This is a genomic window from Kitasatospora sp. NPDC098652, assembly GCF_044760155.1.
Classification (GTDB): domain Bacteria; phylum Actinomycetota; class Actinomycetes; order Streptomycetales; family Streptomycetaceae; genus Kitasatospora.
This window is the reverse complement of record NZ_JBIWAQ010000011.1, coordinates 109,212-166,283: the sequence shown is the minus strand read 5'-3', so window position 1 is coordinate 166,283 and position 57,072 is coordinate 109,212. Positions and strand designations below refer to the sequence as shown.

50 protein-coding genes, 1 tRNA gene and 1 pseudogene (1 of these 52 cut by a window edge) are annotated in these 57,072 nt (G+C 73.5%); 37 read left to right on the top strand and 15 right to left on the bottom strand.

Annotated elements, in window-relative coordinates:
* The 4 genes from ACIQWA_RS23985 to ACIQWA_RS23970 form a co-directional block, all read right to left on the bottom strand.
* Window positions 1-111, bottom strand: partial view of an HAD family hydrolase gene (locus ACIQWA_RS23985; RefSeq protein ID WP_402485521.1) — the beginning only. 546 nt of this gene lie to the left of the window's left edge; the window shows 111 of its 657 coding nt (coding positions 1-111); it begins with the start codon at window positions 109-111; its stop codon lies off the left edge, out of view.
* A 133-nt stretch (window positions 112-244) separates the two neighbouring features.
* Window positions 245-1,147 carry a 5'-3' exonuclease H3TH domain-containing protein gene (locus ACIQWA_RS23980; protein WP_402485701.1) on the bottom strand — a complete coding sequence of 301 codons (903 nt, stop codon included), beginning with the start codon at window positions 1,145-1,147 and terminating at the stop codon, window positions 245-247.
* A 57-nt stretch (window positions 1,148-1,204) separates the two neighbouring features.
* Window positions 1,205-2,299, bottom strand: a complete 1,095-nt coding sequence (locus tag ACIQWA_RS23975) for a cation diffusion facilitator family transporter (RefSeq protein WP_402485518.1) — start codon at window positions 2,297-2,299, stop codon at window positions 1,205-1,207.
* A 257-nt stretch (window positions 2,300-2,556) separates the two neighbouring features.
* Window positions 2,557-3,285, bottom strand: a complete 729-nt coding sequence (locus ACIQWA_RS23970; RefSeq protein ID WP_402485515.1) for a gamma-glutamyl-gamma-aminobutyrate hydrolase family protein — start codon at window positions 3,283-3,285, stop codon at window positions 2,557-2,559.
* 158 nt (window positions 3,286-3,443) lie between these two features.
* Here ACIQWA_RS23970 and ACIQWA_RS23965 point away from each other — a divergent pair, with 158 nt between their 5' ends.
* The 3 genes from ACIQWA_RS23965 (at window position 3,444) to ACIQWA_RS23955 (ending at window position 7,118) form a co-directional block, all read left to right on the top strand.
* A complete protein-coding gene (locus tag ACIQWA_RS23965) occupies window positions 3,444-4,844 on the top strand; it encodes a glutamine synthetase family protein (protein WP_402485513.1) in 1,401 nt (466 codons plus the stop codon).
* A gap of 182 nt (window positions 4,845-5,026) precedes the next feature.
* Entirely contained in the window at window positions 5,027-5,815 is a 789-nt protein-coding gene (locus tag ACIQWA_RS23960; protein WP_402485510.1) for a 3-oxoacyl-ACP reductase, read from the top strand.
* A gap of 109 nt (window positions 5,816-5,924) precedes the next feature.
* Window positions 5,925-7,118, top strand: a complete 1,194-nt coding sequence (locus ACIQWA_RS23955; RefSeq protein ID WP_402485507.1) for a DUF2510 domain-containing protein — start codon at window positions 5,925-5,927, stop codon at window positions 7,116-7,118.
* Window positions 7,119-7,266: 148 nt separating this feature from the next.
* On the opposite strand, the gene ACIQWA_RS23950 is transcribed toward ACIQWA_RS23955, so the two are convergent.
* From ACIQWA_RS23950 to ACIQWA_RS23940, 3 genes are all read right to left on the bottom strand, one after another.
* The gene (locus tag ACIQWA_RS23950) at window positions 7,267-8,190 is read right to left on the bottom strand and encodes a lytic polysaccharide monooxygenase (RefSeq protein ID WP_402485504.1); all 924 of its coding nucleotides are present in this window, start codon (window positions 8,188-8,190) and stop codon (window positions 7,267-7,269) included.
* A 247-nt stretch (window positions 8,191-8,437) separates the two neighbouring features.
* Window positions 8,438-8,872 (bottom strand): hypothetical protein, encoded by a 435-nt coding sequence (locus ACIQWA_RS23945; RefSeq protein WP_402485502.1) that lies wholly within the window; start codon window positions 8,870-8,872, stop codon window positions 8,438-8,440.
* Window positions 8,873-8,930: 58 nt separating this feature from the next.
* Window positions 8,931-10,142 carry an alanine racemase gene (locus ACIQWA_RS23940; protein ID WP_402485499.1) on the bottom strand — a complete coding sequence of 404 codons (1,212 nt, stop codon included), beginning with the start codon at window positions 10,140-10,142 and terminating at the stop codon, window positions 8,931-8,933.
* A 113-nt stretch (window positions 10,143-10,255) separates the two neighbouring features.
* On the opposite strand from ACIQWA_RS23940, the gene ACIQWA_RS23935 reads away from it, so the two are divergent.
* Window positions 10,256-11,029: an SseB family protein gene (locus ACIQWA_RS23935; protein WP_402485497.1), complete on the top strand. Its 774-nt coding sequence runs from the start codon at window positions 10,256-10,258 to the stop codon at window positions 11,027-11,029.
* A gap of 60 nt (window positions 11,030-11,089) precedes the next feature.
* Here ACIQWA_RS23935 and ACIQWA_RS23930 read toward each other — a convergent pair whose 3' ends face one another.
* On the bottom strand, window positions 11,090-11,467 hold the full coding sequence (locus ACIQWA_RS23930; protein WP_360230223.1) for a DUF1844 domain-containing protein: 378 nt from the start codon (window positions 11,465-11,467) through the stop codon (window positions 11,090-11,092).
* Between the two features lie 520 nt (window positions 11,468-11,987).
* Here ACIQWA_RS23930 and infC point away from each other — a divergent pair.
* From infC to ACIQWA_RS23875, 11 genes are all read left to right on the top strand, one after another.
* A complete protein-coding gene (gene infC, locus ACIQWA_RS23925; RefSeq protein WP_360230381.1) occupies window positions 11,988-12,734 on the top strand; it encodes a translation initiation factor IF-3 in 747 nt (248 codons plus the stop codon).
* Between the two features lie 141 nt (window positions 12,735-12,875).
* Window positions 12,876-13,070 carry a 50S ribosomal protein L35 gene (gene rpmI / locus ACIQWA_RS23920; protein WP_030055648.1) on the top strand — a complete coding sequence of 65 codons (195 nt, stop codon included), beginning with the start codon at window positions 12,876-12,878 and terminating at the stop codon, window positions 13,068-13,070.
* Between the two features lie 107 nt (window positions 13,071-13,177).
* Window positions 13,178-13,573: a 50S ribosomal protein L20 gene (gene rplT, locus ACIQWA_RS23915; protein ID WP_030055649.1), complete on the top strand. Its 396-nt coding sequence runs from the start codon at window positions 13,178-13,180 to the stop codon at window positions 13,571-13,573.
* 114 nt (window positions 13,574-13,687) lie between these two features.
* The gene (locus ACIQWA_RS23910; protein ID WP_402485493.1) at window positions 13,688-14,554 is read left to right on the top strand and encodes a TrmH family RNA methyltransferase; all 867 of its coding nucleotides are present in this window, start codon (window positions 13,688-13,690) and stop codon (window positions 14,552-14,554) included.
* A gap of 116 nt (window positions 14,555-14,670) precedes the next feature.
* Window positions 14,671-15,774: an ATP-binding protein gene (locus tag ACIQWA_RS23905; RefSeq protein WP_360230219.1), complete on the top strand. Its 1,104-nt coding sequence runs from the start codon at window positions 14,671-14,673 to the stop codon at window positions 15,772-15,774.
* A gap of 244 nt (window positions 15,775-16,018) precedes the next feature.
* A complete protein-coding gene (gene pheS / locus ACIQWA_RS23900) occupies window positions 16,019-17,140 on the top strand; it encodes a phenylalanine--tRNA ligase subunit alpha (protein ID WP_360230217.1) in 1,122 nt (373 codons plus the stop codon).
* Window positions 17,140-19,641 (top strand): phenylalanine--tRNA ligase subunit beta, encoded by a 2,502-nt coding sequence (pheT, locus tag ACIQWA_RS23895; RefSeq protein WP_402485488.1) that lies wholly within the window; start codon window positions 17,140-17,142, stop codon window positions 19,639-19,641. The genes pheS and pheT overlap by 1 nt, the downstream gene beginning before the upstream one ends.
* Before the next feature lie 110 nt (window positions 19,642-19,751).
* On the top strand, window positions 19,752-20,189 hold the full coding sequence (locus ACIQWA_RS23890; RefSeq protein WP_402485485.1) for a GntR family transcriptional regulator: 438 nt from the start codon (window positions 19,752-19,754) through the stop codon (window positions 20,187-20,189).
* A complete protein-coding gene (locus tag ACIQWA_RS23885) occupies window positions 20,186-21,112 on the top strand; it encodes an ATP-binding cassette domain-containing protein (protein ID WP_402485482.1) in 927 nt (308 codons plus the stop codon). The genes ACIQWA_RS23890 and ACIQWA_RS23885 overlap by 4 nt, the downstream gene beginning before the upstream one ends.
* On the top strand, window positions 21,109-22,074 hold the full coding sequence (locus ACIQWA_RS23880; protein ID WP_402485479.1) for an ABC transporter permease subunit: 966 nt from the start codon (window positions 21,109-21,111) through the stop codon (window positions 22,072-22,074). The genes ACIQWA_RS23885 and ACIQWA_RS23880 overlap by 4 nt, the downstream gene beginning before the upstream one ends.
* Window positions 22,075-22,193: 119 nt before the next feature.
* On the top strand, window positions 22,194-23,036 hold the full coding sequence (locus tag ACIQWA_RS23875) for a chitosanase (RefSeq protein WP_360230207.1): 843 nt from the start codon (window positions 22,194-22,196) through the stop codon (window positions 23,034-23,036).
* 96 nt (window positions 23,037-23,132) lie between these two features.
* Here ACIQWA_RS23875 and ACIQWA_RS23870 read toward each other — a convergent pair whose 3' ends face one another.
* Entirely contained in the window at window positions 23,133-24,002 is an 870-nt protein-coding gene (locus ACIQWA_RS23870; RefSeq protein WP_360230205.1) for a 3-hydroxybutyryl-CoA dehydrogenase, read from the bottom strand.
* 284 nt (window positions 24,003-24,286) lie between these two features.
* Here ACIQWA_RS23870 and ACIQWA_RS23865 point away from each other — a divergent pair, with 284 nt between their 5' ends.
* The gene (locus tag ACIQWA_RS23865) at window positions 24,287-25,105 is read left to right on the top strand and encodes an SDR family NAD(P)-dependent oxidoreductase (RefSeq protein ID WP_402485475.1); all 819 of its coding nucleotides are present in this window, start codon (window positions 24,287-24,289) and stop codon (window positions 25,103-25,105) included.
* A 57-nt stretch (window positions 25,106-25,162) separates the two neighbouring features.
* On the opposite strand, the gene ACIQWA_RS23860 is transcribed toward ACIQWA_RS23865, so the two are convergent.
* A complete protein-coding gene (locus ACIQWA_RS23860) occupies window positions 25,163-26,083 on the bottom strand; it encodes a polysaccharide deacetylase family protein (RefSeq protein WP_402485473.1) in 921 nt (306 codons plus the stop codon).
* A gap of 219 nt (window positions 26,084-26,302) precedes the next feature.
* Between ACIQWA_RS23860 and ACIQWA_RS23855 the strand changes: the two genes are divergently transcribed.
* From ACIQWA_RS23855 to ACIQWA_RS23845, 3 genes are all read left to right on the top strand, one after another.
* Window positions 26,303-27,193, top strand: coding sequence for an SAM-dependent methyltransferase (locus ACIQWA_RS23855; protein ID WP_402485470.1), 891 nt, complete (start codon window positions 26,303-26,305; stop codon window positions 27,191-27,193).
* Between the two features lie 138 nt (window positions 27,194-27,331).
* A complete protein-coding gene (locus ACIQWA_RS23850) occupies window positions 27,332-27,889 on the top strand; it encodes an HD domain-containing protein (RefSeq protein ID WP_402485467.1) in 558 nt (185 codons plus the stop codon).
* A gap of 38 nt (window positions 27,890-27,927) precedes the next feature.
* Window positions 27,928-28,437 carry an FBP domain-containing protein gene (locus ACIQWA_RS23845; RefSeq protein ID WP_360230197.1) on the top strand — a complete coding sequence of 170 codons (510 nt, stop codon included), beginning with the start codon at window positions 27,928-27,930 and terminating at the stop codon, window positions 28,435-28,437.
* Window positions 28,438-28,460: 23 nt separating this feature from the next.
* On the opposite strand, the gene ACIQWA_RS23840 is transcribed toward ACIQWA_RS23845, so the two are convergent.
* Both ACIQWA_RS23840 and ACIQWA_RS23835 read right to left on the bottom strand, forming a co-directional pair.
* Window positions 28,461-28,838 carry an RNA-binding S4 domain-containing protein gene (locus ACIQWA_RS23840; RefSeq protein ID WP_402485464.1) on the bottom strand — a complete coding sequence of 126 codons (378 nt, stop codon included), beginning with the start codon at window positions 28,836-28,838 and terminating at the stop codon, window positions 28,461-28,463.
* A 66-nt stretch (window positions 28,839-28,904) separates the two neighbouring features.
* Window positions 28,905-29,309 (bottom strand): VOC family protein, encoded by a 405-nt coding sequence (locus ACIQWA_RS23835; protein ID WP_402485462.1) that lies wholly within the window; start codon window positions 29,307-29,309, stop codon window positions 28,905-28,907.
* Between the two features lie 83 nt (window positions 29,310-29,392).
* Here ACIQWA_RS23835 and ACIQWA_RS23830 point away from each other — a divergent pair, with 83 nt between their 5' ends.
* The 16 genes from ACIQWA_RS23830 to cobA all read left to right on the top strand — a co-directional run bounded on the left by ACIQWA_RS23830 (window position 29,393) and on the right by cobA (window position 49,804).
* On the top strand, window positions 29,393-30,604 hold the full coding sequence (locus ACIQWA_RS23830; RefSeq protein WP_402485459.1) for a methyltransferase: 1,212 nt from the start codon (window positions 29,393-29,395) through the stop codon (window positions 30,602-30,604).
* 164 nt (window positions 30,605-30,768) lie between these two features.
* Entirely contained in the window at window positions 30,769-31,797 is a 1,029-nt protein-coding gene (gene argC, locus ACIQWA_RS23825; protein ID WP_402485456.1) for an N-acetyl-gamma-glutamyl-phosphate reductase, read from the top strand.
* A 38-nt stretch (window positions 31,798-31,835) separates the two neighbouring features.
* A complete protein-coding gene (gene argJ, locus ACIQWA_RS23820) occupies window positions 31,836-32,984 on the top strand; it encodes a bifunctional glutamate N-acetyltransferase/amino-acid acetyltransferase ArgJ (protein WP_360230379.1) in 1,149 nt (382 codons plus the stop codon).
* Between the two features lie 135 nt (window positions 32,985-33,119).
* On the top strand, window positions 33,120-33,995 hold the full coding sequence (argB, locus tag ACIQWA_RS23815; RefSeq protein ID WP_360230377.1) for an acetylglutamate kinase: 876 nt from the start codon (window positions 33,120-33,122) through the stop codon (window positions 33,993-33,995).
* Entirely contained in the window at window positions 33,992-35,197 is a 1,206-nt protein-coding gene (locus tag ACIQWA_RS23810) for an acetylornithine transaminase (RefSeq protein WP_402485454.1), read from the top strand. Before argB ends, ACIQWA_RS23810 begins: the two co-directional genes overlap by 4 nt.
* 23 nt (window positions 35,198-35,220) lie before the next feature.
* Window positions 35,221-35,769 (top strand): arginine repressor, encoded by a 549-nt coding sequence (locus ACIQWA_RS23805; RefSeq protein ID WP_360230185.1) that lies wholly within the window; start codon window positions 35,221-35,223, stop codon window positions 35,767-35,769.
* 116 nt (window positions 35,770-35,885) lie between these two features.
* Window positions 35,886-37,310 (top strand): argininosuccinate lyase, encoded by a 1,425-nt coding sequence (argH, locus tag ACIQWA_RS23800; protein WP_360230183.1) that lies wholly within the window; start codon window positions 35,886-35,888, stop codon window positions 37,308-37,310.
* 107 nt (window positions 37,311-37,417) lie between these two features.
* Window positions 37,418-37,675, top strand: a complete 258-nt coding sequence (locus ACIQWA_RS23795; protein ID WP_360230181.1) for a hypothetical protein — start codon at window positions 37,418-37,420, stop codon at window positions 37,673-37,675.
* A 249-nt stretch (window positions 37,676-37,924) separates the two neighbouring features.
* Window positions 37,925-38,443 carry a GNAT family N-acetyltransferase gene (locus tag ACIQWA_RS23790; RefSeq protein ID WP_360230179.1) on the top strand — a complete coding sequence of 173 codons (519 nt, stop codon included), beginning with the start codon at window positions 37,925-37,927 and terminating at the stop codon, window positions 38,441-38,443.
* A gap of 565 nt (window positions 38,444-39,008) precedes the next feature.
* Complete coding sequence (locus tag ACIQWA_RS23785) at window positions 39,009-40,049, top strand: ATP-binding cassette domain-containing protein (RefSeq protein ID WP_360230177.1); 1,041 nt, start codon at window positions 39,009-39,011, stop codon at window positions 40,047-40,049.
* Between the two features lie 5 nt (window positions 40,050-40,054).
* The gene (locus ACIQWA_RS23780) at window positions 40,055-40,783 is read left to right on the top strand and encodes a methionine ABC transporter permease (protein ID WP_402485696.1); all 729 of its coding nucleotides are present in this window, start codon (window positions 40,055-40,057) and stop codon (window positions 40,781-40,783) included.
* Window positions 40,784-40,841: 58 nt separating this feature from the next.
* Complete coding sequence (locus ACIQWA_RS23775) at window positions 40,842-41,666, top strand: MetQ/NlpA family ABC transporter substrate-binding protein (RefSeq protein ID WP_402485449.1); 825 nt, start codon at window positions 40,842-40,844, stop codon at window positions 41,664-41,666.
* Window positions 41,667-41,874: 208 nt separating this feature from the next.
* Window positions 41,875-42,510, top strand: a complete 636-nt coding sequence (locus ACIQWA_RS23770; RefSeq protein ID WP_360230173.1) for a GNAT family N-acetyltransferase — start codon at window positions 41,875-41,877, stop codon at window positions 42,508-42,510.
* Between the two features lie 153 nt (window positions 42,511-42,663).
* Window positions 42,664-43,920 (top strand): precorrin-6y C5,15-methyltransferase (decarboxylating) subunit CbiE, encoded by a 1,257-nt coding sequence (gene cbiE / locus ACIQWA_RS23765; protein WP_360230171.1) that lies wholly within the window; start codon window positions 42,664-42,666, stop codon window positions 43,918-43,920.
* A 483-nt stretch (window positions 43,921-44,403) separates the two neighbouring features.
* Window positions 44,404-48,420, top strand: coding sequence for a nicotinate-nucleotide--dimethylbenzimidazole phosphoribosyltransferase (gene cobT, locus ACIQWA_RS23760; RefSeq protein ID WP_402485446.1), 4,017 nt, complete (start codon window positions 44,404-44,406; stop codon window positions 48,418-48,420).
* Between the two features lie 136 nt (window positions 48,421-48,556).
* Window positions 48,557-49,804: a uroporphyrinogen-III C-methyltransferase gene (gene cobA, locus ACIQWA_RS23755; RefSeq protein ID WP_402485444.1), complete on the top strand. Its 1,248-nt coding sequence runs from the start codon at window positions 48,557-48,559 to the stop codon at window positions 49,802-49,804.
* A 54-nt stretch (window positions 49,805-49,858) separates the two neighbouring features.
* On the opposite strand, the gene ACIQWA_RS23750 is transcribed toward cobA, so the two are convergent.
* The gene (locus ACIQWA_RS23750; RefSeq protein ID WP_402485441.1) at window positions 49,859-52,600 is read right to left on the bottom strand and encodes a SpoIIE family protein phosphatase; all 2,742 of its coding nucleotides are present in this window, start codon (window positions 52,598-52,600) and stop codon (window positions 49,859-49,861) included.
* 89 nt (window positions 52,601-52,689) lie between these two features.
* Here ACIQWA_RS23750 and ACIQWA_RS23745 point away from each other — a divergent pair, with 89 nt between their 5' ends.
* A complete protein-coding gene (locus ACIQWA_RS23745) occupies window positions 52,690-53,496 on the top strand; it encodes an RNA methyltransferase (protein WP_360230163.1) in 807 nt (268 codons plus the stop codon).
* Between the two features lie 1,269 nt (window positions 53,497-54,765).
* Here ACIQWA_RS23745 and ACIQWA_RS23740 read toward each other — a convergent pair.
* Window positions 54,766-56,109 (bottom strand): annotated as a pseudogene (locus tag ACIQWA_RS23740) (serine/threonine-protein kinase); the annotation flags it as partial.
* Between the two features lie 406 nt (window positions 56,110-56,515).
* Here ACIQWA_RS23740 and ACIQWA_RS23735 point away from each other — a divergent pair.
* Entirely contained in the window at window positions 56,516-56,716 is a 201-nt protein-coding gene (locus ACIQWA_RS23735; protein WP_360230161.1) for a hypothetical protein, read from the top strand.
* 269 nt (window positions 56,717-56,985) lie between these two features.
* Here ACIQWA_RS23735 and ACIQWA_RS23730 read toward each other — a convergent pair.
* Window positions 56,986-57,057, bottom strand: a tRNA-Val gene (locus ACIQWA_RS23730).
* Between the last annotated feature and the right edge of the window lie 15 nt (window positions 57,058-57,072).

The following is a 57,072-nucleotide window of genomic DNA, read 5'->3' as shown; positions in this document are numbered from 1 at the left end:
GCACCACTCGCGGTGCACAGCAAGCGCATCCGTGGTGAGGACGCCGGCGAAGTCGAGGATCAAGCCTCGGTACCTGGACGGAAGCGTGCCGGGCACAGCCGGTTGCGCCATGATGAGTTCCCCTTCTCGGTGCGTCGCAGTACGGCGAAGGTACTCGCCCATTGAGTCGCCGAACTCGCCGCCGCGTGAGGGCAGATGACCGGGGTCCGCGCGAGAGCGTTCGTGCGGGCCCCTTCCGCGGCGCTCAGCGGGTGGCGAGGGACTCCAGCACGCGGGTGAGGGAGGTGCCGAGGCCCCAGCGGGCGGAGAGGTGTTCCAGGGTCATCGGGTCGGCGGGCTCGCGGGGGAGGGTGGGGTCGAAGTCCGGGAGGGGGGCGTCGGTGGCGACGCGGACGACGGTGGGGGCGACGTCCAGGTAGGCGGCGCCCTCGACGATGTTGCGGCGGCGGGCCGGGGTGAGGCGGGAGCCGACGTCCAGGGCGGCGGCGCGGATCGCGGCCAGGTCGCCGTACTCGTTGATCAGCTGGGCGGCGGTCTTCTCGCCGATGCCCTTGACGCCGGGCAGGCCGTCGGACGGGTCGCCGCGCAGGGCGGCCATGTCGGCGTACCGGTCGCCGCGCACGCCGTACTTCTCCAGCAGCACCGCGTCGTCGGTGACCTGGAGGTTGCCCATGCCCTTGACCGGGTACAGCACGGTGATCTGCCGCTCGTCGTCGACCAGTTGGAACAGGTCGCGGTCGCCGGTGACGATCTGCACCGGGCCCGTGGCGCGGGCGGTGAGGGTGCCGATCACGTCGTCCGCCTCGTAGCCGGGGGAGCCGACCCGGGCGATGCCGAGGGCGTCCAGCACCTGCTCGATCACCGGCACCTGCGGGGCGAGGGTGTCCGGAACCTCCTCCTCGCCGTCCACGGCGGCCTCGGCGACCCGGTGGGTCTTGTACGAGGGGACGAGGTCCACCCGCCACTGGGGGCGCCAGTCGGCGTCCATGCAGGCGACGAGTTCGTCGGGCCGGTGGTCGTGGACCAGCCGGGCGATGAAGTCCAGCAGGCCGCGGACGGCGTTGACCGGTTCCCCCTGCGGCGAGCGCAGGGAGTCCGGTACGCCGTAGTAGGCCCGGAAGTACAGGCTGGCGGAGTCGAGCAGCATCAGTCGCGGTGCGGTCACGAGTCAGATCATGCCGCACCGCGCCGACGGACGGTGGTCTCAGTGCTCGTGCGGGCCGGCGCGGTGCACCGGGCCGTGGGCGTCGGCGCAGTGCTCGGCGGCCGAGTTGCCCGGGCCGGCGATCTGCAGCAGCGCGCCCGCCTCGTCCTCGCCGACGTGGTCGACCTGGAGGGTGCTGTGGGTGATGCCGTACTCCTTCGCCAGCCGGCGCTGCAGTTCGCGCCGGACGGCGTGGCAGTCGCCGCCGGGGGTGACCAGGATGTGCGCCGACAGGGCGGGCTGGTTGGAGGTGATCTCCCAGATGTGCAGGTCGTGGATCTCCTCGACCAGCGGCTCGGTGACCAGCCGGTCGGCCACCGCGTCCGGGTCGATCCCGGCCGGGGCGGCCTCCAGGAAGATCCGGCCGGAGTCCCGGACCAGCCCGATGCCCGCCTTGAGCATCAGCGCCACCACGATCAGCGAGGCGACCGCGTCGGCCCGGGCGAAGCCGGTGGTCAGCACGACCGCACCGGCCACGGCGGTGGCGATGAAGGCGTACAGGTCGGTGAGCACGTGCTGGAAGGCGCCCTCGACGTTCAGCGAACTGCGGTTGGCCTTGGACATGCACCAGGTGGCGGCCAGGTTGACCACGATCCCGATCAGCGCGGTGACCAGCACCAGCGAACCGGTGACCTCGGGCGGGCTGATCAGCCGGGTGATCGCCTCGTAGCCGAGCCAGGCGGAGAGGATCAGCAGGGTGACGCCGTTGGCCTGGGCGGAGAGGATCTCGGCGCGCTTGAGCCCGTACGTGTAGCCGCCGCGGGCCGGGCGGGCGGAGAGCCGCATGGCGACCAGGGCGAGCACGATCGAGGCGGCGTCGGTGAGCATGTGCGCCGCGTCGGAGATCAGGGCCAGGGACTGGGCGGCGAAGCCGACCACGACCTCGCCGGCCATGAAGACGAGGATCAGGGTGAGGGCGCTGACCAGCCAGCGGCGGTCGGCGTCGGCGGCGACGCCGTGCGAGTGGCCCCCGTGGCCGCCGTGACCCCCGTGGCCGTGCGCGTGGCTGCCGTGACCCGTGTTTCCGTTGCCGTGGTCCTGCGGGTTCTGGTGGTCATGTGCATGATCATCGTGGGAATGCTCGTGCCCGGCCATCGAAGTCCTCTCTGGACGCACGGGTGGAGGTGACGGGGCGCGATCGCCCCGCACTCGAAGTGAACCGCAGAATCGACAAAGATCCAAAGGTTGTACTGGTGACCGTTGTCGTTGCCGCTCGGACGGCACCCGATCGCCGCTGCGCCGCCCGCCCCGAGCCCGGGTCGCCGGTGGCACCGGCCCTGGTCGGGGACGCCTACGAGGCGGGGCCGGCCCGCGCCCTACTGCCCCTTGGTGCAAGGGCGTTCATCGCCCTTTCAGGCGAGGGTGATCACGTCCAGCGAGGCGGCCGTGGCGGCGCGGACGAGGGCCTGCATGAGGCGGAGGTCGGTGCCCTGTTCGGGGTGCCACTGGACGCCGACGGTGAAGCCGGGGCCCTCGACGGCCTCCACCGTGCCGTCCGGGGCGAGGGCGCTGACCCGCAGGCCGGTGCCGAGGCGGTCGACGGCCTGGTGGTGGAAGGTGGGCACCTCCAGCTCGGTCTCCGGCAGCAGCCCGCCGACCAGCGTGCCGGGCACCGGCCGTACCAGGTGGGCGCCGTAGCACCCCGGCGTGCCCGCGTGGACGTCCACGTCGAGGACGTCCGGCAGGTGCTGCACCAGCGTCCCGCCGCAGACCACGTTCAGCACCTGCATGCCCCGGCAGATCCCCAGCACCGGCATGCCCGCCGCCAGGGCGCCGCGCAGCAGGGCGACCTCCCAGACGTCGCGTTCCGGCGAGTCGACGTCCGTCAACGGGTGGGCGGGTTCCCCGTAGTACGCCGGGTCGATGTCCGGTCCGCCGGCGATGACGAGGGCGTCGAGCCGGGCCAGCGCCTCGGGGGCGCGCTCGGGGGCGTCGGGCGGGAGCAGCACGGCGATCCCGCCGGAGTCCTGCACATAGGCGGTGTACCGCTCCGGCACCAGGGCGACGCGACGGCCGCGCCAGTCGCTCCAACTCGCGTCCACCAGGTAGGTGCTGACACCGATGAAAGGCCTGCGATCCATGGCGCGCATTCTCCCCCCGTACCGTCCGGTACTTCGTCAATCACGCACGTCGGCGCGCCACACCCGTCCGCCCTCTTCCGCCCCGTGAGCCGCAGGCCGTACGGTTCGCTGTGACCGCTTGATCTCGAAGAGTGATCGTGGAGGAGGAGGGTTTCGGCATGCCCGAGAACGCCATGCCCGAGAACGCCCCCGGGGGTTCGCGGCCCCGGCCGCCACTGACCCTGGACGAGCTGCGCGTCCTGGTGGACGCGGGCGAGGTGCACACCGTCGCGCTCGCCTTCACCGACATGCAGGGCCGACTGCAGGGAAAACGGTTCGCCGCCCGCTTCTTCCTCGACGAGGTCGCCGAGCACGGCGCCGAGGCCTGCGACTACCTGCTCGCCGTGGACGTCGACCTGAACACCGTGGACGGCTACGCCTTCTCCTCCTGGGCCACCGGCTACGGCGACTTCGCGATGCGCCCCGACCTCGGCACCCTGCGGCTGACGCCCTGGCAGCCCGGCACCGCCCAGGTCACCGCCGACCTGGCCCGGCACGGCGGCCACCCGGTGGACGCCGCCCCGCGCCAGCTGCTGCGCCGCCAGCTCGCCCGGCTCGCCGAGTACGGGCTGACCGCCGACATCGGCACCGAGCTGGAGTTCCTGGTCTTCCGCGACACCTACGAGCAGGCCTGGCTGGGCGGGTACCGCGGCCTCACCCCGGCGAACCTCTACAACGTGGACTACTCGATGCTGGGCACCGCCCGGGTCGAGCCGCTGCTCGCCCGGATCCGCAACGAGATGGCGGGCGCCGGGCTGACCGTCGAGTCCGCCAAGGGCGAGTGCAACCTCGGCCAGCACGAGATCGCGTTCCGCTACTCCGACGCCCTCACCACCTGCGACCAGCACAGCGTCTACAAGACCGGCGCCAAGGAGATCGCCGCCCAACAGGGCTGCGCGCTCACCTTCATGGCCAAGTACGACGAGCGCGAGGGCAACAGCTGCCACATCCACCTGTCGCTGCGCGACGCCGTCGGCGCCCCCGCCTTCGCCGACCGGGACGGCCGGATGACCGACACCATGCGGCACTTCCTGGCCGGGCAGCTGGCCGCGCTGCGCGAGTTCAGCCTGCTGTACGCGCCGAACATCAACTCCTACAAGCGCTACCGCCCGGGCTCCTTCGCCCCGACCGCCGTCGCCTGGGGCCGGGACAACCGCACCTGCGCCTACCGGGTGGTCGGCCACGGCCCGGCCCTGCGGATGGAGAACCGGGTGCCCGGCGGCGACGTCAACCCGTACCTCGCGGTGGCCGGGATGATCGCGGCCGGACTGGACGGCCTGCAGCGCAAGCTCGACCTGCCCGCGCCCTGCCTGGGCAACGCCTACGGGGTGGAGGAGTACGCCCGGGTGCCCGGATCGCTGCGCGAGGCCGCCGAGTTGTGGGCGGGCAGCGAACTGGCCCGGACGGCCTTCGGGGGCGACGTGGTCGAGCACTACCTGAACATGGCCCGGGTCGAGCAGGCCGCCTACGACGGGACCGTCACCGACTGGGAGCGCTACCGCTCCTTCGAACGGATGTGAGCCGTGACCGATTCGACGAGCGACGTCCGCAACCCCGCCACCGGCGAGCTGCTCGCCACCGTTGCGGACACCGCCGCCGAGCAGCTGGACGCGGCGGTCCAGCGCGCGGTGAAGGCCCGGACGCGCTGCGCCACTTCAGCGAGACCAAGAACGTCTTCATCCACACCGAGGAGTGACGGTCCATGACCGAGCAGGACGACATCGTCTGCCGCCGCCTGGTCGGCCGCACCGCCGTGGTCACCGGCGCGGGCGGCGGGATCGGCCTGGCCGCGGCCCGCCGGCTCGCCTCGGAGGGCGCCAAGGTGGTCTGCGCGGACCTGGACGAGGAGAGCGGACGGGCCGCCGCCAAGGCGGTCGGCGGGCTGTTCGTGCACACCGACGTCACCGACCCGTACATGGTGGAGGCGCTGTTCGACGAGGCGTACGAGACCTACGGCAGCGTGGACGTCGCGTTCAACAACGCGGGCATCTCCCCGCCGGAGGACGACTCGATCCTGACCACCGGGCTGGACGCCTGGCGCAAGGTCCAGGAGGTCAACCTGACCTCGGTCTACCTGTGCTGCAAGGCCGCGCTGCCGTACATGCGCCGGCACGGGCGCGGCTCGATCATCAACACCGCCAGCTTCGTGGCCCGGATGGGCGCGGCCACCTCGCAGATCTCGTACACCGCCTCCAAGGGCGGGGTGCTGGCGATGTCCCGGGAGCTGGGCGTGCAGTTCGCCCGGGAGGGCATCCGGGTGAACGCGCTGTCGCCCGGGCCGGTGGACACCCCGCTGCTGCGCGAGCTGTTCGCCGCGGACCCGGAGCGGGCGGCCCGCCGACTGGTGCACATCCCGCTCGGCCGGTTCGCCCGGGCCGAGGAGATCGCGGCCGCGGTGGCCTTTCTGGCCAGCGACGACTCCTCCTTCATCACCGCGAGCGAGTTCCTGGTCGACGGCGGCATCTCCGGGGCGTACGTCACCCCGCTGTAGGCCCGCGCCCCCGGCCCGCCGGGCTTCTCACCGTAATCTCATCGAAAACCTCCGGAATTCCCGGTTGCGCTGATTTCGCGTTTATCCGGCTACCTTTAGATTCTTTGCTGTGAGCGAGCAGATTCCCGCCGGGTGGTACCCGGACCCGAAGAACACCGGCGACCCGAGACCGCAGCGCTGGTGGGACGGCAAGGGCTGGACGGCCGACACCCGGCCCGCACCCTCGGACGCCCCCCAGCCGGAGTCCCCGGCCGCGGCGGCCCCGGGGCCGGAGACGGCCGAGCAGCCCAGGGTGCTGGAGGGCGAGGTCCTGGACAGCGGCCCGGCGGTCCGCTACCCGGAGCCGCCGCCCTTCGGTACCGCCTACGGGGTGCCCGGCGAGGTGCCGCGCAAGCCGCGCCGCAAGCCGTCCAAGCTGGTGGTGGCCACCGTCGTGGCCGCCGTGCTCGGCCTGGGCGCCGGCTCGGGGATCACCTACCTGGCGATGGACGGCCACGACAACGGCCGGCCGCAGCGCAGCGCCGCCCGCAACCAGCCGGCCCCGAACGGCGACGGGTCGTTCGGCTTCCCCGGCTTCCCCGGCTTCGGCGGCGGGAGTGGGGGGAGTGGTGGGAGCGGCGGGAGCGGGGGCAACGGCGGGAAGGGCAACCCCGGCGGCGGCAACGGCAGCGGGAAGTCCAAGCCGGGCGCCAACAAGGCGATCGACCTGGTGAACGGACTCACCCTGCCCACCCCCTCCGGCTGGCAGGCGGGCACCACCAACGACGGCTACGCCGCGCTCACCGTCGGCGCCTACACGTGCCCGGACGGCACCGACAACTGCACCCTCGGCGGGGTGAACACCGGCCGGATCAGCGGCGGCGGCACCGACGCCCAGGCGGCGGCGAAGGCCGACATCGACAAGGCCGTCAAGGAGTCCTACGGCGACGTCACCGGCCACCAGGAGCTCAAGTCCGAGGCCGTGAAGGTCAACGGGAAGGACGGCTACCTGGTCCGCTGGAAGGTGGACGCGGCCAAGGGCAACAGCGGCTACGTCCAGACGGTGGTCTTCCCGACCGCGGACGGCAAGGCGCTGGTCTCGGTGCACTTCGGCTTCGACATCGCCGACAAGGCACCGGACGTCGGCGTGATGGACACCATCGTGAAGGGCATCACCGACTTCAAGGGCAAGATCCCGGGTGTCCCCGGTCTGCCCGGCCTGCCTGGCTCCGGTTCCGGCACGGGCGGCGGTTCCGGCAGCAGCTCCGGTTCCGGCAGCAGCCCGGACGGCAGCCCCGACGGCTCCGGTACGGCCACCACCTGAATCCCCCGCTCCTCACACCGCAGCGGCCCGCCCGGGAGGAAGTCCTCCCCGGCGGGCCGTCGCCGTGCACCTCGGGGCGCAGGCCCAGGGGGAGCCACGGAACCGGACCGGACGGGGGTGGGCCGGCCCGGCCCCGCGTCGTCCGGCGTCAGGAGTCGCGTCGAACAGCCTCGACGCGACGGCGCCGGAGCACCATGCCCGCCCAGCCGACCCCGAGCGCGGCGGCACCGGCGAGCAGCAGCGGACCGGTGGCGGAAGTGCCGCCCACGGCCGCCGAGGTGGTCGGGAGGGGCTGGCCGGCCGGGGCGTTCGGGTCCCCGCCGTGCCCGTGGTGGGCGACCGTGGACTTGGGCGCGTCGGCCGCGATCTGGGCGTCGCTGGGCGCGGCCGGGGCGGCGAACGAGGAGACGGCCGGGGCCCCGGCGGCGGTGCCGGACCTGCCGAAGTCGACGTCCGAGCAGCTGTAGAACGCCTCCGGGCTGTCGCTGCGCTGCCAGATCATGTAGAGCAGCTGGCGGCCGGTGCGCTGCGGCAGGGTGCCCGGGTAGGTGTAGTACCCGTTGGTGGCGGTCCGGTCGACCTGCACCTGGGCCACCGGGGTCGGGTCGAGGTCCGACCACTTGAGCGGCTTGGTCGGGTCGTAGCCCGGCTTGGTGATGTAGACGGTCTGGGTGCCGAGGTGCGGCGCGGTGGTGCGGAACTGGAAGGTGAAGCTGCCCGCGCTGACCGGGGTGGCCGGCCAGTCGGTGCGGGGCCAGTCCAGGGCCGCGTACTTGTCGCGGTTGGCCGAGCAGAGCTTGCCGTCCGGGATCAGCGCCTGGTGGTTGCCGTTGGCGTTGGCGATGTTGACCTCGTTCCAGTCGTACAGCGGCTGGGTGCCGCTCGCGGCGACGAGGTCCTTGCAGACCTGGGACACCGGGTGCTCGGGCCCCTCGGCGTAGCAGGCGGCGATCCGGCTGACCGGCCCGGTCATGGTGCCGTGGGCACTGGCGGTGCCGGCGGTGGTCGCGGCCACCGCGAGGACCGCGGCGCCGACCACGCCGACGGACAGGGCACTTCGCTTGATGGACATGGGGTGGGGACTCCTTGGCCGTCGTTCCGGGCGGGTGTGGGGGAGCGGACACGCCTGCCCGTTCGGGGGCCGCCGGCCCGGATCGCGGCCCTCGGCCAGAGCGTAGGATTGGTCTGGACCATAAGGCAATAGCCAGGCGTGATGCGGTTGTTGACGGACCGTAGGCTCCCGGGCAGCGCAAAGGCCCGATGGGACACCGGGGTTAGGTGTTCCATCGGGCCCGCTTAAGGCTGGGGAAAGGTCGGACTCAGAGGTTCAGGTTGCCGTTGATCGTGTCGGCCTGGACCAGCTTGCCGACCTGGCCGGCTTGGATGACGGTGCCGTGGACCGTCATTTCCTTGAGTTCGTTGTTGTACACCGTGGCCGCGGCCGGTGAGCTCGGCGTGAACTCCGCCAGGATCTCCCGGAGTTCCTCCGCCGCCTCCGGGTGCTCGCGGAACAGCCGGCGCAGCCGGGTGCGCAGTACGGCCGTCTGGTCCGCCAGGGCGTCCTCGTCGTCGCCGGCCTCCAGCACCTCGGCCCGGATCACCTCCAGCTCGGTGCCGGCCGCCTCGTCCTCCTCGCCGCGCCCGAACATCCGGGAGACCCGCGAACTGACCTGCTGCCAGGCCGCGGTGGCCATCAGCCCGGCCAGTGAAGAGGCGCCCGACGTCACCATCTGCTGGACGATCTCGGCTTCCATGCTGCTCCCTCGTCGTTCTTCGTGTCGGCACCACGGTAGGGCAGGGCCGGACGAACCGTCAGAGGAACGTCCTCCCCTCGCCCCGGTAGGTGGGGACGGTGCGGACGATCCGGTCCCCCTCGATCAGGTGCAGTTCGGCGAAGCGCTCGCACAGCTCGCCCGCCTTGGCGTGCCGGAACCAGACCCGGTCGCCGATCAGCAGGTCGTCGGCGGCCGGGCCGATCAGCGGGGTCTGCACCTCGCCGGCGCCCTCCATCGGGTCGTACTGCAGGCCCGGCGGCAGGTACGGCACGGGGGCGCGGTCCGGTCCGATCGGGCCGGAGGCCGGGTAGCCGCCGCCGAGTACCGTGACCACCCCGACGCCGGGGCGGCGCACCACGGGCTGGCCGAACAGGGCGGCCGGGCGGCCCCGGAAGGCGCGGTAGTTGTCGAACAGCTGCGGCTGGTAGAGGCCCGAGCCGGCGGCGACCTCGGTGACGGCCCGTTCGGCGGCGGTGGACTCCACGCTGCCGGTGCCGCCGCCGTTGACGAACTCCAGCTCGGTGACCTGCCGCAGCCGGCGCACCACGGCCGCGCGCCGCTCGGCCAGTTCGGTCCGGGCCCGGCCCTGCATCAGCCGGACCACCTGCGAGCGCACCGGCCGGCCGGGCACCCGGTCCCCCACCCCGGCCACGTGCCCCTCGTACGCCATCAGGCCGACCACCCGGAACCCGGGCCGGCGCTGGACGAGTTCGGCGAAGGCGCCGAGCTCCTCCGGGGTGCGCAGCGGTGAGCGCCGGGCACCGACCCGGACCCGGCCGCCGAACAGGTGCAGCGCGGTGTCCAGTTCCAGGCACACCCGGATCTCGGCGTCGCCGGTGCGGGCCTTGTCGACGAGGTCCAGCTGGGCCGGGTCGTCCAGGACGACGGTGACCCGTTCGGCCAGGTCCTGGTCGCCGGTCAGTTCGGCGTAGCCGGCGCGGTCGGTGGAGGGGTAGGCGAGCAGGACGTCGCGCACGCCGGTGCGGGCCAGCCAGAGCGACTCGTCCAGGGTGAAGGTCATCACCCCGGCGAAGCCGTCCACGGCCAAGGCCCGGTCCAGCAGGGCCCGGCAGCGCAGGGACTTGCTGGCGACCCGGATCGGCTTGCCGCCCGCCCGGCGCACCAGGTCGGCGGCGTTGGCGTCGAAGGCGGCGAGGTCCACGACGGCCACCGGCCCGTCCAGATGGGCGGTGGCCCGGTCGTAGCGGTGCCGGTCCGTGACAGGGGTACGCGCAACGAGGATGGGCATGGGCGCAGGGTGCCACAGTGCGCTACCGGTGGGTAGAGGTCGTGTGCGCGGAAATGTAGAGGGCCGCGCACGGAAATGCGGACGGCGGTGCCCGGTGGCATAGGGTCGGCCGGGTGGACCGCAAAGACTTCTCCAACCCGGCGTTCGTCGGCAAGAGCATCCCGAATCCCGGCTTCTCCGACGACGACGGCACGGCGGACGCGACCCTGACCGCGGCCCTGGCCCGCTGGTCGCAGGACCGTACGGCCGAGCCCGAGGTGCTGGCGGCGCTGACCCCGACCCGGCTGATGGTCCCGATCGTGGCCGTCCTGGGCGAGGTCGAGGTGGACGAGCACGGGCACAAGCACGACAAGTCCAGCGACATGGCCGTCCCGGTGCTGGAGGCCCCGGATGGGCGCCGCGCGCTGCCCGCCTTCACCTCGCTGGAGGCGCTCACCCGCTGGCGGGCCGACGCCCGCCCGGCGCCGACCGCGGCCCCGCAGGCGGCGATGGTCGCCTTCTCCGAGCGCGCCGACACCCTGCTGGTCGACCCGGCCGGGCCGGTGCCGTTCCTGCTGTCCGGTGCCCGGCTGCGGGCGCTGGCGGAGAACCGGCCGTACCTGCCGCCGGTCCGGGACCCGGACGTGCGGGAGGCGGTCCGGGCGCTGCTGGCGGCCGAGCCGCAGGTGGTCAGCGGGCTGCTGGCGCCTTCGGAGGACTCGGACGGGGTGCTCGCGGTGGTGTTCGACCCGGCGCTGGACCAGGCGGGGCTGCAGGAGGCCGCGCAGCGGGTCGGCCGGGCGGTGGCCGGGGACCCGGTCCTGCGGGTGCGGCTGGACCGGGGGCTGGACCTCGCGGTGCTGCCGGCGAGTGCCCAGCTGCCGGGGGAGCCGCTGTACCGGCGGTAGACACGACGAAGGGCCGTCACGTACGAAATTTCGTAGGTGACGGCCCCGGCCGGATCCGTCTCAGCTGTAGACCGGCCCGGTGAACTTCTCGCCCGGCCCGGTGCCCGGCGCGTCCGGCACCAGCGAGGCCTCGCGGAAGGCCAGCTGGAGCGAGCGCAGCCCGTCGCGCAGCGGGGCCGCGTGGAAGTTGCTGATCTCCGGGGCGCCGGCGGTGACCAGCCCGGCGAGCGCGGTGATCAGCTTGCGGGCCTCGTCCAGGTCCTTGTCCTTCTCGCCGCCCTCGGCCAGACCGCACTTGACCGCGGCCGCGCTCATCAGGTGCACCGCGACGGTGGTGATCACCTCGACCGCCGGGACCTCGGCGATGTCGCGGGTGAGGTCGTCGAAGCCGATCGCGTCGTCGTCCGTGCCGGGGGTCTGGGTGGGCTCGCTGCTCAAGGGGGGCTCGTTCCGTCGTGCGGTGTGGGTACAGGTGGAGCGTACAAGGGGGGCCGGAACGCGCGGGGAGGGCCCGGGAGGGCCCGGGTGGGCAGTGCGCCGCGCCGGAGTCCGGCGGAACCGGGGCGGAATAGCGTTCGACAGCGCGACGCTGTAAGCTTCGAGACTGACCGGCCGGGATCCCGCATGGGCGCCTGGCCAGCAAGTGGAGGCTCCACTCAGGAGGCCCGAGAGGGCAACCGCGAAAGTCTCCCACCTGGTCGACCTCGCGGTCGACGGGTCCCGGTCCGCGACGGGCGCCGAGGCGCCGAGTCGCCCGCAGCGTCCCTCACCGGACGCCGCCCCCGGTTGTGTGGAGCCCCGCTTGTACCGAGCGGGGCTTTTTTCGTGTCGCGGTGCACGCGGTGCCGAGAGGTATCGGGCAGCGCAGCACGAATGAAGCCCCGCCCAGTGGTCGAGTCCACTACGTGCGACCGCCGTCCGACGGCCGCATCGCAGAAGGTGCAACCGAGGAGGCCCCATCAGCACCGAGCCCCGCATCAACGACCGGATTCGCGTTCCGGAGGTGCGACTCGTCGGTCCCAGCGGCGAGCAGGTCGGCATCGTGCCGCTTGCCAAGGCGCTGGAGCTTGCGCAGGAGTACGACCTCGACCTGGTCGAGGTCGCGGCGACCGCCCGGCCGCCGGTGTGCAAGCTCATGGACTACGGCAAGTTCAAGTACGAGTCGGCCATGAAGGCCCGTGAGGCGCGCAAGAACCAGGCGCACACGGTCATCAAGGAGATGAAGCTCCGGCCGAAGATCGACCCGCACGACTATGACACCAAGAAGGGTCATGTCGTCCGGTTCCTCAAGCAGGGCGACAAGGTCAAGATCACGATCATGTTCCGTGGTCGTGAGCAGTCCCGCCCCGAGCTGGGCTTCCGTCTGCTGCAGCGGCTCGCCGACGACGTCCAGGACCTGGGCTTCGTCGAGTCCTCGCCGAAGCAGGACGGCCGGAACATGATCATGGTTCTTGGCCCGCACAAGAAGAAGACCGAGGCGATGGCCGAGGCCCGCGCCCTCGCGGACGCCCGCAAGGCCGAGCGACTGGGCCGGACCCCCGGCTCCGACGCCGCCGCGGACGACGACGCGGTGGCCGAGGACCTGGCCGCCGAGGACCAGGTGGCCGACGACGCCGTGACCGAGGCGCAGGACGCCCCGGCCGAGGCGCCGGCCGCCGAGGCCGAGGCCCCGGTCGAGCAGCCGGCCGCTTCCCAGGGCGCCTGAGCCGCAAGGCTCACGGAGGTCCGGGGGTCGGCCCCCAGGGTGACAGGGCGTCCCGCCCGGTCACCACAGATCCATCCAGTTCACGCCCGCGCGGCGCAGGTCGCGCGGGCGTGGACGGGACTGACGAGGAGATACGGCGAAATGCCGAAGCAGAAGACGCACAGTGGCGCCAGCAAGCGCTTCAAGATCAGTGGCTCTGGCAAGGTGCTGCGCGAGCGCGCCGGCCGCCGCCACCTCCTGGAGCACAAGCCCTCGACGCTGACCCGCAAGCTGGCCGGGACCGTCGAGCTGGCCCCCGCTGACGCCAAGAAGATCAAGAAGCTTCTCGGCAAGTGATCGCCCTCCCGCCCGGTGCGAGCCGTGCGGGGCAGCTGATCCTTCCCGACCCATTCGAATGACGGACCACGTGAAGTAGTCCGTGGTCCAACCCAAGGAGTAATCAAGTGGCACGCGTCAAGCGGGCAGTCAACGCCCACAAGAAGCGCCGGGTCATCCTGGAGCGCGCCAGCGGCTACCGTGGCCAGCGCTCGCGCCTGTACCGCAAGGCCAAGGAGCAGGTCACCCACTCGCTGGTCTACAACTTCAACGACCGCAAGAAGCGCAAGGGCGACTTCCGTCAGCTGTGGATCCAGCGCATCAACGCTGCGGCCCGTGCCAACGGCATCACCTACAACCGCTTCGTGCAGGGCCTGAAGGCCGCCAGCGTCGAGATCGACCGCAAGATGCTGGCCGACCTGGCCGTCAACGACCCGGGTGCGTTCGCCTCCCTGGTCGAGGTCGCCCAGAAGGCGCTGCCGGCCGACGTGAACGCCCCGAAGGCCGCCGCCGACGCCGCCTGATCTTCCGAGATCGGTTGAGCTCTGACCGGACCCGCAGGCTCTCCTGCGGGTCCGGTTCTGCGTTCCCCCTCAACAAGCCTCCGTCAGCCGCCAGCGCCTCCAGAGAACGAGACCATGTCGAGCACCGAGACCCCCCTGCTCACCTCCCTGCGCTCGCCGCGGGTCGTCGCCGCCCGCCGGCTCGCCAAGCGGAACCAGCGCACCAAGGAGCGCCGCTTCCTGGCCGAGGGCCCGCAGGCCGTCCGGGAGGCCGTCGCGTTCGGCCGGCTGCCGGGGACGGACGAGCGCGCCGTGGTCGAGGTGTACGTGGGGCTGGAGGCCGCCGAGCGGCACGCGGACATCGTCGAGGCGGCCCTGGCCGAGGGGGTGCCGGTGCTGACCGCCACCGACGAGGTGATCGCCGACATCTGCGACACGGTGACCCCGCAGGGGATCGTGGCGCTCTGCCGCTTCATCGACACCCCGTTCGCCGAGGTCCTGGCGTCCCGGCCGAAGCTGGTGGCGATCCTCGCCCATGTGCGCGACCCCGGGAACGCCGGGACGGTGCTGCGCACCGCCGACGCGGCCGGCGCGGACGCCGTGGTGCTCACCGACGCCTCGGTGGACCTGTACAACCCCAAGGCCGTCCGGGCCTCCGTCGGCAGCCTGTTCCACCTGCCGGTGGCGGTCGGCGTACCGGTCGAGGAGGCGGTCGGGCAGCTGCGCGCGGCCGGGGTGCGGGTGCTCGCCGCGGACGGCGCGGGGGAGCGCGACCTGGACCGGGAGCTGGACGAGGGCACCCTGGGCGCGCCCGGCGCGTGGGTGTTCGGCAACGAGGCGTGGGGGCTCCCGGAGGAGACCCGCGCGCTCACCGACGAGGTCGTGCGCGTCCCGATCCACGGGCACGCCGAGAGCCTCAACCTGGCCACCGCCGCGGCCGTCTGCCTGTACGCCTCGGCCCGGGCCCAGCGGTCGCCCGGCGGCTGCCGCTCCAACGGCTGACACACGCCCGGGCGCGCGGCGTTCTCACGTTGCAAGCCCTACTGCGGGGGCCTGGGAGGCGCTAGGGTCTGCCTCGGTGGGGGGAACGGCACGGTGGGTAATCGGGGAGGCAACCCATGGTCGGCAGCGGACCCGAGCTCGACCCGGACGACCTTCCGGACGGCCTGGTGGTCGCCGACGCGCTGGGCCGGGTGGTCCGTTTCAACCGGGCCGCGGCCCGGCTCACCGGCGTGCTCCCGGAGGCAGCGCTGGGCAGCGCGCTGGAGGACGTCCTGCCGCTGGAGGACCTGGACGGCCGCCGCTGGTGGCAGCTGACCGACCCGTACGGCGGCCTGGCGATCCGCACCCGCCAGCCCGAGCGCAACCTGCTGCTGCCCGGCGGCCGCGAGGTGCTGGTCTCCGCCCGGTACGTCCGGGCGGTGCCGCAGGGGCCGCTGGAGCGCCTGGTGATCGCCCTGCGCGGCACGGAGGCCCGGCGCCGCACCGAGCGCAGCCACGCCGAGCTGATCGCCACCGTCGCGCACGAGCTGCGCTCCCCGCTGACCAGCGTCAAGGGCTTCACGGCGACGCTGCTGGCCAAGTGGGAGCGGTTCACCGACGGGCAGAAGCGGCTGATGCTGGAGACGGTGGACGCCGACGCCGACCGGGTCACCCGGCTGATCGCCGAGTTGCTGGACATCTCCCGGATCGACGCCGGGCGGCTGGAGCTGCGCAAGCAGGTGGTCGACCTGGCGGCCGCGGTGCGCCGGCACGTCGAGCGCAAGGTCGCCACCGGGATCCCGGAGGAGCGCTTCGACATCCGGATCGGCGAGCCGCTGACCGTGCTGTGGGCGGACCCGGACAAGGTCGACCAGGTGCTGGCGAACCTGCTGGAAAACGCGGTGCGGCACGGCGAGGGAACTGTCACCATCGAGGTGGCACCGGCCAAGGAGGTCGTCGAGGCGCCCGTCTGGGAGCGCCCCGGCACCCCTCCCCGCATCGTGGAAGGCACCGCGGTCACCGTGAGCGACGAAGGAAGCGGCATCCCCGAGGAGTCGATGCCGCGCGTCTTCACCCGCTTCTGGCGGGGCTCCAAGCGCGGCGGCACCGGCCTGGGGCTCTACATCGTCAAGGGCATCGTGGAGGCCCACGGCGGCTCGATCCGGGTCGACCGCGCCCCCGGCGGCGGGGCCAGGTTCCGATTCATCCTGCCCGCCGGCGTACCCGACTTCATGCTCTGAAAGAGCGTGGACGACAGACACAGCAAGCTGTGATCGGTGGCCTGGCGGGCTTGACGGCAGCCGCGCTACGCGCTGCGACTACACTCGACCTTTGGCGTTGCGCAACGCCCTGTGCGGCTGTGCCGCGGACGCCACTCCCCGTGAGCACGGAGAACGGACGCCCGCGCCCCGGCCCCGCCGGGCGTGACGCGAAGGCGAGCCCACACACCTGAGCACGGACGAGCAGGAGCACGGGAAGATAGAGATGTCGGCACCCAACAAGTCGTACGACCCGGTCGAGGTCGAGGCCCTCAAGCCCGAGGTGGTGGAGCAGGCGCGGGACGAGGCGATCGCCGCCTTCGCCGCCGCCGGCTCCCTGGACGAGCTGAAGCAGGCGAAGGTCGCCCACACCGGCGACCGTTCCGCGCTCTCGCTCGCCAACCGCGAGATCGGCGCCCTCCCGCCGCACGCCAAGGCCGCCGCAGGCAAGCTGATCGGCCAGGCCCGCGGCGCCGTCAACCAGGCCCTGGCCAAGCGCCAGGCCGAGCTGGAGGCGGAGCGGGACGCCCGCGTGCTGGTCGAGGAGGCGGTGGACGTCACGCTGCCCTACGACCGCGCACCGCGCGGCGCCCGGCACCCGCTGACCACGCTGGCCGAGCGCATCGAGGACACCTTCGTCGCGATGGGCTACCAGGTCGCCGAGGGCCCCGAGGTCGAGGCCGAGTGGCTGAACTTCGACGCCCTCAACCTGGGCCCGGACCACCCGGCCCGCTCGATGCAGGACACCTTCTTCGTGCAGGCCCCGGACGGCTCCGCCGACTCCGGCGTGGTGCTGCGCACCCAGACCTCCCCGGTCCAGGCCCGCACCCTGCTCCACCGCGAGCCCCCGGTCTACGTGGTCTGCCCCGGCCGGGTCTACCGGACGGACGAGCTGGACGCCACCCACACCCCGGTGTTCCGCCAGGTCGAGGGCCTCGCCGTCGACGAGGGCATCACCTTCGCCGACCTCAAGGGCACCATCGAGGTGCTGGTCGAGAAGCTGATCGGCGGCGGCCTGGAGCTGCGCTGGCGCCCCTCGTACTTCCCGTTCACCGAGCCGAGCGCCGAGATCGACCTGCAGTGCTTCGTGTGCCGCGGCGCGAGCGTCGGCAACCCGGACCGCCCGTGCCGCACCTGCTCCTCCGAGGGCTGGATCGAGCTCGGCGGCTGCGGCGTGGTCAACCCGCGGGTGCTGGTCGCCTGCGGCGTGGACCCGAACCGCTACAGCGGGTTCGCCTTCGGCCTGGGCCTGGAGCGGATCCTGATGAATCGTCACAACGTCGCCGACATGCGCGACATGGTCGAGGGTGACGTGCGCTTCACCCTCCCGTTCGGGATGGAGATCTGATGCGCGTCCCGCTTTCCTGGCTGCGCGAGTACGTCGACCTTCCGGCCGGCGAGACCGGCCGTGACGTGGCCGAGCGCCTGGTCCGGGCCGGCCTGGAGGTCGAGACCGTCGAGCAGGTCGGCGCCGACCTCAAGGGCCCGCTGGTGGTCGGCGAGGTGCTCTCCATCGAGGAGCTGTCCGGCTTCAAGAAGCCGATCCGGCACTGCTTCGTCAACGTCGGCGACGCCAACGGCACCGGAGCGCCGCAGGAGATCGTCTGCGGCGCGACCAACTTCGCCGTCGGCGACAAGGTCGTCGTGGTGCTCCCGGGCGCCGTGCTGCCCGGCCCGTTCCCGATCGCGGCCCGCAAGACCTACGGCCACACCTCGGCCGGCATGATCTGCTCCGCCCGCGAGCTGGGCATGGGCGACGACCACAACGGCATCATCGTGCTCCCGCCGGAGTACGAGCCCGGCACGGACGCCATCGAGCTGCTCCAGCTGGTCGACGAGGTGCTGGACATCGCCGTCACCCCGGACCGCGGCTACTGCCTGTCGATGCGCGGCGTGGCCCGGGAGGCCGCCGCCGCGTACGGGCTGCCGCTGGCCGACCCGGCGCTGCTCGACGTGCCGCCGGCCAACTCCTTCGGCTACCTGGTCAAGGTCAGCGACCCGGCCGGCTGCGACCGCTTCGTGGCCCGTACGGTCGTCGGCGTCGACCCGACCGCCAAGTCCCCGATCTGGCTGCAGCGCCGCCTCCAGAAGGCGGGCATCCGCCCGATCTCGCTGACCGTCGACATCACCAACTACGTGATGCTGGAGGTCGGCCAGCCGCTGCACGCCTACGACAAGCAGCGGGTGAGCGGCCCGATCACGGTCCGCCGGGCGGAGGAGGGCGAGACCCTCACCACCCTCGACGGGGTCGAGCGCAAGCTCGCCGCCGAGGACCTGCTGATCTGCGACACCAGCGGCCCGATCGGCCTGGCCGGGGTCATGGGCGGCGCCTCCACCGAGATCCTCGACCCGGCCGCCGGCCCGGGCACCACCGAGGTGATCATCGAGGCCGCGCACTTCGACCCGGTCTCCATCGCCCGCACCGCCAAGCGGCACAAGCTGCCCTCCGAGGCGTCCAAGCGCTTCGAGCGCGGCGTCGACCCGGAGGCCGCCCGCGCCGCCGCGCAGCGCGCCGTCGACCTGCTGGTGCTGATCGCCGGCGGCACCGCCGAGGCCGGGGTCACCGACATCGCGGCCCCGCACCCGGTGCGCACCATCACCATCGCCGCCGACCTGCCGGACCGGGTCGCCGGGACGGTGTACGGCCGCGAGACCGTCACCCGGCGCCTCCAGGAGATCGGCTGCTCGGTCGCGGGCGCCGACGTCCTGGAGGTCACCCCGCCGACCTGGCGGCCCGACCTCACCGACCCGTACGACCTCGCGGAGGAGGTCATCCGGCTGGAGGGCTACGACAACGTCCCCGCCCGGATGCCGAACGTCCCGCCGGGCAAGGGCCTGACCGAGGCGCAGCGCGTCCACCGCCGGATCGGCGTGGCGCTGGCCGGGGCCGGCTACGTCGAGGTCAACAACTACCCGTTCCTCGGCGAGGCCGCCTTCGAGGCGCTCGGCCTGGAGCCGGACGACCGCCGCCGCCGTACGGTCAAGCTGGTCAACCCGCTCAACGACGAGGAGCCGGCGCTGCGCACCACGCTGCTGCCGGGCCTGCTCGGCGCGCTGCGCCGCAACATCGGCCGGGGCAACACCGACCTGGCGATCTTCGAGACCGGCACGGTGTTCCGGCCCAAGGACGAGCTGAGCGTGGCCCCGCGCCCGGCCGTCGACCACCGGCCGAGCGACGAGGAGCTGGCCGCGCTGGACGCCGCGCTGCCGGACCAGCCGCGCCGGGTCGCCGTCGCCCTCGCGGGCGAGCGGCTGCCGTCCGGCTGGTGGGGCAAGGGCGAGCAGGCCTCCTGGGCGGACGCGATCGAGGCGGCCCGTACGGTGGCCCGCGCGGCCGGCGTCGAGCTGAACGTCGTCCAGGACCAGCACGCGCCCTGGCACCCCGGTCGCTGCGCGGCACTGGTCGTCGCCGGGACCGACCGGCTGGTCGGCCACGCCGGTGAGCTGCACCCGCGGGTGGTCAAGGCGCTCGGCCTGCCGGCCCGGACGGCGGCGATGGAGCTCGACATCGACCTGCTGACGGCCGACGGCCCGGTGAAGGTCGACGGCCCGGCGGTCTCCGGCTTCCCGGTGGCCACCCAGGACGTCGCGCTGATCGTCGACACCGCCGTCCCGGCCGCCGAGGTCGAGGCCGCGCTGCGCTCGGGCGCGGGCGAACTGCTGGAGGCCATCCGGCTGTTCGACGTGTTCACCGGCGAGCAGGTCGGCGAGGGCAAGAAGTCGCTGGCCTACGCGCTGCGCTTCCGTGCGGCCGACCGCACCCTGACCGCCGACGAGGCCACCGCCGCCCGCGAGGCGGCCGTCGCCGAGGCCGTCAGCCGCACCGGTGCGGTGCTGCGCGGCGCCTGATCCCGTCAGGGCCTGTCGAAGGGCCCCGTCCGGACCGTTTCGGTCCGGACGGGGCCCTTTGCCTTTCCTTGGGTTGACGGTCTGTCATCCACTCGTTTATCTCTTTACCTATGGAACTAGATAAAGGTGCTGACCAGCCCTCCCCGATCGAGTTCCGCCTGGACCCGGCCTCCGGCGTCCCGACCTACCTGCAGCTCGTGCAGCAGGTCGAACAGGCGCTGCGGATGGGCTGGTTGACCGAGGGGGACCGGCTGCCCCGGGTGCGCGAGGTGGTCGCCGCGCTGGCGATCAACCCCAACACCGTGCTCAAGGCCTACCGGGAGCTGGAGCACCGCGGCCTGGCGGTCGGCCGGCGCGGCCAGGGCACCTTCGTGCGCGGGCTGCCGGCCGGAGTGGTGCCGCTGCGCGAACGGGCCGCGCTGCGGCGGGGGTTGCTGGACTGGATGCGCTCGGCGCGGACCGCCGGGCTGGACGAAGGGGGGATGGTCGCGGTGTTCGAGGACGCGCTGCGCGACCTGCGCGAGGGCCGGGACGGGGTGGTGGCGTGAGTGCCGCGGACACCGTGATCGACTGCGGCGGGATCGGCAAGCGCTACCGCCGCTCCTGGGCGCTGCGGGACTGCCACCTGGCCGTCCCGGCCGGGCACGTGGTGGCCCTGGTCGGCCCGAACGGCGCCGGCAAGACCACCCTGCTCAGCCTGGCGGCCGGGCTGACCCTGCCGAGCGAGGGCGCGATGACCGTTCTCGGCGACCAACTCCCCGGCTCGCCCCGGGCCCTGGACCGGATCGGCTTCGTCGCCCAGAACGCCGCGCTCTACCCCGGTCTGCCCGTGCGCGACCTGCTCGCGATGGGCCGCCACCTCAACCGCCGCTGGGACGACACCCGGGCGCGCGCCCACCTGGACGGCCTCGGCATCCCGATGGACCGCAGGTACGGCCGGCTCTCCGGCGGCCAGCAGGCCCAGGTCTCGCTCGCCCTCGCGCTCGCCAAGCGGCCCGAACTCCTGCTCCTGGACGAGCCCTTGGCTGCGCTCGACCCGCTCGCCCGGCACGACTTCATGGCCGTGCTGCTGACCGCGGTGGCCGAGGACGGCCTCTCGGTGCTGTTCTCCTCGCACGCCGTCAACGAGTTGGAGCAGAGCTGCGACTACCTGGTGGTGCTGGCCGGCGGCCGGGTCCAGGTGTCGGGGGAGGTGGACGACCTGCTCGGCGGCCATCGGATGCTCACCGGCCCCACCGCGGAGGCCGACGCCGTCGCCGAGCGACTGCCGGTGGTCCGCGACCGCCGGGCCGGGGTCCAGTCCCACCTGCTGGTGCGCACCGGCGGCGTGGACGCGCCGGTCTCCGCCGGCTGGCGCCAACAGCGCGTCGGCCTGGAGGAGTTGGTGCTCTCCTACCTGCGTGAGCCGACCGCCTCCGCCCTGCCCGGCCCGCGCGGGGCCGTCCGTACGATCCAGAAGGTACTGTCGTGAGCTCGACCACCCTCGCCCCGCCCCGCTCCGCCGTGCTGCGGGCCGCCGGGCTGCGCCACCGGCCGGCGCTGCTGACCCTGCTCACGGTGATGGGCGTGATCTCCCTCGCCCTGCTGCTGCACGGCTGGTACGTCCACAACGGTCTGGACCGTAGCGGCGCGGCCTCCTGTGATCCGACGACCGACGCCTGCACGGCCAGGTTCAAGCAGTTCCGGCGGCAGTACGGCAACGGCATGCTGGAGCTCGACACCGTGTTCTACGTCCTGGGCGGCGCCTTAGGAGCCTTCCTCGGCGGTCCGCTGCTGGCAAGGGAGTTCGAGCACGGCACGGTCCGCTTCGCCTGGACCCAGGGGGCCGGGCGGAGCCGCTGGACGGCGGGCGGCCTGCTCGTGGTCGGCACCGTGCTGACCGCCGTGTCGGCGCTGTTCGGACTGCTGCTGCGCTGGTGGAGCGAGCCGCTGATGCTCATGAGCGGGGGGTTCGGTCCGGAGGTCTTCGGGCATGCGCCGCCGGTGATGGTGGGGCGGGTGCTGGTGGCTTTCGGGGCCGCGGCGCTGGCCGGCGCGGTGCTGCGTCGCACGGTGGTCGCGGTGGGTCTCGGCCTGGCGGCCTCGGTCGCGCTGCTGTTCCTCGCCGACGCCGTGCGCTCCCACTACCTGGCTCCCCTGGAGGAGCCCGTGCACACGCTGAACTCCCTGGCGCTGGACGATCGCTGGGTGCTGAACACGTGGTTCTCCGACCCGGCCGGGCACCGGATCTCCGCGGACGACTTCTACAAGCTCGGAGACTCGGGCGCCCAGTGGCAGTCCCTGCTGCGCGACGGCGGCTACACCGCGCACCAGGTGTACCAACCGGCGGACCGGTTCTGGCCGTTCCAGTGGATCGAGTTCGGCTGGACGGTCCTGCTCGCGGTGGCGCTGTGCGCGGCGGCGGTCTGGTGGGTGCGCCGGCGGGCGGTCTGACCTGCACGGCTCCGGATTGGTTGAAGTGTTTTCGTCAAAACCCTTGCGGGGGCGGCGGTTCTGGGCGTTTCCTTCTCGTTAGGAAGCTTTCCTAACCGAACGAGGAATCGGAGCGTCCCATGCGTCCTCAGTCCCGTCGCGTCCTCCACATAGCCCTCGCCGCCGCCCTGGTGGCCGCGCCCCTCACCGTCGCGGCCGCCGCGGCCGCCCAGGCCGCCCCCGCGGCCGCGAGCTCCGCCCAGCTCAAGGGCGTCGGCCTCGACGACCCGCACAAGAAGGACATCGCGATGCAGCTGGTGTCCAGCGCGGAGAACTCCTCGCTGGACTGGAAGGCCCAGTACAAGTACATCGAGGACATCGGTGACGGCCGCGGCTACACCGCCGGCATCATCGGCTTCTGTTCCGGCACCGGCGACATGCTGGAGCTGGTCCAGCACTACACCGACCTCAAGCCCGGCAACGTCCTCGCCAAGTACCTGCCCGCGTTGAAGAAGGTCAACGGCAGCGACTCGCACTCCGGCCTCGGCGACGCCTTCGTCCGGGACTGGGCCGCCGCGGCCAAGGACCAGACCTTCCAGCAGGCCCAGAACGACGAGCGCGACCGGGTGTACTTCAACCCCGCGGTCAACCAGGCCAAGGCCGACGGCCTGCGCGCGCTCGGCCAGTTCGCCTACTACGACGCCATCGTGATGCACGGCCCCGGCAACAGCTCCGACAGCTTCGGCGGCATCCGCGCGGCCGCGATGAAGAAGGCGAAGACGCCCGCCCAGGGCGGCGACGAGGCCACCTACCTCAAGGCCTTCCTGGACGCCCGCAAGGTGGTCATGAAGAAGGAGGCCGCGCACTCCGACACCAGCCGGGTCGACACCGAGCAGTCGGTGTTCCTCAACGCCAAGAACTTCGACCTCAACCCGCCGCTCAAGTGGAAGGTCTACGGCGACAGCTACAGCATCAACAGCTGACGCCCGGGCCGACACCGCCGGCGCGGTCCGTCGGACAGCTGGAAAGGGGCGCGCCCGCACCGGAGACCGGTGCGGGCGCGCCCCTCGCGTCCGGGCTCAGGCGCTCGCGGTGTAGTCGTAGAAGCCGCGGCCGGACTTGCGGCCCAGCAGGCCGGCGTCGACCATCCGGGACAGCAGCGGGGGAGCGGCGTACAGCGGCTCCTTGTACTCGTCGTACATCGACTCGGCGATCGAGACGATGGTGTCCAGGCCGATCAGGTCGCACAGCCGCAGCGGGCCCATCGGGTGGGCGCAGCCGGCCTCCATGCCCTTGTCGATGTCGGAGGCGGTGGCCACGCCCGACTCGAACATCCGCACCGCGGACAGCAGGTACGGCACGAGCAGCGCGTTGACCACGAAGCCGGCCCGGTCGCGGGCCCGGATCGGCTCCTTGGCGAGCACCTGGGAGGCGAAGGCCTCCACCCGCTCGGTGGTGGTCGCCGAGGTGGTCAGGGTCGGGATGACCTCGACCAGCTTCTGCACCGGCGCCGGGTTGAAGAAGTGCAGGCCGATGACCTGCTCCGGGCGGGAGGTGGCGGCGGCCAGCTTCACGATCGGGATCGAGGAGGTGTTGGAGGCCAGGATGGCGTCCCGGCGCTCGATGACCTGGTCCAGGGTCTGGAAGATCTTGACCTTGATGTCCTCGCGCTCGGCGACCGCCTCGACCACCAGGTCGCGGTCGGCGAAGTCGGACAGGTCGGTGGTGAAGGACAGCCGGGACAGCGCCTCGTCCCGCTGCTCGGGGCTCAGCTTGCCGCGCTTGACCGCCGTGTCCAGGGAGTTGGTCAGCCGGGTGCGGCCGAACTCCAGCGCCTCACCGCTGGCCTCCGACACCAGGACGTCCAGTCCGGCCCGGGCGAAGACCTCGGCGATGCCCGACCCCATCAGACCGCAGCCGACTACTCCGACGCGCGCGATGTCACTCACTCAGTTGCCCTTCGGTGGTGCTGGGGGTCGCCCAGCGAACTGGTGGCCCAGCGAGCTCGCTGGTCAGCGGGTCGGTGTACCGGAATGGGTGCACCGGTCACCGCCCCGACGACGTTACTACTCCGTACTCGCCGGTAGGTCACCCCCTCCCCGGCGCAGTGCCAGTGCGGACGGCCCCCCGATCGGGTGAGGCCGCACCGCCTGCGGGTGCGCCCGGGCCCGCCGCCGCCCGGCGCCGGACAGAATGCCGCAGACGGGGGCCGGGGACGGGAAGGGAGCACACGGTGTCGACGGGATCGCTCACAGGACAGGTCGCCCTGGTCACCGGCGGCGGCCGGGGAATCGGCCGAGAGATCGCCGTCGGCCTGGCCGCCGAGGGCATGGCCGTCGGCCTGGTCGGCCGCACCCACGGGACGCTGACCGAGACCCTCAAGGAGTGCGTCAAACGCGGCTCCCGGGGCGTCGCCGTCACCGCCGACGTCTGCCGCCCCGGCTCGGTCCGGGAGGCCGTCCGGCTGGTCGAACGCGACCTCGGCCCGATCGACCTGCTGGTCAACAACGCCGGCCTGGTCGACCGCGCCGAGGTGCCGCTCTGGGAGACCGACCCCAACCAGTGGTGGCAGGTGGTCGAGACCAACCTGCGCGGCCCCTACAACCTGCTGCGCTGCGTCCTGCCCGGCATGGTCGCCCGCCGGGCCGGCCGGGTGATCAACCTCAACTCCGGCTTCGCACTGCGCCCGGACGGCCACTACACCGCGTACGCGACCTCCAAGGGCGCGCTGCTCCAGCTCTCCGACAACATCGCGGACACGCTGGCCGAGCACGGAGTCGTGGTGCTGGACATCAGCCCCGGCGCGGTGGCCACCGACATGACCGCGGGGATGCCGATGTTCCGGGACATGAAGGCCTGGGGCTCGATCCCGTACATGGTCGCCGTCACCGTGGACGCCGCCCGGGGCCGCTTCGACGCGCTGCACGGGCGGTTCATCCACGCCGGGCGGGACGACCTGGCGGAGCTGGTCGACCGGGCCGAGGCGATCCGCGCGGCGGACGCCCGGACGCTGCGGCTGCGCCCGTACAAGGACGACGACCCGATGGTCTGACCGGCTTCGGCGGGAGGCTCGGCCGGGCGCTCGGCGAGGGGCTTTCGGCGGGGCCGGTCACGCACACAGCTGGCTGGCGGTGACCGGCTTGAGCCCCGCCTTGGCCAGCCCGTCCAGGATCGCCGGCAGCGCGTCGATGGTGCACTGGTGCCCCATGTGCAGGGCCACCACCGAGCCGCCGCGCACCGAGCCCAGCACCCGGCGCTGGAGCTCGGCGGCGGTCGGATCGCTGTAGTCCCGCGGGTCGACGTCGAAGGACAGTACGTGCTCGTAGCCGACGGCCTTGGCCTGGTCGCGCACCATCGAGGTGGCGTACTGCGCGGCGGAGGGGCGGAACCAGCGGCCCATCGAGCCGGTCAGCTTCGTCAGCCGGTCGGCGCACTGGGCGATCTCGGCGCGGGCCTGGTCCGGCGACATCGCGGAGATGTTGAGGTGGTTCTGGGTGTGGTTGCCCAGTTCGTGGCCGCCGTCCAGGATCCGCCGGGCCATCTGCGGCTGCTGGTCCAGCCAGCTGCCGACCGCCATCACGGTCAGCTTGACGCCGCGCTGCTCGGCGGCCTCCAGCAGGGCGGTGGCGAGCAGCGGGTCGCCGCTGCCGTGGAAGGTGAGCGCCACGTTCTTGCCGGTGCGCGGCCCGTACACCACCTCGTACGGGGTGCCGGCCGCCAGCGGCGTCAGTACCGGCGGGGTCGGCGGCGCGGAGGCCGGTGTCGAGGCCTGGGCGGCGGCCGGGGTCGGTCCGCCGCCGGGCTGCGGCTCGCCCGGGGTGGTCGGGGCGGGGGAGGCGGGCCCCTCGCCGCCGTTCCAGGCCGGGTCGGTGGTGTGCTGCGGGTCGACACTGCCGGGGTGCGCGGCGAGCGTCCCGGTCTCGGCCCGGCGGGGCGTGCCACTGCCGCAGGAGGTGAGGAGTCCGCCGGCGGCGGACAGGGCGGCCAGCTTGGCGGCGGTGCGCAGTACGGTGCGGCGGTCGGCAGTCATCGGCAGCCAGCATAGAGAGGACGGACCCTCCCGGCGATCCGGCAGCGCCGTCCCGCGTCGTCCGCCGCACCGCCTTTGACGTGCACACACTCCGTTGTCCGGGTGTTGCGTAAACCTGAACTCCCGCTGTTTCCACGGCGTGTCGTTGGATACGATCTCGGCGCACCGCGTGTTACGGGGCAGTAGGCACATTCCGGCATTGCGCATTGGGGGCGGAACATGATGCACCACGAGGACACCGCGGCCGTCGACCAGGACACCCGCACCGGCTGGGAGTGGGCCAGAACGGACGACTGGCAGCCGCCGAGCGAGCTCGACACCGGCATCCCGCACACCGCCCGGATGTACGACTACTACCTGGGCGGCAAGGACAACTTCGAGGCCGACCGCAAGGCCGCCCAGGCCGCCATCGCCGCCTACCCGGCGCTGCCGCTGCTGGCCCGCACCAACCGCCAGTTCCTGGGCCGGGCCGTCGAGTTCGCGGCGGGCCGGGGGATCCGCCAGTTCATCGACATCGGCACCGGCATCCCGACCGTCGGCTCCACCAGCGAGGTCGCCCAGCGGGTCGCCCCGGACGCCCGGGTGGTCTACGTCGACAACGACCCGATCGTCGCCACCCACGCCCGCGCCCTGCTGGCCGGGCACCCGGTCGGGCACACCTCCGTCATCGAGGCCGACCTGCGCGACCCGGAGTCGATCCTGCGCCACCCCGCGCTGGGCGCCGCCATCGACCTGTCCCAGCCCGTCGCGCTGATGCTCGTCGCCGTCCTGCACTTCATCCGCGACGAGGAGGGCGCCCAGCAGATCGTCAGCACCCTGCGCGAGGTGCTCGCCCCCGGCAGCGCCCTGATCCTCTCCCACGGCAGCCCCGACTTCGCCTCCCGCGAGAGCGCCGCCGAGGGCACCCGGATCTACCGGAGCGCCAGCGCGCCGCTGGTCCTGCGGCCCCGGGCCGACGTCGAACCCTTCTTCGGGGACTTCGAGTTCGTCGGCCCCGGCCTCGTCCAGCTCCCGCTCTGGCGCCCCACCGCGGGCCACCTGCGCACGGCCGAACTGCCCGAGGGCTGGCAGGACGTCTCCGCCTACGCCGGCGTCGCCCTCAAGCCGTGACCCGGCCCGGGCCGGCCGTGGAGCGGTGACGACGGCCGGCCCCGGCGCCTCCCTCCTGCGCCGGGACCGGCCGCCCCCACACCGAGCACACTAGGGCCGAGCACTGACAGCCCCTCAGCCGTCCGGCTACCCTGCGGCGTGACCACCGAACTGCCGCCGCTGCCCCCCGACGTCGCCGAGCTGCTGCGGAGCGTCGACGCCCCGCCCCGGCTGGTCGCCCACCTCGCGCTGGTGCACCAGGTCGCCGAGCAGGTCGTCGAGTTCTGCGCCGCCGAGGGTCTGGCCTTCGACCACCACGCCGTCCGCTACGGCGCCGCCACCCACGACATCGGCAAGGTCGTCCACCCCGAGGAGCTCTCCGGCCCCGGCTCCGCGCACGAACCCGCGGGCCACGCCCTGCTGTCGGCCCGCGGCGTCCCCGAGGAACTGGCCCGCTTCGCCCGCACCCACGCGAGCTGGGGCGAGCCCGGGACCACCACCGAGGACCTGCTGGTCAGCCTGGCGGACAAGGCCTGGAAGAACCAGCGCGTCCGCGACCTGGAGGACCGCGTGGTCGACCGGCTCGCCGCCGCCACCGGCCGCGAGCGCTGGGAGGCCTTCCTCGCCCTGGACGACCTGCTCACCCGGATCGGCGAGGACGCCCCGCGGCGGCTCGCCCTGCAGGCCGCGCATCCGGTGCGTACCGGGAGGAAATGACGCGACAGCGCGCGGCGGGCGGTGTTAGGTTCCGCGGCGTGGAACCCCTCACCGACCCCGAGATCCGCGCGTCCTTCGTCAACTGCTCCAAGGGCGAGGCCCGTCGGCTCAACCTGCCCCGGGGCCTGGCCGAACTGCCGTGGGCGGACTTGGACTTCCTCGGCTGGCGGGACCAGGGCGCGCCCGACCGGGCGTACCTGGTCGCGCCGCACGCCGGTGGGCTGGTCGGGGTGACGATGCGTTCGCCGATGGTCCGGCGCAGCCTGACCAAGACCAACGTCTGCTCGCTGTGCATCACCGCGCACGCCGGGTCGGGGGTCGCGCTGCTGGCCGCCCGCCGGGCCGGCGCCTCCGGGCGCGAGGGCAACACCGTCGGCACGTACATCTGCGCCGACCTCGCCTGCTCGCTCTACGTCCGCGGGTTGAAGAAGTCCGCCGCGGTGACCAGGCCGGACGAATCCCTGCCGCTGGAGCAGCAGATCGCCCGTACGGTGGGCAACCTCGACGCCTTCCTCGCCAAGGTGCTCACCGACACCGCCGCCGGGTAGGGCTTCGCACGGGCGGCTACCGGCTACCGCCCCCCGCGCAGCTGGTCCAGGTCGCGGCGCTCCCGCTTGGTCGGGCGCCCCGCGCCGCGGTCCCGTTCGAAGACCGGGGCCACGAACTCGCGCGGCGGCCGCGGCGGACTGTTGTCGATCAGGCACTCCGCCGCGACCGGGGCGCCGACCCGCTTGCGGATCAGCTTCGTCACCACGACGACCCGCTCGTACCCCTCCTCGCGGACCCGGACCTCGTCCCCGGGCCGGAGGCTCTGCGCGGGCTTGACCCGCTCGCCGTTCACCCGGACGTGCCCGGCCTTGCAGGCCGCCGCCGCCAGCGCACGCGTCTTGGCCAGCCGGACCGACCAGATCCAGACGTCCACCCGCACGCTTCCCTGTTCCTCAGCCATCCTGCGAGCCTACCCAGGCCGCGGGCCGACCCCGCCCGGCCCGCTGCCTGATCCACGGGACACGCCTCAGGCAGCGAGCGGGACTTCCTGGACGGCCCAGCCGTTGCCGTCCGGGTCGTTGAAGAACACGAAGTTGTTCCAGGCCTCGCCGTGCCCGTCCACCCGGGCTCCCGCCACGAAGTGCTGGACGGGGCTGACCACCACGCCCCGCGCGGTGAGCTCCGCGTGGGCCTTCTCGATGTCCGGCACCACCAGTTGGAGGCCCTTCACCGAGCCGGGCGCCGACTCGATCACCCCGTCGCCGAGCACGATCGAGCAGCGTGAGCCCGGGGGAGTCAGCTGGACCACCCGGACCCCGTCGCGCAGCCGGGTGTCGTGGTCCACGGTGAAGCCGGCCTGCTCCTCGTAGAAGAGCTTCGCGCGGTCCACGTCCGACACCGGGACCACCACGACTTCGAGCTTCCAGTCCATCGCCCTCACCCCTCTCGGTCGGGCACTTCCAGTATCTGCCCGAAACCGTTCCCCGGCGGACCTTCGGATAGCCTGAGAACACGATGAATCCGCAGACCACGCCCGCTTCGTCACCCTCGGCCACCGCCTTCACGACCCCCTGGGGCACCCTCGACCTGACCCGCTTCCCCGCGGACCCCCGCGAGCGGCTGCGGGCCTGGGACGCCGCCGACGAGTACCTGCTGCGCCACCTCGCCGGCGAGGCCGACAGCGCCGGCGGCGCCGCCACCGAGCTGGCCGGCCGCCGGATCGCCGTCCTCGGCGACCGCTGGGGCGCGCTGACCACCGCGCTGGCGCCGTACGAGCCGGTCCAGATCAGCGACTCCCACCTCGGCCGGCAGGCCACCCGGGAGAACCTCGCCCGGGCCGGCGCCGCCGTCGACGAGGACCGGCTGCGCACCACCCGGGACACCCCGCCGGAGCGCATCGACGTCCTGCTGGTGCGGGTGCCCAAGAGCCTGGCGCTGCTGGAGGACCAGCTGCACCGGCTCGCCCCGGCCCTCCACCCCGGCACGGTGGTGATCGGCACCGGCATGGTCACCGAGATCCACACCTCCACCCTGCAGCTGTTCGAGAAGGTGCTCGGCCCGACCCGCACCTCGCTGGCCGTCCGCAAGGCCCGGCTGATCTTCTGCACCCCCGACCCGGCGCTCGACCCCGGCCCCAGCCCCTGGCCGCACCGCTACGCGCTGCCCTCGGACATCGGCCCCGCCGCCGGACGCACCGTGGTCAACCACGCGGGCACCTTCTGCGCCGAACGGCTCGACATCGGCACCCGGTTCCTCCTGGGCCACCTGCCCACCCCCGCCCCCGGCGACCGGGTGGTGGACCTCGGCTGCGGCAACGGCGTGGTCGGCACCGCGGCCGCGCTGGCCGGGCCGGGCGCGGAGCTGGTGTTCGTGGACGAGTCCCACCAGGCGGTGGCCTCCGCCGAGGAGACCTTCCGCACCAACCTGGGCCCGGACGCCCCGGCCGAGTTCCGCACCGCCGACGCGCTCGACCCGGCGGTGTTCGCCCCCGGCTCGGTGGACCTGGTGCTCAACAACCCGCCGTTCCACTCCCACCAGGCCACCACCGATGCCACCGCCTGGCGGATGTTCACCGGCGCCCGGCGGGCGCTGCGGCCGGGCGGTGAGCTGTGGGTGGTCGGCAACCGCCACCTCGGCTACCACGTCAAGCTGCGCAAGCTGTTCGGCAACTGCGAAGTCGTGGCCGGGAACCCGAAGTTCGTGGTGCTGCGGGCCGTGAAGCGCTGACCGGCGCCCGTCGGCGGCGCGGCCCGGCGGCGCGTTCCGGCGGCGGCGCGGCCCGACGGCGGCCGGACCGGTCGCACCGGCGTGGCCCCCGGGGGCTTGCATGCTCAGCCTTGCATGGATTTTCCCTCCCGCGTATATTCATGCCACGACCAAGGAGGAACGCCATGGCTTTGCGAGTCGCCGTCGCCGGCGCGAGCGGATACGCGGGCGGTGAGGTGCTGCGCCTGCTGCTCGGCCACCCGGAGGTGGAGATCGGGGCGCTGACCGGCGGCTCGAACGCGGGCACCAGGCTGGGCGCGCTGCAGCCGCACCTGATCCCGCTGGCCGACCGCGTGCTCGAACCCACCACCCCCGAGGTGCTGGCCGACCACGACGTGGTGTTCCTGGCGCTGCCGCACGGCCAGTCCGCCGCCGTCGCCGAAGCCCTCGGCCAGAACGTCCTGGTGGTCGACTGCGGCGCCGACTTCCGGCTCAAGGCCGCCGCCGACTGGGAGCAGTTCTACGGCTCCGCCCACGCCGGCACCTGGCCCTACGGCCTGCCCGAACTCCCCGGCCACCGCGACGCGTTGAAGGGCAGCAACCGGATCGCCGTGCCCGGCTGCTACCCGACGGCCGTCTCCCTGGCGCTGTTCCCCGCCTACGCGGCCGGCCTCGCCGAGCCGGAGGCCGTGGTGGTCGCCGCCTCCGGCACCTCCGGCGCGGGCAAGGCCGCCAAGACCCACCTGCTGGGCAGCGAGGTGATGGGCAGCGTCAGCCCGTACGGCGTCGGCGGCGTGCACCGGCACACCCCGGAGATGGTGCAGAACCTCACCCCGCTGGCCGGCGAGCCGCTGACCGTCTCCTTCACCCCCACCCTCGTCCCGATGCCGCGCGGCATCCTCGCCACCTGCTCCGCCAAGGCCAAGCCGGGCGTGAGCGCCGAGGAGCTGCGCGCCGCGTACGCCCAGGCCTTCGCCGACGAGCCCTTCGTCCACCTGCTGCCCGAGGGGCAGTGGCCGCAGACCAGCAGCGTCTACGGCGCCAACACCGCCCTGGTCCAGGTCGCCCTGGACGCCACCGCCGGGCGGATCATCGCGATCAGCGCGATCGACAACCTGGTCAAGGGCACCGCCGGCGGCGCGGTGCAGAGCATGAACATCGCCCTCGGCCTGCCCGAGGAGCTGGGCCTTCCGCTGAACGGAGTCGCACCGTGACCACCCCTGACCCCGGCGTGACCACCGCCAACTCCGGCGTGACCGCCGCCAAGGGCTTCCGGGCCGCCGGCGTGACCGCGGGCATCAAGGCCTCCGGCACCCCGGACCTCGCCCTGGTGGTCAACGACGGCCCCTCGTTCGCCGCGGCCGGCGTCTTCACCGCCAACCGGGTCAAGGCCGCGCCCGTGCTCTGGTCCCAGCAGGTCCTCAAGGGCGGCCGGGTCTCCGCCGTCGTCCTCAACTCCGGTGGCGCCAACGCCTGCACCGGCCCGGCCGGCTTCCAGGACACCCACGCCACCGCGGAGAAGGTCGCCGCCGAGCTGGACCTCAGCGCCGGCGAGGTCGCCGTCGCCTCCACCGGCCTGATCGGCGTCCGGCTGCCGATGGACGTGCTGCTGCCCGGCGTCACCCTGGCCGCCCAGGAGCTCAGCGAGACCGGCGGCGAGTCCGCCGCGATCGCCATCAAGACCACCGACACCGTGCACAAGACCGCGCAGTTCACCAGCCCGGCGGGCTGGACGGTCGGCGGCATGGCCAAGGGCGCGGGCATGCTCGCCCCGAGCCTGGCCACCATGCTGGTGGTGCTCACCACCGACGCCGACCTGGACAGCGCCGCCCTGGACGCCGCCCTGCGCGGCGCCACCCGCACCACCTTCGACCGGATCGACTCCGACGGCTGCATGTCGACCAACGACACCGTGCTGCTGCTGGCCTCCGGCGCCTCCGGCACCGCCCCGGACGCGGCCGAGTTCGCCGAGGCCGTCCGCACCGTCAGCGCCGACCTGGCCCGCCAGCTGATCGGCGACGCCGAGGGCGCCAGCAAGGACATCCGGATCGACGTCACCGGCGCGGCCACCGAGGACGAGGCCGTCGAGGTCGCCCGGACGATCAGCCGCAACAACCTGCTCAAGTGCGCCATCCACGGCGAGGACCCCAACTGGGGCCGGGTGCTGTCCGCGATCGGCACCACCTCCGCCACCTTCGAGCCGGACCGGCTGGACGTGGCCATCAACGGCGTCTGGGTCTGCCAGGACGGCGGCGTCGGCGAGGACCGCGAGCTGGTGGACATGAAGGGCCGCGACGTGGTCATCACCGCGAACCTCAACGCCGGTACGGCGAGCGCCTCGCTGTGGACCAACGACCTCACCGCCGACTACGTCCACGAGAACAGCGCCTACTCCAGCTGAGCCGCGGCACCCGCAGCTGATCCGCGACATCCTCCCCCAGCCTGCGGCCGGGGGGACCCCCATCGACGAGGGAAACCCGTGCAGATCGCACCCAAGGGCGAACAGGCCCGCAACAACACCGCGTTGCCCAAGGCCATGACGCTGATCGAGGCGCTGCCCTGGCTGGAGCGCTTCCACGGCAAGACCATCGTGATCAAGTTCGGCGGCAACGCCATGGTCGACGAGAGCCTCAAGGCGGCCTTCGCCCAGGACGTCGTCTTCCTCCGCTACGCCGGACTGCACCCGGTCGTGGTGCACGGCGGCGGCCCGCAGATCAGCGCCCAACTGGACAAACTGGGCCTGGAGTCCAGCTTCACCAACGGCCTACGCGTCACCACCCCCGAGACCATGGACGTGGTCCGGATGGTGCTGGCCGGCCAGGTGCAGCGCGAGCTGGTCGGCCTGCTCAACGAGCACGGCCCGTTCGCCGTCGGCATGACCGGCGAGGACGCCCACACCATGACGGCGGTCAAGCGCTACGCCGTGGTGGACGGCGAGCAGGTCGACATCGGCCTGGTCGGCGACATCGTCAACATCGAGGCCGGCGCGGTGAAGGCGCTGATCGCCGACGGCCGGATCCCGGTCATCTCCTCGATCGCCCGCGGCGCCGACGGCCACGTCTACAACATCAACGCCGACACCGCCGCCTCCGCCCTGGCGGTCGCGCTCGGCGCCGAGATGCTGGTGGTGCTGACCGACGTCGAGGGCCTGTACAAGGACTGGCCGAACTCCGACGACGTGATCAGCCAGCTCAACGCGAGCGAACTGGAGGAGCTGCTGCCGGGCCTGGCCAGCGGCATGCTCCCCAAGATGGAGGGCTGCCTGCGCGCCGTCCGCTCCGGCGTCGGTACCGCCCGCGTCCTGGACGGCCGGGTGCAGCACAGCCTGCTGCTGGAGATCTTCACCGACGAGGGCATCGGCACGATGGTCGTGCCGGACGACGAGCCGACCGTGACCGGGGGACTGGCATGACGCACAACGAGCAGCTCACCGACCGGTGGCAGCACGCCTTCACCGACAACTACGGCACCCCCCGGATCCCGCTGGTGCGCGGCGAGGGCGTCAAGCTCTGGGACGCCGACGGCAAGGAGTACACCGACCTGCTCGGCGGCATCGCCGTCAACGCCCTCGGCACCGCCCACCCGGCCGTGGTCGAGGCGGTCAGCCGGCAGATCGCCACCCTCGGCCACGTCTCCAACCTCTTCATGGCCGAGCCGACCATCGCCCTCGCCGAGCGGCTGCTGGCGCTGGACGGCCGGGCGGGCGGCCGGGTGTTCTTCTGCAACTCCGGCGCCGAGGCCAACGAGGCCGCCTTCAAGATCAGCCGGCGGACCGGCCGCACCCACCTGGTCGCCCTCCAGGGCGGCTTCCACGGCCGGACCATGGGCGCCCTCGCGCTCACCGGCCAGCCCGCCAAGCAGGCACCGTTCCGCCCGCTGCCCGGTGATGTCACCCACGTCCCGTTCGGCGACGTCGAGGCGCTGCGCGCGGCCGTCACCACCGGGACCGCCGCCGTCTTCCTGGAGCCGATCCAGGGCGAGAACGGCGCGATCCCGCTGCCCGAGGGCTACCTGAGGGCGGCCCGCGAGATCACCCGGGCCACCGGCACCCTGCTGGTCCTGGACGAGATCCAGACCGGCATCGGCCGGACCGGCCACTGGTACGTCCACCAGGCCGTCGAGGGCGTCGAGCCGGACGTGGTCACCCTGGCCAAGGCGCTCGGCGGCGGCCTGCCGATGGGCGCGGTGCTGGCCTTCGGCCCGGCCGCCGACCTGCTCACCCCGGGCCAGCACGGCACCACCTTCGGCGGCAACCCGGTGGCCGCCGCGGCCGGGCTCGCGGTGCTGGACACCATCGAGTCCGAGGGCCTGCTGGAGCACGTCCGCAAGATCGGCGACCGGCTGCGGCACGGTGTCGAGGCGCTCGGCGACCCGCTGGTCTCGCACGTGCGCGGGGCCGGACTGCTGCTCGGCATCGTGCTGACCAGGCCGCTCTCGGCCCAGGTCCAGGCGGTCGCCCAGCAGGCGGGCTTCCTGGTCAACGCGGCCGTGCCGGACGCCGTGCGGCTGGCTCCGCCGCTGGTGCTGAGCGAGCAGGACGCGGACGCCTTCCTCGCGGCCCTGCCGGAGATCCTCCGGACGGTGCGCGAGAGCGCCCCGGCCGATGCGAGTTGACCATCGTCCGGGAGAATAATCACATGACCGATTCCCGCTCCGGTTCCGCCGCCGCCGGCCCGACGTCGCAGGTCCCGCAGACCCGCACCGCGCGCCACCGGCGGATCGTGGACCTGCTCACCCGCCAGCCCGTGCGTTCGCAGAGCCAGCTCGCCAAGCTGCTCGCCGACGACGGACTCGTGGTCACCCAGGCCACCCTCTCCCGGGACCTGGACGAGCTGGGCGCGGTCAAGATCCGCAACCGGGACGGCGCGCTGATCTACGCCGTCCCCGCCGAGGGCGGCGACCGCACCCCGCGCGCACCGATGGGGGAGTCGGCCAGCGAGGGCCGGATGGCCCGGCTGGCCGGCGAGCTGATGGTCTCCGCGACGGCCTCCGGCAACCTGGTCGTGCTGCGCACCCCGCCGGGTGCCGCGCAGTTCCTCGCCTCGGCGATCGACCAGGCGGAGGTCTTCGAGATCATCGGCACCATCGCGGGCGACGACACCGTACTGCTGATCAGCCGGGACCCGGCGGGCGGCCAGGCACTGGCCGACCACCTCATGCAACTCGCCCAGGCCAAGGCGCAGTAGGGCCGCGGCACCCGGAACCCCGGTCGAAGGATCCCCCTTCGACCGGGGTTTTGTGTTTCATACGGAGTGATGCATACTTATGCCACCCACCGCACATGTGTGAAGGAGCCACCGCGATGACCGCCCAGCAGTCCTCCGACGTCCGCCTCTGGGGCGCGCGCTTCGCCGACGGCCCGTCCGAGGCGCTGGCCAGGCTCTCCGCCTCGGTCCACTTCGACTGGCGGCTCGCCCCGTACGACATCGCCGGCTCCAAGGCCCACGCCCGGGTGCTGCACCAGGCGGGCCTGCTCTCCGACGAGGAGCTGGCCGGCATGCTGGCCGGGCTCGACCGGCTGCTCGCCGACGTCGAGGCCGGGACCTTCGTCGGCACCGTCGCCGACGAGGACGTGCACACCGCCCTGGAACGGGGCCTGCTGGAGCGCCTCGGCGCCGACCTCGGCGGCAAGCTGCGGGCCGGGCGCTCGCGCAACGACCAGATCGCCACCCTGTTCCGGATGTACCTGCGCGACCACGCCAGGATCATCGGCGGCCTGCTGCTCGACCTCCAGGGCGCCCTGGTCGGCCTGGCCGAGGCGCACCCGGACACCGCGATGCCCGGCCGCACCCACCTCCAGCACGCCCAGCCGGTGCTCTTCGCCCACCACGTCCTCGCGCACGTGCAGGCCCTCGGCCGGGACGCCGAGCGGCTGCGCCAGTGGGACGCCCGCACCGCCGTCTCCCCGTACGGCTCCGGTGCGCTGGCCGGCTCCTCGCTCGGCCTCGACCCGCAGGCCGTCGCCGCCGACCTCGGCTTCGAGGGCGGCTCGGTCGGCAACTCCATCGACGGCACCGCCTCGCGCGACTTCGTCGCCGAGTTCGCCTTCGTCACCGCGATGATCGGGATCAACCTCTCCAGGATCGCGGAGGAGGTGATCATCTGGAACACCAAGGAGTTCGGCTTCATCACCCTGCACGACGCCTTCTCCACCGGCTCCTCGATCATGCCGCAGAAGAAGAACCCGGACATCGCCGAGCTCGCCCGCGGCAAGTCCGGCCGCCTGATCGGCAACCTCACCGGCCTGCTCGCCACCCTCAAGGCGCTGCCGCTCGCCTACAACCGGGACCTCCAGGAGGACAAGGAGCCGGTCTTCGACTCCTGCGACACCCTGGAGGTGCTGCTGCCCGCGTTCACCGGGATGATGGCCACCCTCACCGTGCACCGGGAGCGGCTGGAGGAGCTGGCCCCGGCCGGCTTCTCGCTCGCCACCGACATCGCCGAATGGCTGGTCAAGCAGGGCGTGCCGTTCCGGGTCGCGCACGAGGTGGCCGGAGCCTGCGTCAAGGTCTGCGAGGCCCAGGGCATCGAACTGTCCGACCTGACCGACGAGCAGTTCGCCTCGATCTCCGAGCACCTGACCCCCGAGGTCCGTACGGTGCTCAGCGTGCACGGCGCCATCGCCGCCCGCGACGGGCGCGGCGGCACCGCCCCCTCGGCCGTCGCGGTCCAGCTCGCCGAGGTGAAGGCGGACCTGGCGCGGCAGCAGGAGTGGGTCCAGGGCTGACCCTGGAGCAGTGGGCGAGGGGCGCGGCGGCCCGACCGGCGCGCCCCTCCCGCGTACGCGCCCCGGTCCGGGCGTAACCGGCCCCGCCCGGGCCCGTCATGCACGGTGTGTGCACCCCCCTTCCGGCCGCCCCCTCCGCCGAGGACGTCTACCTCGCCGAACAGCGCCGCCGCGCGGTCCGCGAGACCGTCGCCGCCCTGCCCGGCCGCTGTCCGGAGCTGATCGCCGCCCTCGCCGAGGATCCGCCCCCCACCTACCGGGAGCTCTCCGAGCGCCTCGGCATGCCGCGCGGCTCGATCGGCCCCACCCGCTCCCGCTGCCTGGCCTGCCTGCGGCTGCTGCTGCACGCCGAGCGCTACCCCTGACCGGAGGCCCGCCTCACCCGGGCGCGCACGCCCGCCCCGTCCGCTCACCGCCCGTCACCGGCCGCCCGCTCCACCCCCACCCGCGGCGTGACCCTTGCCACGTCTGCCCCGCCGAAGGTTGAGAGAACCTGACACCCGGGTAGCACGCTGGCGAACGTCACTCTTGACGGTGGCGCATACGCTCGGATACTGAGCGTGAGCGCGCCACCCTCTGCGCGCCGGGCACGACGACTGGGGAGGCCCCTCCACATGGGCATGAGCGTGATCATCTCGGCCGCTGCGGCCGAGGACGCGGAGCAGATCCTCAAGCTCCAGTACCTGGGCTACCAGCCCGAGGCGGAGCTGTACGGCGACTGGGCGATCGAGCCCCTGACCCAGAGCCTGGAGAGTCTGCGCGCCGAACTGACCGAGCAGCACGTCCTGGTCGCCCGGCTGGGCGACGAGGTGGTGGGCGTCGTCCGCGGCCACGTCGACGCCGAGGGCATCGGCCGGATAGGGCGTCTGGTGGTCCATCCCCGGATGCAACGGCACGGCCTGGGCGGCCGGCTGCTGGACGCGCTGGAGCGCCGGATGGCCGAGGACGCCCGCCCGGTGACGGCCTACCGGCTGTTCACCGGCCACCGGAGCCTCGGCAACCTGCGGCTCTACGCCCGCCAGGGCTACCGGCAGACCGCCGTCGAGCAGGTGACCAGCCGGCTGAGCTTTGTGCACCTGGAGAAGTCCGCCGCGACCCCGCTGACCGGGACCTCGCTGGCCGCGACCGCCTGAGCCCCGCCCGACCGAGCCCCGCCCACCGCCAGCACCCTCGACGCCGCCACCATCCGGACGCCCCGGTGGCGGCGTCGGGTCGTATCTCCCCAGCTCCGCACGGTTCGTGTCCGCAATGCGGACAGTGCTGTCGAACAATTGGGCGCTGTACGACTGATCTGTTTTACTGGCTCACATGACTGCGACGACGAACTGGACCCCCACCGGCACGCTGCCGGCAGGTGAGCGTGCCATGTGCCGTCGAATGTGTCACTGCTGAGGGCCACCGCCCCCGGGCACCCCGCCGAGGGTGCCTCCTCCTCGCGCCCCGAAGCGAGAATCCGGCGTCGCTCCCGCCCGTGCGAGCGCGCCCTCCTCTCCGGAACCCTCCCCTCCGGCGTGCCCGCCCACCCGCGGCCGTCGATGACTCGTTAGGGCCACGCCGTCGCGCGGCCCGGTCGTTCTGCGGCCACGATCAAGGGGTGGCCGGTCCGGATCCCCCTGGCGGGGCGTCGCAGGACACCGCCGACCGCGAGCCGGTCGGCCGGTGGACACCGCCGCCCGCCCCCGACCCACGGAAGCACCTGTGATCACCACCACGGACCTGACGAAGGTCTACCGTTCCCGAGGCCGCGAGGTGACCGCCCTCGCCGGTGTCGACCTGCACGTCCGCCCGGGCGAGGTCTACGGAGTCGTCGGCACCAGCGGTGCCGGCAAGTCCACCCTCATCCGCTGCGTGAACATGCTGGAGCGCCCGACCTCCGGCACGGTCACCGTGGACGGGGTCGACCTGACGGCGCTGTCCGGCGGGGAGAACCGGGCCGGCAAGGACCTGCGCGAGGCGCGCCGCCGGATCGGCATGGTCTTCCAGCACTTCAACCTGCTCTCCTCCCGTACGGTCCAGCAGAACGTCGAGCTCCCGCTGGAGATCATCGGCCTGGACCGCACCCAGCGCCGCCGCAAGGCCGCCGAACTGCTCGACCTGGTCGGCCTCGGCGACAAGGCCCGCAGCTACCCCAACCAGCTCTCCGGCGGCCAGAAGCAGCGGGTGGGCATCGCCCGCGCCCTGGCCGGCGACCCCAAGGTGCTGCTCTCCGACGAGGCCACCTCGGCCCTCGACCCGGAGACCACCCGCTCGATCCTCAAGCTGCTGCGCGACCTCAACCAGCAGCTGGGCCTGACGGTCCTGCTGATCACCCACGAGATGGACGTCATCAAGTCCGTCTGCGACTCCGCCGCGCTGATGCGCGGCGGCCGGGTGGTGGAGTCCGGCGAGCTGACCGACCTGCTGGCGCAGTCCGGCTCCGAGCTGGCCCGCGAGCTGTTCCCGCTCAGCGAGTTCGGCACCGGCCACCCCGGTACGACCGTGCTGGAGATCACCTTCCAGGGCGACGCCCCGGCGCAGCCGTTCGTCTCCCAGCTGGCCCGCACCTACCAGATCGACATCAACATCCTCGGCGCCGCCGTGGAGACGATCGCGGGCCGGATGGTCGGCCGGATGCGGGTCGAGCTGCCCGGCGGCCACCAGGACAACGTGGTGCCGATCGGCTACCTGCGGGAGCAGGGCCTGCAGGTGGCCCTGCTCGATTCGGACGGCAACGGCACGGCGAACGGAGCGGTGGCATGAGCGGCCTGAGCTGGGACCAGATGCAGGACCTGATGTGGCCCGCCACCCAGGAGACCTTCCAGATGGTCGGTGTCGCGACCCTGTGCACGGTCGTGCTCGGCCTGCCGCTCGGGGTGCTGCTGGTGCTCACCTCCAAGGGCGGGGCGCTGCAGAACCAGCCGGTGAACAAGGTGCTCGGCGCCGTCGTGAACCTGGCCCGCTCGCTGCCGTTCATCATCCTGATGATCGCGCTGATCTCCTTCACCCGGTGGCTGACCGGCAACTCCCTCGGCTGGCAGGCGGCGACCGTGCCGCTGACGGTCGGTGCGATCCCCTTCTTCGCCCGGCTGGTGGAGACCAACGTCCGAGAGGTCGACCGCGGCCTGATCGAGGCGGTGCAGGCGATGGGCGGCAGCACCTGGACGTTGGTGCGCAAGACGCTCGTCCCCGAGGCGCTTCCCGGCATCGTGGCCTCCGTCACCACCACGGTGATCGCGCTGATCGGCTACTCCGCGATGGCCGGCACGGTCGGCGGCGGCGGTCTCGGCGACCTCGCCTACCGCTACGGCTACCTGCGCTTCGAGACCACCTTCATGTGGATCATCGTGGCCGAGATCGCGATCATCGTCACGGTGATCCAGCTGGCCGGCGACCTCGCCGTGCGCCGGCTCGGCGACCGGGGCCGCGGCGGCGGACGCACCCGCCTGCTCCGCCTGCGGGCCACCACCCCCGACGAGGACCTCGTCGCCTCCTAGACCTCCCTCGTCCGACCTCCGGACGCGGCTCCCCGCATCACGCAGAAAGGCACTTTTCGTGCGCAACGTTCTGAAGTTCACCAGCGTCCTCGCCACCGCCGGCCTCGCCCTGTCGCTGGCGGCCTGCGGCAGCTCGGGCTCCTCGTCCTCGGACCCGAACGCGCCGCTGAAGGTCGTGGCCAGCCCGACCCCGCACGCGCAGATCCTCAAGTTCGTCCAGGACAACCTCGCGGCCAAGGCGGGCCTCAAGCTCGACATCAAGGAGGTCACCGACTACGTGACCCCCAACACGGCGGTGCAGGACGGTTCGGCCGACGTCAACTACTTCCAGCACGTCCCGTACCTGGACGACTTCAACAAGAAGAACGGCACGGACATCGTCCCGGTCGAGCCGGTCCACCTGGAGCCGCTCGGCGTCTACTCCAAGAAGGTCAAGGCGATCGGCGACCTGCCGTCCGGTGCCACCATCGGCCTGCCGAACGACGCCACCAACGAGGGCCGCGCGCTCAAGCTGCTCGCCGACAACAAGCTGATCACCCTCAAGGACGGCGCCGGCACCGCCGCCACCCCGGCGGACGTGACGGCCAACCCGAAGAACTTCAAGTGGAAGGAGCTGGAGGCGGCCCAGCTGCCCCGCTCCATCGCCGACCTCGACGCCGCCGTGATCAACGGCAACTACGCGCTCGACTCGGGCCTCAAGCCGGCCACCGACGCGCTGGTGCTGGAGAAGGCCGAGGGCAACCCGTACGCCAACATCATCGCCGTGAAGAAGGGCAAGGAGAACGACCCGCGGGTGAAGAAGCTGGCCGAGCTGCTGCACTCCGACGAGGTGAAGAAGTACATCAACGACACGTTCCAGGGTTCGGTCATCCCGGCCTTCTGAACGACCTGATCGTCGTACGGTCATACCTTGTGACGCCCGACCGGGCCCCCGCCGCACCTCGGCGGGGGCCCGGTCGGGCAGTATGCACCAGGGACACCACGGCAGACCGGGTTCTGACGTACCGTCGTGCGCGCGGCGCACCGCATGCCAACCGGGGCGCGACGGAGGCGTACGGTGTTGTGTTCACGACCCGGCGAGGAGAGACGGCATGGCAGCGAGCTTCCCCGAGACCGCCATCAGCACCGAGCGGCTGCTGCTGCGGCCCCTTGCGGAGGACGACGCCCCGGGGCTGGCCACCATGATGGCCGACGACCTCGTGCTCGCCTGGACCGATCTCCCGCACCCCTTCACCGAGGAGTACGCGACCGAGCTCGCCCGCACCCTCGCCCCCGCCCACCGCGCCCACGGCCGCGGCATCGTCTTCGCCGTCACCGAGCACCTCACCCAGCGCCTGGTCGGCCAGGTCGAACTGCGCAACACCGACTGGCGGCTGCGCAGCACCGAGATCTCCTACGTCACCGCCGCCTGGGCCCGCGGCGAGGGCTACGCCCCGGAGGCCGTCCTCGGCGTCGCCCAGTGGCTGTTCGAGGACCGCGGCTTCCTGCGCCTGGAACTGCGCACCGCCGCCGGGAACACCGCCGCCCAGCAGGTCGCCCAGAAGATCGGCGGCATCAGCGAGGGCGTGCTGCGCAGCGCCTGGATAGTCCGCGGCGAGTCCGGGGAGGTCGTCGCGGAGAGCCGCAGCGACCTGATCCTGTGGAGCCTCCTCCCGGAGGACCTGGAGTCGCCCGAACTGCACCGCGACGGCTGGCACGGCGACCACCGCTACGTGCTGCGCGACTGATCCGCCGGCGCCCTCCCCCGCTGGTCACCCCCCGTGGCGCGGACAGGTGTGCGAGTTGTCGACCTCAGGGGGACCGTACCCGGTAGCCTCTCCACCGGCGCCGCACAGCCGGCGCGACGAGTCGCGCAACGAGTCGAGGGAGAACGGCCGCAGATGGCTGACCGGATCACGGTCATCGGGTGGGACGGCACGCCGCTGACCGAGGCCGCCGGCGCGGCCCTCGCCGCGGCGACCCTGGTCGCCGGAGCCTCCTACCAACTGGACGCCCTCCCGGTGCCGGAGGAGGCCGAGCGGATCGCCCTCGGCAACATCCAGCAGGCCGCCCGCACGATCGCCGAACACCGCGGCGCCGCCGTCGTGGTCGCCGAGGGCGACCCGGGCTTCTTCGGCGTGGTGCGCACCCTGCGCCGCCCCGAGTTCGGCCTCGAACTCGAGGTCCTGCCCGCCGTCTCCTCCGTCGCCACCGCCTTCGCCCGGGCCGGGATGCCCTGGGAGGACGCCCAGGTGGTCAGCGCCCACGGCGGCCGGCTGCGCCGCGCCGCCAACATCTGCCGCGCCCACCCCAAGGTCGCCGTGCTCACCGCCCCGGGCGCCGGTCCGGGCGAACTCGCCCTGATGCTGCGTGGGGTGCACCGGACCTTCGTGGTCTGCGAGGCCCTCGGCACCCCGGAGGAGGACGTCACCGTCCTCACCTCCGACCGGATCGCCGACCACGTCTGGCGGGACCCCAACGTGGTGCTGGTGATCGGCGGCGCCGCCCAGGCCGGCGCGGTCGGCGAGGCGGCCGGCTGGCTGGCCGGGCGCCCCCTGGGCTACCCCGGCGCGGAACGCGGCTGGGCGCTCCCCGGCGACGCCTACGCGGGCGCCGGGCGCACGGAGGGCGAGCCGGGCGCGTCGGAGGCACTTCCCGCGCACGTGCGCGCCCTGGTGCTGGCCCGTCTGGGTGCACGTCCCGGCGACCTGGTCTGGTCGGTCGGCGCGGGCAGCGGCGCCCTCGCGGTGGAGGCGGCCCGGTTCGGTGCCGCCGTGGTCGCGGTCGAGGCCTCCCGCTCGGCCTGCGCCCGGCTCGCCGTCAACGCGCGCCGGTACGGGGTCGAGGTGGAGACGGTGTACGGGCAGGGGCCCGAGGTGCTGGGCGGACTGCCGGAGCCCGACGCGGCGGTGGTGGAGTCCGCCGACCTGGACGTGGTGCGCGCGGTGCTGGCCCGCAGGCCGGAGCGGTTCGTGGCGGTGGCCCGGACCTTCGCCGAGGCCGAGGAGGTCCACCGGGCCATCGTCGGGGCCGGCTACCGGGCGGACGGCGCGCTACTGCAGTCGACCCCGCTGCGGGCCGGTGAGGAGGGCGGCGCACTGGCGCTCGGGGCGGGCGAGGGTGGCGCACTGCTGCTCTGGGGTGAGCAGATCGTGTGAAGGCCTCGGGTGCGGGCCGGGGCCGCCGGGCGCACCGCGCGGTGATCCAGGTCGCATCCGGACACCGATTCGAGAGGTCACCGCGCCGGGCCGGTAGTGTGGCTCACAGACGGCTCCAGCCGCCTACGACCCACCCGATTCGGTCGGTTTGTCACCTTTTTGACGCGGTGCAATCCGGTTCCGCTCGGAGTGTGGGCAATTCGACGGGCCGCGTGCCGGACCTGGAGAATGCCGTAGGGTCCGGTGCGGTCGTGCCGGTTGCTCCGGGTTGTCGTTGATTCAGATGGTGCACCGCCTTCACCGGCGGTGCCCGGGCCGGGGTGCCGCAGCGCGCCGGAAGGACTTGGGCCGCAGCGCCACGGCGCGGCGGCCACGTGTGGTTGAGGGGCGGGTCGGTGCAGGCCCGGCCCGTGCGGATGGGCGCTGCGGTCGGTGGATCGCGTCGCCAAGGGGCGCGGCAGCGGCCTGGAAGGAGCTTTGACAATGACCGATGGCGGCCACGTCCCGGGCGAGGGACTGCCGGAGCACCTGCACGCCGGGCCCGACCCGCTCGGCGCACCGGAGGGCGTCGCGGGCGTTGCACCTCTGCAGGGCGTCGCGACCGACGGCGGCGTGATCCCCAACCCGGCGGCGCCGCTCGGCGGCCTGCCGGGCGCGATGCCCCCCGGCGCGGGCGTGATCCCGCCCCAGGGCCAGCCGAACTTCACCACCCCCGGCGTGCCGGCCCCGACCGCCCCGGGCGACGGCTGGGCCGTCGACCAGGGCGCCCAGCGCCCGTCCTTCCACTTCGTCGACCAGCCGGACGGGCTGGACGACGAGGACGACGTCCTGCTGATGCCCGGCCCGCAGGGCTCCTGGGGAGCCGAGCAGGCCCCGTTCGCGCAGCCGGACGGCACCCCGGTCGAGCCCTCCTGGCCGCCGGTCGACCCGCCGGTGCTCGGCGGCGAGCAGTTCCAGCAGCCGCCGTCGCAGGCCGCCCAGGCGCAGCCGTACCCGCAGCAGCCGATGACGCAGGCTCAGCCGCCGCGCCGCCCGCTGCACGCCGGCCCGCCGATCCCGGACCCCTCGCTGATGACCGGCCAGGTGCCGGTCCGTTCGCTGGCCGACCGCGGCCCGTCGCAGGGCGGCACGCCCGCGCACGGTATCCCGGTCGTCGGCCGGCCGCCGATGGGCGAGCCCGTCGCGCCGGTTCCGGGCGTCGTGCCGCAGGCAGCCCCGGTGGCGCCCGCCGCGCCGGTGCCGCCGGCTCCCTCCACGGTCGAGGGCGGGCCGGAGGTTCACCAGGTCGCCCAGGCCCAGGGCTACCAGCAGGTGCCGCTGGGCTCGCCGCCGGTCGAGGGCCTGATGGCGGTCGAGGCGATCGGCGCCATCGAGGTGATCGAGGTCGTCGGGACCCCGGACGCCGTCCCGGCCGCGCCGCTGGCCGAGGGCGTGCCGCTGGCCGAGGGCGTGCCGGCCCAGCCGGCCGCCGAGGCCGCCCAGCAGGGCCCGGCCGTCGTGGTCGAGCCGGGCGCGGCGGTCGAGCAGGTCGAGACGGTCGCGGCCGAGACGGTCGGTCAGCCGGCCGCCGAGGCGGTCGTGGTGGAGAGCCCCGCGGTCGAGGCCGTGGTCGTCGACGCCCCCGTCGTGGAGACCGCCGCCGTGGAGAACCCCGCCGTGGCGACCGCCGCGGTCGAGGGTGCCGCCGTCGAGGTCGTGGCCGTCGAAGGCGTCGAGGGTACCGGCGAGGCCGCCGCGCCCGTCGAGCCGTCCGAGGCGGCCGCTCCGGCCGGTCAGCCGCGCCGGATCTCCGCCTTCCTCGCCGCGCCGACTCCGCACGGCCTGCCCAAGGTCGAGGCGGCCCAGCAGGCCCCGGTGGCCGTCGAGGCGGCCCAGGAGCAGGCCGTCCCCATAGCGGCCGCCGAGGCGGTCCAGGCCGAGGCCGTCGCCGTCCAGTCCGAGGCCGTCAAGGTGGTCCAGGAGGCCGGACAGCCCGCCGAGGCCGCGCAGGCGGTCGTCGCGGAACCGGTGGCCGAGACCGCGGCCGGCACCGGCGAGATGCCCTCCGGGCAGGTCGTCGCCGAGGCCGCCGAGCAGGAGCCCGCCGCCGAGCCGGTCCAGGCCGAGGCCGCCGTCGTCCAGGCCGAGGCCGTCGTCGCCGAGGCCGCCGGTGCCGAGCCGGTCGCCGAGCAGCCGCAGCACCCGGAGCAGCAGCCGCAGCCGGAGGCCGTCCCTGCCGAGTCCGTCGCGGAGACCCCGGCCGAGCCGGTCCCCGGGCAGCCGGAGCAGGCCGAGCAGCCGGCCGCCGAGCAGGTTGCCGCAGAGCAGCCCGCCGAGGCGGAGGCCGCGCAGCCCGTCGAGGCCGCCGCCCCCGGGGCCGAGCAGCAGCCCGCCACCGAGCCGGCTGACGAGGCCGCCGAACAGCCGGTCGCCGAGGTCACCGAGACCGCCGAGGTCGTCGAGCAGCCCGCCGAGGCCCTGGCCGCGGAGCAGCCGCAGCCGGAGCAGCCCGAGCAGGCCGAGCAGCCCGGGGCCGACCAGCCGCAGGCCGAGCCCGTCGCCGTCGCCGCCGGAGCGGAGGCCGTCCAGGAGGAGGCCCCCGCCGCCGAGCAGCCGCAGCCCGAGGCCCCGGTCGGCACCGAGCAGCCGCAGCCCGAACAGTCCGCCGACCAGCAGCCCGCCGACCAGCAGTCCGAGGCGGCCGCCGAGCCGACCGACGCCCCGGCCGCCGAGGCCGAGCAGCCCGCCGAACCCGCCGAGCCCCGCGGCCCCGCCGCCCCCGGCTACGACGAGGCCGGCCGCGACGCCGTCCACCAGGTGATCCGCGAGCGCCGCGACATCCGCAACGGCTTCCGCCCCGACCCGATCCCGCACGAGGTGCTGATCCGCGTCCTGGAGGCGGCCCACACCGCGCCCAGCGTCGGATACTCCCAGCCCTGGGACTTCGTGGTCATCCGCTCGGCCAAGACCCGCCGGAAGATGCACGCCCTGGCCGAGCGCCAGCGCGAGGCGTACGCGGACTCGCTGCCCAAGGGCCGGGCCAAGCAGTTCCGGGAGATCAAGATCGAGGCGATCCTCGACACCCCGGTGAACATCGTGGTCACCGCCGACCGCACCCGCGGCGGCCGGCACACCCTGGGCCGGCACACCCAGCCGCAGATGGCCCCGTACTCGGCCGCGCTGGCCGTGGAGAACCTCTGGCTGGCCGCCCGCGCCGAGGGCCTGGGCGTCGGCTGGGTGAGCTTCTTCGACGACGAGGAGCTGGTCCGCGAGCTCGGCCTGCCCGAGCACCTGGAGGTCGTCGCCTACCTGTGCGTCGGCTTCGTCGACGAGTTCCCGGACGAGCCGGAGCTGGAGCAGCAGGGCTGGGCCAAGAAGCGCCCGCTCGCCTGGGTGGTCCACGAGGAGCAGTACGGCAACCGCGCGCTGCCCGGCGAGGAGCCGCAGAACCTGCTCGCCGACACCCTGCGCGGAATCCGCCCGCTGGACGCCAAGGCGCTCGGCGAGGCCTGGGACCGCCAGAAGCGGATGACCAAGCCGGCCGGCTCGCTCGGCATGCTGGAGATCATCTCCGCCCAGCTGTGCGGCCTCTCCCGCAAGTGCCCGCCGCCGATCCCGGAGCCCGCCTGCGTGGCGATCTTCGCGGGCGACCACGGTGTGCACGCCCAGGGCGTCAGCCCGTGGCCGCAGGAGGTGACCGCCCAGATGGTCGGCAACTTCCTGGCCGGGGGAGCGGTGATCAACTCCTTCGCCAAGCAGATCGGCACCGAGGTCTGCGTGGTGGACGTCGGCGTCGCCGCCGAGCTGCCGCAGGCCGTCCAGCAGGGCCGGGCCACCGGCCTGCTGCCGCGCAAGGTCAAGCCCGGCACCGACGACATGACCCAGGGCCCGGCGATGACCCGCGAGGAGGCCCTCCAGGCCATCGAGGTCGGCATCGAGACCGCCCGCGACCTGGTCGCGGCGGGCAACAAGGCGCTGGTCACCGGCGACATGGGCATCGCGAACACCACCGCCTCGGCCGCCCTGATCTCGGTGTTCACCGGCCTCGACCCGGCCGAGGTCACCGGCCGCGGCACCGGCATCGACGACGAGACCCACGCCCGCAAGATCGAGGTCATCCGCGCCGCGCTGGCCCTCCACCAGCCCGACCCGAACGACCCGATCGGCGTCCTCGCCGCGGTCGGCGGCCTGGAGCACGCGGCCATCGCCGGCTTCCTGCTGGGCGCCGCCTCGCTGCGCACCCCGGTGGTGCTGGACGGCGTGATCGCCGGTTCGGCCGCGCTGGTCGCCAAGGCCATCGCCCCCGAGGTGCTGGCCGCGTGCATCGCCGGCCACCGCTCCGCCGAGCCCGGCCACCAGGCCGCGCTGGCGAAGCTCGGTCTGCGTCCGCTGATCGACCTGGACCTGCGGCTCGGCGAGGGCACCGGTGCCCTGCTGGCGCTGCCGCTGGTGCAGAGTGCGGCCCGCGCGATGCACGATGTAGCCACCTTCGACTCCGCCGGAGTCACCGAGAAGGCCTGACGCGCCGCTTCACCTCACCGCTCCGCGGACCGGCCCGAGGGCGCGCCGGCCCGCGGAGCGGCGTATCTCCGCACCGCCCCACACCCTCGTCTCTCCGTACCGCCCCACACCCTCATCCCGATCAGGAGCACCGCCGATGAGCGCGCCCACCCCGCACCCCAGCACCGAGGGCCGGACCCCCTACCCGGTGGGCCTGCTGCTGGCCGGCCGTCGCGTCGTCGTGGTCGGCGGCGGGCAGGTCGCGCAGCGGCGGCTGCCCGCGCTGATCGCCTCCGGCGCCGACCTGCACCTGATATCCCCGGCCACCACCCCGGCCGTCCAGGCCATGGCCGACGCGGGGGAGCTGACCTGGCACGCCCGCCCGTACGCGGACGGCGACCTGGTCGGCGCCTGGTACGTCCTGGTGGCCACCGACGACCCGGCGGTCAACACGGCGGTCAGCGCCGAGGCCGAGCGCGAGCGGGTGTTCTGCTCCCGCAGCGACGACGCCTCCGCCGCCTCCGCCTGGACCCCGGCCAGCGGCCGTGACGGCGGCGCCACCGTCGCGGTGCTCACCGGCGACCCGCGCCACTCCGCCGCCCTGCGCGACGCCGTCGTCGGCGGCCTGCGGGACGGCTCGCTGGCCGCCCGCTCGTACCGCACCCGCGGCGCCGGCGTCGCCCTGGTCGGCGGCGGCCCGGGCGACCCGGACCTGATCACCGTGCGCGGCCGCCGACTGCTCGCCGACGCCGACGTGGTGGTCGCCGACCGCCTCGCCCCGCGCGAACTGCTCGCCGAGCTGCCCGAGCACGTCGAGGTGATCGACGCCGCCAAGATCCCCTACGGGCGCCAGATGGCCCAGGAGGCGATCAACCAGGCGCTGATCGACCACGCCAAGGCCGGGAAGTTCGTGGTCCGCCTCAAGGGCGGCGACCCGTACGTCTTCGGCCGCGGCGGCGAGGAGCTGCTGGCCTGCGCCGAGGCGGGCATCCCGGTCACCGTGGTGCCCGGCATCTCCAGCTCGATCAGCGTCCCGGAGTCGGCCGGCATCCCGGTCACCCACCGCGGCCTGACCCAGGAGTTCACCGTGGTCTCCGGCCACGTCGGCCCGGACGACCCCCGGTCGGTCACCAACTGGACGGCCGTCGCCGGGATGACCGGCACCCTGGTGCTGCTGATGGCCGTGGACAAGATCGGCGCGATCGCCGCCAAGCTGGTCGAGCACGGCCGCCCGGCCGACACCCCGGTCGCGATCGTCCAGGAGGGCACCACCGCCGCCCAGCGCCGGGTGGACGCCACCCTGGCCACGGTCGCCGCCGTGGTCGAGGCCGAGGGCGTCAAGCCCCCGGCGGTCATCGTGGTCGGCGAGGTGGTCAACGTCCTGGCCGCCGCCTTCCAGCGCTAGCAAGCCCACGGAGTGGGAAGTCCCACGGAGTGGGAAGTCGGCCGGTCCGACTTCCTACTCCAACGGCTGCTCCGTCCAGATGACCTTCCCGGTCGCCGTGTAGCGCGTCCCCCAGCGGTCCGCGAACTGCGCGACCAGGAACAGCCCGCGCCCGCCCTCGTCCTCGGTCGCCGCGTACCGCAGGTGCGGCGAGGTGCTGCTGCCGTCCGACACCTCGCAGATCAGCGAGCGGTCGAGGAGCAGCCGCACCCGGATCGGCCCGGAGCCGTACCGGATCGCGTTGGTCACCAGCTCGCTCAGGATCAGCTCGGTGACGAACGCCGCCTCGTCCAGCCCCCAGTCCGCCAGCCGCCGGGCCACCTGCGCCCGGACCACCCGCACCGCCGCCGGGTCGGCGGGCACGTCCCACTGGGCGACCCGGTCCGGCGACAGCACCCTGGTCTCCGCCACCAGCAGCGCGATGTCGTCCTGCGGGTTCGCCGGCAGCATCGCCCCGAGCACGTCCGCACAGGTCTGCTCGGGCGTCCGCGGCGGCCCGCTCAGCGTCGTCCGCAGCAGCTCCAGGCCCTCGCCGATGTCCCGCTCGCGGTCCTCCACCAGCCCGTCCGTGTACAGCACCAGCCGGCTGCCCTCGGCCAGCTCCAGCTCGACGGTCTCGAACGGCAGTACCGCCAGCCCCAGCGGCGGCCCGGTCGGCAGCTCCGGATACGTCACCCGGCCCTGGGGGTCCACCACGGCCGGCGGCGGGTGCCCGGCGGCGGCCACCGTGCAGCGCCGCGACACCGGGTCGTAGATCGCGTACAGGCAGGTCGCCCCGGTCAGGCCGGCGCTACCGGAACCGCCCGCCTCCTCCTGGTCGATCCGGTTCACCAGTTCGTCCAGGTGGCCCAGCAACTCGTCCGGCGGCAGGTCCAGCGTGGAGAAGTTGTGGATCGCCGTGCGCAGCCGCCCCATCGTCGCCGCCGCGTGCAGCCCGTGCCCGACCACGTCGCCGACCACCAGCGCCACCCGGGCGCCCGGCAGCGGGATCACGTCGAACCAGTCCCCGCCCACCCCGGCCTGGGCCGGCAGGTAGCGGTGCGCCACGTCCAGCGCGTTCTGCGCCGGCAGGCTCCGCGGCAGCAGGCTGTGCTGCAGGGTCACCGCCATCGCGTGCTCCCGGGTGTACCGGCGGGCGTTGTCGATGCACACCGCCGCGTGCGCCACCAGCTCCTCGGCCAGCGTCAGGTCCTCCGGCTCGAACGGCTCGGCGCGGTCCGCCCGCCAGAACCGGGCCACCCCCAGCAGCACCCCGCGTGCCCGCAGCGGCACCCGCACCAGCGAGTGCACCCCGTACGCCAGCGCCCGCGCCGAGCGCTCCGGGTCCTGCTCCCGCCAGCCCTGCGCCTCGGCCAGCCGCGGCTCCAGCCCGGGCGTGCCGCTGTCCAGCGCCGCGGCCAGCGGGGTGGCCGGCACCACCTCCAGGACCGTCCCCACCGGGTGGAACGGGGCGTCGTCCCTGATCCCGGCGAGCGCGGTACGGCGCATCCGGCCCAGCGAGCCGACCCGCGGCGGCTCCTCGCCCGCCAGGACCTGCTCGGCCAGGTCCACCGTGACGAAGTCCGCGAACCGCGGCACCGCGACCTGCGCCAGCTCCTCCGCGGTCCGGGTCACGTCCAGCGAACTGCCCACCGTCACCCCGGCGTCGTACAGCAGCCGCAGCCGCCGCTGCGCGCCCTCGGCCCGGCCGGTCAGCGCCATCAGCTCGGTGGAGTCGCGCAGCGTGGCGACGCAGCCGGGCGGGCCGCCGTCCCGGTCGGTCAGCCGTACGTTCACCGCGAGCAGCCGCTCCCCGGCCAGCACCACCTCGTCGCTCACCGGCCGGTCGGCGGTCAGCAGCTCCAGCGGCGCGGGCTCCAGGCCCAGCTCGGTCACCGGACGGCCCTCGGCGTCCGGCGGCAGGTCCAGCAGCCGACGCGCCTCGTCGTTGCAGAGCAGCAGCCGCCCGTCCCCGCCGACGATCATCACGCCCTCGCGCACCGCGTGCAGCACCGCCGCGTGGTGCTCGTACATCCGGGTCATCTCGACCGGGCCCAGCCCGTGCGTCTGCCGTCGCAGCCGCCGGCTGATCAGCGCCGTCCCCAGGGTGGCCAGCCCTATCGCGCCCGCCGCGGCGCCCAGCACCAGCGGTAGCTGGCGCTCGCTCGCGGTGGACACGTGGCTCAGGGTGACCCCCGCCGAGACCAGCCCGACCACCGAACCGTCCGGCGCGTACACCGGGACGACCGCCTGCACCAGAGGCCCCAGCGTGCCGGTGAGGTGCTGGGTCACCACCTGGCCGTGCAGCGCCGGCTGGTACGTGCCGATGAACTTCTGGCCGATCCGGGCCGGATTGGGGTGGGTGTAGCGGATGCCCTGGTTGTTCAGCACCACGATGAAGTCCACGCCCGAGGAGATCCGCGCGGACTGGGCCTTCGGCTGGAGGATCGCGGTCGGATCGGGGGAACGCAGCGCGTCCACCATGCCCGGTGAGTTGGCGAAGGCCTGGGCGACCGCCACCGACCGGTTGCTCGCCTCGTGGTCGGCGTCGTTGTGCGACTGCACCACCAGTGCCACCGCGGCCCCCGCCACCAGCAGCAGCACGATCAGGATCTGCAGCGCGAACACCTGCCCGGCCACCGACCAGTGCCGGGCCGGTCTCGACCGCTTCGCGTGCGGCAGCTCTAGCCGACCGTGTGGGCGCCCACCGGGGGAGCCGGCGTCGCCGGTGGCACCAGAGGCCGACGGAGCCCAGGATCGGCCCGGATTTCGGGCCATACCGTCATATTTGCACTCCGAGTAGCCCGCGACCACCCCGTCACCTCCGCCGTTTGGCCTTCCCCGCCCCGGCTTGGCAAGATCACAGGGTGTCCGAACCCAGCACCATCACCGACCCGGCCGACCCGCGCCTCGCCGACTACACCGGCCTGACCGACGTCGAACTGCGCCGTCGCCGCGAACCCGCCGAGGGCCTGTTCATCGCCGAGGGGGAGAAGGTCATCCGCCGCGCCCTCGCGGCCGGCTACCGGATGCGGTCGATGCTGCTGACCGCCAAGTGGCTCGACGTGATGGCCGACGTCATCGCCGAGGCCGACGCCCCGGTCCACGTCGTCGAACCCGGCCTGGCCGAAGCCGTCACCGGCTACCACGTCCACCGCGGCGCCCTCGCCTCGATGGAGCGCAAGCCCCTCCCGGACGCCGCCGACCTGCTCACCGGGGCCCGCCGGGTCGCCGTCCTCGAAGGCCTGGTCGACCACACCAACCTCGGCGCCATCTTCCGCAGCGCCGCCGCCCTCGGCATGGACGCCGTCCTGCTCTCACCCGACTGCGCCGACCCGCTGTACCGCCGCGCGGTCAAGGTCTCCATGGGCGCCGTCTTCGCGGTTCCGTACGCCCGCCTCGACCCCTGGCCGGCTGCCCTCGACACCGTCCGCGAGGCCGGCTTCACCCTGCTGGCCCTCACCCCCGCCGACACCGCCGTCGACCTCGCCACCCTCGCTCCCCACACCCTCCCCAGGACCGCCCTCCTCCTCGGAGCCGAAGGCGACGGCCTCACCCCCCGGGCCATCGCCGCCGCCCACCACCCGGTCCGCATCCCGATGGCCCACGGCATCGACTCCCTCAACGTCGGCGCCGCCGCCGCCGTGGCCTTCTACGCAGTCACCACCCCCTGACCCGCACGGAGCCCCCACCACCAAAAGTCGCCCCGCCCGACTTCCTGTGCGATCCACAGCCGGCCCCGCCGCCCGCCCGGCGACTCCGCCACCACCTCTGCCTGGCACCAGAAGTCGGCCGGGCCGACTTCCTGTGCGCCCCCGGAGCTCTTTCACCCCGGCAGCCGCCTCCGGCCGACGCCAGAAGTCGGCGAGCCCGACTTTTGGCGCCCGCCGCCCAGCCCCGCGCCGGCTACCTCACCGCCGGGGCCCTGTTCGACTTCTCGCGCTCGCCCACCGCCGATGCCCCAGGCTGCCGACCAACCCCCACCGGCACCAGAAGTCGGCCGGGCCGACTTCCTGTGCGATCCATAGCCGGCCCCGGCGCCCGCCCGGCGACTCCGCCATCATCTCTGGCTGGCACCAGAAGTCGGCCGGGCCGACTTCCTGTGCGCCCCCGGAGCCTTCACCCGGTCAACTCCGGTGCCCGTCCGGCGCCCCAGGCCGACGCCAGAAGTCGGCGAGCCTGACTTTTGGCGCCCGCCGCCCAGCCCCGCGCCGGCTACCTCACCACTGGGGCCCTGCTCGACTTCTCGCGCTCGCCCACCGCCAACGCCCCGGCTACCCGCCAACCCCCACCGGGCATCAGAAGTCGGCCGGGCCGACTTCTGGTGCCTGCCAGCCAGCTCAGCCCGTCGGGGCGGTGGGTGGGGCCGGGGCGGCGGCCGGGGGAGGGGTGGTGAGGCCGGTGCCGCCGGAGGCGCCGGCACCGGGCCAGGACTCGTCGAGGGTGCCGTCGGCCCGCGCGGTGTAGCGGGTGGAGATGATCGCGCCGGTGGCGGCCACGCGCTCCTCGCGGACGACGGCGCTGCCGTCCAGGCGCCAGGTGGCGGTGGCCTGCGGGTCGGCGGTGGAGGTGCGGGAGGTGGTGGCCACGGGGGAGTCCCCGGCGAAGGTGTAGAGCTGGACGAGGTCGACCGGCGCCGAGCCCTCCACCCGCCGTAGCACCACGACCGCGGCCGGCTGACCCTTGTACCGGGCGGGCAGGACGGCGCTCAGCGCGACCTGCGGCCCGCCGCCGACCGAGCGGCCGTCCTTCAAGGTGACGGCGGGCCCGCCCGCCCCGTCGGGGTAGCTGCGGTTGGGCCAGTCCACCACGGGCCCGGGCCCCTGCGCGGGCGCCAACGCACTGTCCGCGGTGCCGCGCGCGGCGGCCGGGAGCGGGGTCGGCGAGGCCTGCGGCGCGACGTCCACGGAAGTCCCGGGCACGGCCAGCTCGCCGCCACCGGCGCTACCGCCGCCACCGCCCGTCGCGCTCTGCCCGACCACCGGTCGCGCCCCCTGGTTGCTCCGGTTCTCGCAACCCTGCGCCGCCGCGATGGCCAGCGCGACGCCGATCGTCACGGTGACGAAGACGACCAGCCGCTGCCGCAGCAACCGCTGCCGCGCCGTGCCGGGCCGTCCGCCGGGTGCGGGGGTGTGCTGCCGGTCCCGGGGCCGGGGCCGGGCCGGTGGCGGGGTCTGCGAGCGGTCCCGCAGCCGGCGGGTGACGGGCGTGGCCTCGGGCCGGGGGAGCGGGCCGCCGTGCGGGCGCCGCGCGGAGCCCGCGGGCGGCTGCCCACCCGGTCGGCCGGCGCCGGCCCGGGCCCGCGCGGCCGGTGCCGCGGGTTCGGGTGAGCGCCCGGGGCCCGGTACGCCCTGCCGCCCGTTCTCCTGCTGGGGGGTCTGAGGGGCCTGCGGCGCCGCCGTCGCACCGGCGGGTGCGGCGGCCGCCGTCCCCCGTCTGACCCCGCGTCCGCCGGCGGCGGCGGCCGTGCCGCGGGCCGCCAGTTCGCTGAGCCGCTCGTGCAGCGCGGCCGCGCCGGGCCGCTCGGCGGGCTCCTTGGCGAGGCAGGCCCGGATGAGCGGGGCGAGCTGCGGGGGGACGGCCGACAGGTCGGGTTCCTCGTGGACGACCCGGTAGAGCATCACTTCGGAGGACGCCCCGGAGCCGAACGGGGTGTCCCCGGTGAGCGCGTACGCGAGGGTGGCGCCGAAGGCGAACACGTCGGTGGCCGGGGTGACGGCGACGCCGCGGACCTGTTCGGGGGCGAGGAAGCCGGGGGAGCCGACGGCGGTGCCGACGTGGGTGAGAGTGCTGGCGCCGCGTGACCAGGCGATGCCGAAGTCGATGATCCGCGGGCCGCGCGGGGAGAGCAGGATGTTGGAGGGCTTGAGGTCGCGGTGGACGACCCCGGCCTCGTGCACCTTGACCAGCCCGTCGGCCAGGGCGGCGCCGATCCGGGCGGCTTCGGGCCAGCTCAGCGGTCCTTCGTCCCCGACCCGCTTGTAGAGGGAGGGGCCGGGGACGTAGGCGGTGGCCAGCCAGGGGCGGTCGGCCTCGATGTCGGAGCCGACGACCCGGGCGGTGCAGCCGCCCCGGATCCTGGAGGCGGCGGCGATCTCGCGGGCGAAGCGGGTGCGGAACTCCTGGTCCTCGGCGAGTTCGGCGCGGATGAGCTTGAGCGCGACGCGCTGGCCGCGGCGATCGGAGCCGAGGTAGACCACGCCCATGCCGCCGGCTCCCAGTCGCCGGTGCAGGCGGTACGGCCCGACGATGCGGGGGTCCTCACGCCTCAGCCGCATCATCGCCATGTCTCGTTCCCCGTCAGCCTGTGGGTGAGGCCCCGTCGGTTGGGGCATCGTCAGTTCCTGTCCGGCACAGCTTACGGACTGCCCGCTGCGGTGTGCTGATACGCAACACCTCGAGCCACCGTGCGATTGTCCGATCTTGAGCTGAGCAGCAGGTCACAGGGGTGCCGAATCGTTTCTCGGGGTTGCCCCTCAGGGTTCCCCCGGGGACCGTGCGAGACCTTCCTCCCCCTCCGGTAGTACGCCTTGAGTCTGAGCGTCATCCTCCGGGATGCCCGAGGAACAGTACGACGGCATGACGCCCGGAAGGCCCCCCGGCCAATAGCGTTGTGTCCAGCGGTGGACGGGAAACTCGTCCCCCGAGGTAAGCCGTCCACCGCGCCAACTCGACCGGATCAGGAGCAGGGCCATGGCATCGCAGCAGACGGGAACCACCCGCCGGCGTCGACCGCCCTTCATCCAGCCCCAGTCCGCCGAGCGACCCACCCGGCACCCCGCCGTCGCGCTGGCCATGGCCCTGCCGTGCGCCGTGCTGCTGGTGATGCTGTTCGGCGGGTGGGAGCAGATGGCGAACCAGGCCGAGGCCCTGGCCGATCTGATCGGCCGCTGAGGGAGACGGCGCCGCCGGCAAGACCATCAGGAAAAACACCAGAACGGGCACTGTTCCCCTGGGGACGGGGAGCAGTGCCGCCGGGGAGGCCGCGGGCCGCGATGACACGCGGACGGGCGAGAGCGGTCCGCAGAGCACCCCGGCAGGCGGAGACGCCGCGTACGGACGTCGGTGAGGGCGACCGTACGCGGCTCTTCTCCGCCCGCTTCCCCTGAAACACAAAAGACCGAGGCCGCGACCCTGACGGATCGCGGCCTCGGCCGTTACTGTGCGCGATACTGGGATTGAACCAGTGACCCCTACCGTGTCAAGGTAGTGCTCTCCCGCTGAGCTAATCGCGCCTGGTGAGGCGGTTG

Coding starts and splice junctions, on each gene's coding strand:
- ACIQWA_RS23830 (WP_402485459.1), top strand. CDS start 29,393: ATGAATCCGCAGACCACGCCCGCTTCGTCACCCTCGGCCACCGCCTTC.
- ACIQWA_RS23860 (WP_402485473.1), bottom strand. CDS start 26,083: ATGACTGCCGACCGCCGCACCGTACTGCGCACCGCCGCCAAGCTGGCC.
- ACIQWA_RS23975 (WP_402485518.1), bottom strand. CDS start 2,299: ATGGCCGGGCACGAGCATTCCCACGATGATCATGCACATGACCACCAG.
- pheT (WP_402485488.1), top strand. CDS start 17,140: ATGCGCGTCCCGCTTTCCTGGCTGCGCGAGTACGTCGACCTTCCGGCC.
- ACIQWA_RS23970 (WP_402485515.1), bottom strand. CDS start 3,285: ATGGATCGCAGGCCTTTCATCGGTGTCAGCACCTACCTGGTGGACGCG.
- argC (WP_402485456.1), top strand. CDS start 30,769: ATGGCTTTGCGAGTCGCCGTCGCCGGCGCGAGCGGATACGCGGGCGGT.
- rpmI (WP_030055648.1), top strand. CDS start 12,876: ATGCCGAAGCAGAAGACGCACAGTGGCGCCAGCAAGCGCTTCAAGATC.
- ACIQWA_RS23950 (WP_402485504.1), bottom strand. CDS start 8,190: ATGTCCATCAAGCGAAGTGCCCTGTCCGTCGGCGTGGTCGGCGCCGCG.
- ACIQWA_RS23905 (WP_360230219.1), top strand. CDS start 14,671: ATGGTCGGCAGCGGACCCGAGCTCGACCCGGACGACCTTCCGGACGGC.
- cobT (WP_402485446.1), top strand. CDS start 44,404: ATGACCGATGGCGGCCACGTCCCGGGCGAGGGACTGCCGGAGCACCTG.
- pheS (WP_360230217.1), top strand. CDS start 16,019: ATGTCGGCACCCAACAAGTCGTACGACCCGGTCGAGGTCGAGGCCCTC.
- ACIQWA_RS23750 (WP_402485441.1), bottom strand. CDS start 52,600: ATGGCCCGAAATCCGGGCCGATCCTGGGCTCCGTCGGCCTCTGGTGCC.
- ACIQWA_RS23835 (WP_402485462.1), bottom strand. CDS start 29,309: ATGGACTGGAAGCTCGAAGTCGTGGTGGTCCCGGTGTCGGACGTGGAC.
- ACIQWA_RS23980 (WP_402485701.1), bottom strand. CDS start 1,147: ATGCTGCTCGACTCCGCCAGCCTGTACTTCCGGGCCTACTACGGCGTA.
- ACIQWA_RS23805 (WP_360230185.1), top strand. CDS start 35,221: ATGACCGATTCCCGCTCCGGTTCCGCCGCCGCCGGCCCGACGTCGCAG.
- ACIQWA_RS23940 (WP_402485499.1), bottom strand. CDS start 10,142: ATGCCCATCCTCGTTGCGCGTACCCCTGTCACGGACCGGCACCGCTAC.
- ACIQWA_RS23910 (WP_402485493.1), top strand. CDS start 13,688: ATGTCGAGCACCGAGACCCCCCTGCTCACCTCCCTGCGCTCGCCGCGG.
- cbiE (WP_360230171.1), top strand. CDS start 42,664: ATGGCTGACCGGATCACGGTCATCGGGTGGGACGGCACGCCGCTGACC.
- argH (WP_360230183.1), top strand. CDS start 35,886: ATGACCGCCCAGCAGTCCTCCGACGTCCGCCTCTGGGGCGCGCGCTTC.
- ACIQWA_RS23810 (WP_402485454.1), top strand. CDS start 33,992: ATGACGCACAACGAGCAGCTCACCGACCGGTGGCAGCACGCCTTCACC.
- ACIQWA_RS23875 (WP_360230207.1), top strand. CDS start 22,194: ATGCGTCCTCAGTCCCGTCGCGTCCTCCACATAGCCCTCGCCGCCGCC.
- ACIQWA_RS23965 (WP_402485513.1), top strand. CDS start 3,444: ATGCCCGAGAACGCCATGCCCGAGAACGCCCCCGGGGGTTCGCGGCCC.
- argB (WP_360230377.1), top strand. CDS start 33,120: ATGACGCTGATCGAGGCGCTGCCCTGGCTGGAGCGCTTCCACGGCAAG.
- ACIQWA_RS23855 (WP_402485470.1), top strand. CDS start 26,303: ATGATGCACCACGAGGACACCGCGGCCGTCGACCAGGACACCCGCACC.
- ACIQWA_RS23735 (WP_360230161.1), top strand. CDS start 56,516: ATGGCATCGCAGCAGACGGGAACCACCCGCCGGCGTCGACCGCCCTTC.
- cobA (WP_402485444.1), top strand. CDS start 48,557: ATGAGCGCGCCCACCCCGCACCCCAGCACCGAGGGCCGGACCCCCTAC.
- ACIQWA_RS23770 (WP_360230173.1), top strand. CDS start 41,875: ATGGCAGCGAGCTTCCCCGAGACCGCCATCAGCACCGAGCGGCTGCTG.
- ACIQWA_RS23945 (WP_402485502.1), bottom strand. CDS start 8,872: ATGGAAGCCGAGATCGTCCAGCAGATGGTGACGTCGGGCGCCTCTTCA.
- ACIQWA_RS23840 (WP_402485464.1), bottom strand. CDS start 28,838: ATGGCTGAGGAACAGGGAAGCGTGCGGGTGGACGTCTGGATCTGGTCG.
- ACIQWA_RS23790 (WP_360230179.1), top strand. CDS start 37,925: ATGGGCATGAGCGTGATCATCTCGGCCGCTGCGGCCGAGGACGCGGAG.
- ACIQWA_RS23890 (WP_402485485.1), top strand. CDS start 19,752: ATGGAACTAGATAAAGGTGCTGACCAGCCCTCCCCGATCGAGTTCCGC.
- ACIQWA_RS23960 (WP_402485510.1), top strand. CDS start 5,027: ATGACCGAGCAGGACGACATCGTCTGCCGCCGCCTGGTCGGCCGCACC.